Origin of the sequence: Mycoplana rhizolycopersici (assembly GCF_013378445.1) — a bacterium.
Classification (GTDB): domain Bacteria; phylum Pseudomonadota; class Alphaproteobacteria; order Rhizobiales; family Rhizobiaceae; genus Mycoplana; species Mycoplana rhizolycopersici.
In genome coordinates this window covers 113,906-170,103 of the sequence record NZ_JABXYK010000010.1, presented here as the reverse complement: position 1 = coordinate 170,103, position 56,198 = coordinate 113,906, and the positions used below count along the sequence as shown (strand labels likewise).

The 56,198-nt window shown below is 63.5% G+C and carries 55 protein-coding genes (2 of these 55 running past the window's edge); 43 read left to right on the top strand and 12 right to left on the bottom strand.

What is annotated here, in order from left to right; translation table 11 throughout:
• From HV823_RS17245 to HV823_RS17215, 7 genes are all read left to right on the top strand, one after another.
• Nucleotides 1–304, top strand: the 3' portion of a protein-coding gene (locus HV823_RS17245) for an ABC transporter substrate-binding protein (RefSeq protein ID WP_176950964.1). Its footprint begins 503 nt before the window's first position; the window shows 304 of its 807 coding nt (coding positions 504–807); its start codon lies off the left edge, out of view; it ends in the stop codon at nt 302–304.
• A gap of 71 nt (nt 305–375) precedes the next feature.
• Nucleotides 376–1,041: an amino acid ABC transporter permease gene (locus tag HV823_RS17240; RefSeq protein WP_176950963.1), complete on the top strand. Its 666-nt coding sequence runs from the start codon at nt 376–378 to the stop codon at nt 1,039–1,041.
• Nucleotides 1,042–1,054: 13 nt separating this feature from the next.
• Nucleotides 1,055–1,708 carry an amino acid ABC transporter permease gene (locus HV823_RS17235; RefSeq protein ID WP_176950962.1) on the top strand — a complete coding sequence of 218 codons (654 nt, stop codon included), beginning with the start codon at nt 1,055–1,057 and terminating at the stop codon, nt 1,706–1,708.
• Nucleotides 1,701–2,423, top strand: coding sequence for an amino acid ABC transporter ATP-binding protein (locus HV823_RS17230; RefSeq protein WP_176950961.1), 723 nt, complete (start codon nt 1,701–1,703; stop codon nt 2,421–2,423). The genes HV823_RS17235 and HV823_RS17230 overlap by 8 nt, the downstream gene beginning before the upstream one ends.
• 7 nt (nt 2,424–2,430) lie before the next feature.
• Nucleotides 2,431–3,681 (top strand): NAD(P)/FAD-dependent oxidoreductase, encoded by a 1,251-nt coding sequence (locus tag HV823_RS17225; RefSeq protein WP_176950960.1) that lies wholly within the window; start codon nt 2,431–2,433, stop codon nt 3,679–3,681.
• Between the two features lie 63 nt (nt 3,682–3,744).
• Nucleotides 3,745–5,436 (top strand): cis-3-hydroxy-L-proline dehydratase, encoded by a 1,692-nt coding sequence (gene lhpI / locus HV823_RS17220; protein WP_176950959.1) that lies wholly within the window; start codon nt 3,745–3,747, stop codon nt 5,434–5,436.
• A 10-nt stretch (nt 5,437–5,446) separates the two neighbouring features.
• Nucleotides 5,447–6,475, top strand: a complete 1,029-nt coding sequence (locus tag HV823_RS17215; RefSeq protein WP_176950958.1) for a trans-3-hydroxy-L-proline dehydratase — start codon at nt 5,447–5,449, stop codon at nt 6,473–6,475.
• 122 nt (nt 6,476–6,597) lie between these two features.
• On the opposite strand, the gene HV823_RS17210 is transcribed toward HV823_RS17215, so the two are convergent.
• From HV823_RS17210 to HV823_RS17195, 4 genes are all read right to left on the bottom strand, one after another.
• Complete coding sequence (locus HV823_RS17210; protein WP_176950957.1) at nt 6,598–8,007, bottom strand: FGGY family carbohydrate kinase; 1,410 nt, start codon at nt 8,005–8,007, stop codon at nt 6,598–6,600.
• Nucleotides 8,008–9,231, bottom strand: coding sequence for an NAD(P)/FAD-dependent oxidoreductase (locus tag HV823_RS17205; RefSeq protein ID WP_176950956.1), 1,224 nt, complete (start codon nt 9,229–9,231; stop codon nt 8,008–8,010).
• Nucleotides 9,228–10,634 carry an NAD(P)/FAD-dependent oxidoreductase gene (locus HV823_RS17200; protein ID WP_176950955.1) on the bottom strand — a complete coding sequence of 469 codons (1,407 nt, stop codon included), beginning with the start codon at nt 10,632–10,634 and terminating at the stop codon, nt 9,228–9,230. Before HV823_RS17200 ends, HV823_RS17205 begins: the two co-directional genes overlap by 4 nt.
• Before the next feature lie 176 nt (nt 10,635–10,810).
• Nucleotides 10,811–11,719 (bottom strand): LysR family transcriptional regulator ArgP, encoded by a 909-nt coding sequence (locus tag HV823_RS17195; RefSeq protein ID WP_176950954.1) that lies wholly within the window; start codon nt 11,717–11,719, stop codon nt 10,811–10,813.
• A gap of 97 nt (nt 11,720–11,816) precedes the next feature.
• Here HV823_RS17195 and HV823_RS17190 point away from each other — a divergent pair, with 97 nt between their 5' ends.
• From HV823_RS17190 to HV823_RS17170, 5 genes are all read left to right on the top strand, one after another.
• Entirely contained in the window at nt 11,817–12,425 is a 609-nt protein-coding gene (locus HV823_RS17190; RefSeq protein WP_176950953.1) for a LysE/ArgO family amino acid transporter, read from the top strand.
• A 415-nt stretch (nt 12,426–12,840) separates the two neighbouring features.
• Nucleotides 12,841–13,971 (top strand): TRAP transporter substrate-binding protein, encoded by a 1,131-nt coding sequence (locus HV823_RS17185; RefSeq protein ID WP_176950952.1) that lies wholly within the window; start codon nt 12,841–12,843, stop codon nt 13,969–13,971.
• A 60-nt stretch (nt 13,972–14,031) separates the two neighbouring features.
• On the top strand, nt 14,032–14,679 hold the full coding sequence (locus HV823_RS17180; protein ID WP_176950951.1) for a TRAP transporter small permease subunit: 648 nt from the start codon (nt 14,032–14,034) through the stop codon (nt 14,677–14,679).
• Nucleotides 14,676–16,103, top strand: coding sequence for a TRAP transporter large permease (locus HV823_RS17175; RefSeq protein ID WP_176950950.1), 1,428 nt, complete (start codon nt 14,676–14,678; stop codon nt 16,101–16,103). The genes HV823_RS17180 and HV823_RS17175 overlap by 4 nt, the downstream gene beginning before the upstream one ends.
• Nucleotides 16,104–16,137: 34 nt before the next feature.
• A complete protein-coding gene (locus HV823_RS17170) occupies nt 16,138–16,320 on the top strand; it encodes a hypothetical protein (protein ID WP_176950949.1) in 183 nt (60 codons plus the stop codon).
• 118 nt (nt 16,321–16,438) lie between these two features.
• Here the strand turns inward: HV823_RS17170 and HV823_RS17165 are convergent, their stop codons facing one another.
• The 4 genes from HV823_RS17165 to HV823_RS17150 all read right to left on the bottom strand — a co-directional run bounded on the left by HV823_RS17165 (nt 16,439) and on the right by HV823_RS17150 (nt 21,057).
• A complete protein-coding gene (locus tag HV823_RS17165) occupies nt 16,439–17,497 on the bottom strand; it encodes an alcohol dehydrogenase family protein (RefSeq protein WP_176951027.1) in 1,059 nt (352 codons plus the stop codon).
• Between the two features lie 32 nt (nt 17,498–17,529).
• A complete protein-coding gene (locus HV823_RS17160) occupies nt 17,530–18,906 on the bottom strand; it encodes an aspartate aminotransferase family protein (RefSeq protein ID WP_176950948.1) in 1,377 nt (458 codons plus the stop codon).
• Between the two features lie 44 nt (nt 18,907–18,950).
• Nucleotides 18,951–20,447, bottom strand: coding sequence for an NAD-dependent succinate-semialdehyde dehydrogenase (locus HV823_RS17155; RefSeq protein ID WP_176950947.1), 1,497 nt, complete (start codon nt 20,445–20,447; stop codon nt 18,951–18,953).
• Nucleotides 20,448–20,568: 121 nt separating this feature from the next.
• Entirely contained in the window at nt 20,569–21,057 is a 489-nt protein-coding gene (locus HV823_RS17150) for an Lrp/AsnC family transcriptional regulator (protein WP_176950946.1), read from the bottom strand.
• Between the two features lie 105 nt (nt 21,058–21,162).
• On the opposite strand from HV823_RS17150, the gene ehuR reads away from it, so the two are divergent.
• The 20 genes from ehuR (at nt 21,163) to HV823_RS17050 (ending at nt 40,360) form a co-directional block, all read left to right on the top strand.
• Entirely contained in the window at nt 21,163–22,548 is a 1,386-nt protein-coding gene (gene ehuR / locus HV823_RS17145; RefSeq protein WP_176950945.1) for a MocR-like ectoine utilization transcription factor EhuR, read from the top strand.
• A 123-nt stretch (nt 22,549–22,671) separates the two neighbouring features.
• Entirely contained in the window at nt 22,672–23,457 is a 786-nt protein-coding gene (gene ehuA, locus HV823_RS17140; protein ID WP_176950944.1) for an ectoine/hydroxyectoine ABC transporter ATP-binding protein EhuA, read from the top strand.
• Nucleotides 23,458–23,516: 59 nt separating this feature from the next.
• Nucleotides 23,517–24,368, top strand: a complete 852-nt coding sequence (gene ehuB / locus HV823_RS17135) for an ectoine/hydroxyectoine ABC transporter substrate-binding protein EhuB (protein ID WP_176950943.1) — start codon at nt 23,517–23,519, stop codon at nt 24,366–24,368.
• Between the two features lie 99 nt (nt 24,369–24,467).
• Nucleotides 24,468–25,127, top strand: a complete 660-nt coding sequence (gene ehuC, locus HV823_RS17130; protein WP_176950942.1) for an ectoine/hydroxyectoine ABC transporter permease subunit EhuC — start codon at nt 24,468–24,470, stop codon at nt 25,125–25,127.
• Nucleotides 25,128–25,129: 2 nt separating this feature from the next.
• Entirely contained in the window at nt 25,130–25,792 is a 663-nt protein-coding gene (gene ehuD / locus HV823_RS17125; protein ID WP_176950941.1) for an ectoine/hydroxyectoine ABC transporter permease subunit EhuD, read from the top strand.
• The gene (gene eutA, locus HV823_RS17120; protein WP_176950940.1) at nt 25,789–26,571 is read left to right on the top strand and encodes an ectoine utilization protein EutA; all 783 of its coding nucleotides are present in this window, start codon (nt 25,789–25,791) and stop codon (nt 26,569–26,571) included. The genes ehuD and eutA overlap by 4 nt, the downstream gene beginning before the upstream one ends.
• A gap of 4 nt (nt 26,572–26,575) precedes the next feature.
• The gene (gene eutB, locus HV823_RS17115; RefSeq protein ID WP_176950939.1) at nt 26,576–27,580 is read left to right on the top strand and encodes a hydroxyectoine utilization dehydratase EutB; all 1,005 of its coding nucleotides are present in this window, start codon (nt 26,576–26,578) and stop codon (nt 27,578–27,580) included.
• Nucleotides 27,577–28,569: an ectoine utilization protein EutC gene (gene eutC / locus HV823_RS17110; RefSeq protein ID WP_176950938.1), complete on the top strand. Its 993-nt coding sequence runs from the start codon at nt 27,577–27,579 to the stop codon at nt 28,567–28,569. Before eutB ends, eutC begins: the two co-directional genes overlap by 4 nt.
• Nucleotides 28,570–28,600: 31 nt before the next feature.
• Complete coding sequence (gene doeA / locus HV823_RS17105; RefSeq protein WP_176950937.1) at nt 28,601–29,782, top strand: ectoine hydrolase DoeA; 1,182 nt, start codon at nt 28,601–28,603, stop codon at nt 29,780–29,782.
• A gap of 7 nt (nt 29,783–29,789) precedes the next feature.
• On the top strand, nt 29,790–30,794 hold the full coding sequence (doeB, locus tag HV823_RS17100) for a N(2)-acetyl-L-2,4-diaminobutanoate deacetylase DoeB (RefSeq protein ID WP_176950936.1): 1,005 nt from the start codon (nt 29,790–29,792) through the stop codon (nt 30,792–30,794).
• A 27-nt stretch (nt 30,795–30,821) separates the two neighbouring features.
• The gene (locus tag HV823_RS17095; RefSeq protein WP_425487673.1) at nt 30,822–31,730 is read left to right on the top strand and encodes a DMT family transporter; all 909 of its coding nucleotides are present in this window, start codon (nt 30,822–30,824) and stop codon (nt 31,728–31,730) included.
• A 118-nt stretch (nt 31,731–31,848) separates the two neighbouring features.
• Nucleotides 31,849–32,463, top strand: coding sequence for a cupin domain-containing protein (locus HV823_RS17090; RefSeq protein WP_425487672.1), 615 nt, complete (start codon nt 31,849–31,851; stop codon nt 32,461–32,463).
• A gap of 139 nt (nt 32,464–32,602) precedes the next feature.
• Entirely contained in the window at nt 32,603–33,544 is a 942-nt protein-coding gene (locus tag HV823_RS17085; protein ID WP_176950934.1) for an ABC transporter substrate-binding protein, read from the top strand.
• Nucleotides 33,545–33,665: 121 nt separating this feature from the next.
• Nucleotides 33,666–34,463, top strand: a complete 798-nt coding sequence (locus tag HV823_RS17080) for an ATP-binding cassette domain-containing protein (RefSeq protein WP_176950933.1) — start codon at nt 33,666–33,668, stop codon at nt 34,461–34,463.
• Nucleotides 34,460–35,470, top strand: coding sequence for an ABC transporter permease (locus HV823_RS17075; RefSeq protein WP_176950932.1), 1,011 nt, complete (start codon nt 34,460–34,462; stop codon nt 35,468–35,470). The genes HV823_RS17080 and HV823_RS17075 overlap by 4 nt, the downstream gene beginning before the upstream one ends.
• 2 nt (nt 35,471–35,472) lie before the next feature.
• Nucleotides 35,473–36,564, top strand: a complete 1,092-nt coding sequence (locus tag HV823_RS17070; RefSeq protein ID WP_176950931.1) for a phosphotriesterase family protein — start codon at nt 35,473–35,475, stop codon at nt 36,562–36,564.
• Between the two features lie 28 nt (nt 36,565–36,592).
• Nucleotides 36,593–37,357: a glutamine amidotransferase gene (locus HV823_RS17065; protein ID WP_176950930.1), complete on the top strand. Its 765-nt coding sequence runs from the start codon at nt 36,593–36,595 to the stop codon at nt 37,355–37,357.
• Nucleotides 37,358–37,374: 17 nt separating this feature from the next.
• Complete coding sequence (locus HV823_RS17060) at nt 37,375–38,280, top strand: ribokinase (protein ID WP_176950929.1); 906 nt, start codon at nt 37,375–37,377, stop codon at nt 38,278–38,280.
• 5 nt (nt 38,281–38,285) lie between these two features.
• Nucleotides 38,286–39,119, top strand: coding sequence for a BtpA/SgcQ family protein (locus HV823_RS17055; RefSeq protein ID WP_176950928.1), 834 nt, complete (start codon nt 38,286–38,288; stop codon nt 39,117–39,119).
• On the top strand, nt 39,116–40,360 hold the full coding sequence (locus tag HV823_RS17050) for a Zn-dependent hydrolase (RefSeq protein WP_176950927.1): 1,245 nt from the start codon (nt 39,116–39,118) through the stop codon (nt 40,358–40,360). The genes HV823_RS17055 and HV823_RS17050 overlap by 4 nt, the downstream gene beginning before the upstream one ends.
• A gap of 3 nt (nt 40,361–40,363) precedes the next feature.
• On the opposite strand, the gene HV823_RS17045 is transcribed toward HV823_RS17050, so the two are convergent.
• The 4 genes from HV823_RS17045 to proV form a co-directional block, all read right to left on the bottom strand.
• Nucleotides 40,364–40,639 (bottom strand): helix-turn-helix domain-containing protein, encoded by a 276-nt coding sequence (locus HV823_RS17045; protein ID WP_176950926.1) that lies wholly within the window; start codon nt 40,637–40,639, stop codon nt 40,364–40,366.
• A gap of 76 nt (nt 40,640–40,715) precedes the next feature.
• On the bottom strand, nt 40,716–41,591 hold the full coding sequence (locus HV823_RS17040; protein ID WP_176950925.1) for a glycine betaine ABC transporter substrate-binding protein: 876 nt from the start codon (nt 41,589–41,591) through the stop codon (nt 40,716–40,718).
• Between the two features lie 56 nt (nt 41,592–41,647).
• Nucleotides 41,648–42,532 (bottom strand): ABC transporter permease, encoded by an 885-nt coding sequence (locus HV823_RS17035; RefSeq protein ID WP_176950924.1) that lies wholly within the window; start codon nt 42,530–42,532, stop codon nt 41,648–41,650.
• Nucleotides 42,533–42,555: 23 nt separating this feature from the next.
• The gene (gene proV / locus HV823_RS17030; RefSeq protein ID WP_176950923.1) at nt 42,556–43,788 is read right to left on the bottom strand and encodes a glycine betaine/L-proline ABC transporter ATP-binding protein ProV; all 1,233 of its coding nucleotides are present in this window, start codon (nt 43,786–43,788) and stop codon (nt 42,556–42,558) included.
• Between the two features lie 425 nt (nt 43,789–44,213).
• Between proV and HV823_RS17025 the strand changes: the two genes are divergently transcribed.
• The 11 genes from HV823_RS17025 to HV823_RS16975 all read left to right on the top strand — a co-directional run.
• Complete coding sequence (locus tag HV823_RS17025; RefSeq protein ID WP_176950922.1) at nt 44,214–45,008, top strand: IclR family transcriptional regulator; 795 nt, start codon at nt 44,214–44,216, stop codon at nt 45,006–45,008.
• On the top strand, nt 45,005–47,080 hold the full coding sequence (locus HV823_RS17020; RefSeq protein ID WP_176950921.1) for a hydantoinase/oxoprolinase family protein: 2,076 nt from the start codon (nt 45,005–45,007) through the stop codon (nt 47,078–47,080). Before HV823_RS17025 ends, HV823_RS17020 begins: the two co-directional genes overlap by 4 nt.
• A 73-nt stretch (nt 47,081–47,153) precedes the next feature.
• On the top strand, nt 47,154–48,701 hold the full coding sequence (locus HV823_RS17015) for a hydantoinase B/oxoprolinase family protein (protein WP_176950920.1): 1,548 nt from the start codon (nt 47,154–47,156) through the stop codon (nt 48,699–48,701).
• A 43-nt stretch (nt 48,702–48,744) separates the two neighbouring features.
• Nucleotides 48,745–49,887: an ABC transporter substrate-binding protein gene (locus HV823_RS17010; protein ID WP_176950919.1), complete on the top strand. Its 1,143-nt coding sequence runs from the start codon at nt 48,745–48,747 to the stop codon at nt 49,885–49,887.
• A complete protein-coding gene (locus tag HV823_RS17005; RefSeq protein WP_176950918.1) occupies nt 49,884–50,615 on the top strand; it encodes an ABC transporter ATP-binding protein in 732 nt (243 codons plus the stop codon). Before HV823_RS17010 ends, HV823_RS17005 begins: the two co-directional genes overlap by 4 nt.
• A gap of 10 nt (nt 50,616–50,625) precedes the next feature.
• The gene (locus HV823_RS17000; RefSeq protein WP_176950917.1) at nt 50,626–51,585 is read left to right on the top strand and encodes a branched-chain amino acid ABC transporter permease; all 960 of its coding nucleotides are present in this window, start codon (nt 50,626–50,628) and stop codon (nt 51,583–51,585) included.
• The gene (locus HV823_RS16995) at nt 51,582–52,337 is read left to right on the top strand and encodes an ABC transporter ATP-binding protein (protein ID WP_210270833.1); all 756 of its coding nucleotides are present in this window, start codon (nt 51,582–51,584) and stop codon (nt 52,335–52,337) included. Before HV823_RS17000 ends, HV823_RS16995 begins: the two co-directional genes overlap by 4 nt.
• A gap of 9 nt (nt 52,338–52,346) precedes the next feature.
• Nucleotides 52,347–53,225 (top strand): branched-chain amino acid ABC transporter permease, encoded by an 879-nt coding sequence (locus tag HV823_RS16990; RefSeq protein WP_176950916.1) that lies wholly within the window; start codon nt 52,347–52,349, stop codon nt 53,223–53,225.
• A 22-nt stretch (nt 53,226–53,247) separates the two neighbouring features.
• Nucleotides 53,248–53,580: a cupin domain-containing protein gene (locus tag HV823_RS16985; protein ID WP_176950915.1), complete on the top strand. Its 333-nt coding sequence runs from the start codon at nt 53,248–53,250 to the stop codon at nt 53,578–53,580.
• Nucleotides 53,581–53,597: 17 nt separating this feature from the next.
• A complete protein-coding gene (locus HV823_RS16980) occupies nt 53,598–55,112 on the top strand; it encodes an AMP-binding protein (RefSeq protein ID WP_176950914.1) in 1,515 nt (504 codons plus the stop codon).
• A gap of 38 nt (nt 55,113–55,150) precedes the next feature.
• A protein-coding gene (locus tag HV823_RS16975; protein WP_176950913.1) for an acetyl-CoA acetyltransferase crosses the window boundary here: on the top strand, nt 55,151–56,198 show its 5' portion. Its footprint extends 119 nt past the window's final position; only the first 1,048 of its 1,167 coding nucleotides appear in the window; the start codon lies at nt 55,151–55,153; its stop codon lies off the right edge, out of view.

The following is a 56,198-nucleotide window of genomic DNA, read 5'->3' as shown; positions in this document are numbered from 1 at the left end:
CCAGACCCAGGCAGACGTCTTCCTCGCCCTGAGCCAGGGCCAGATCGACGCCACCGTCTCCACCTCGACCGTCGCCCAGGCGAACGTCAAGACCGGCAAGTTCGCCGGCATCTCGGTCGTCGGCAAGGCGCCTTTCGACGTCGACTACGTTTCCCTCTTCACGAACCGCGAAGAATACGGACTGATCAACTACCTCAACCTGTTCATCAACCAGCAGGTTCGCACCGGCCGCTATGCCGAACTCTACGAAAAGTGGGTTGGCGGCGAACTGCCGGACCTGACGGTGAACGGCGTCTACCGCTGATCTGACCGCTTCTCCGATGGCGCGAGGCTTCTGCTTCGCGCCATTGTTCGTTTCCGAGAGGTGAAACAGCAATGTTCAACTACACCTTCCATTGGAACCAGGCCCTGCGGTCCCTGCCGCAAATGCTGGACGGCGCGCTGGTCACGCTGCAGATCGCGATCCTGTCCATGGCCATCGGACTGGCGATCGCCATCGCGCTCACGCTGTTCCGTCTGTCCGGCAACCGCATCCTCGGCGGCTTCGCCACCACATGGGTCGAAATCGCGCGCAACACGCCGGCACTGTTCCAGATCTACATGGCCCATTTCGGGCTCGGCAACTTCGGCATCCACCTGAGCCCGTATACGGCGCTCCTGGTCGGCATCGCCTTCAACAATGCCGGCTATCTCGCCGAGAACTTCCGCGGCGCGCTCAAGGCGATCCCGGATACGCAGGCGCGCGCGGGGCGCTCGCTCGGCATGACGTCGCTGCAGGCTTTCCGGTATATCGTCATGCCGCAGATGCTGCGCATCGCCTTCCTGCCGGCAACCAACCAGATGGTCTGGGCGATCCTGATGACCTCGCTGGGCGTCACCGTCGGCATGAACACCGATCTGGCCGGCGTCACCCAGGAACTGAATGCACGCTCGTTCCGTACCTTCGAATTCTTCGCCCTGGCCGCGGTGATATACTACGTCATCGCCAAGGCCGTCACGCTCGCTGCGCGCGCCTTCGCCTGGCGCATGTTCCGCTACTAAGGAGAGGTGAGAGATGTTCAACACCGCCCTCACCTGGAATGACCTCGTCTTCCTCGCGCAAGGCGCAGGGATGACGCTGATGGTCACCGCCGTGTCCGTGGCCGCGGGCACCGTGCTCGGGATCGTCTTCGGGCTGATCCGCGTCCAGTGCGGACCGTACTGGTCGGCACCGCTGACGTTTGCGCTCGACGTGTTCCGCTCCGTGCCGCTGCTGATCCAGCTGGTGCTCGGCAATGCGCTGCAGTCGATCATGAAGCTCGGCTGGCCGCCGTTTACGACCTCCTGCGTGGTGCTTTCGCTCTATACTGCGGCCTACTGCACCGAGATCGTGCGCGGCGGCATCGGCGCCGTGCCTCCCACGACGCGGCGTGCGGCGCGCTCGCTGGGCATGACCTGGTGGCAGGACATGCGCTATATCGTGGCACCGCTCGCCACGCGCGTCTCGCTGCCTTCCTGGATCGGCCTGACGCTCGGCGTCATGAAGGATTCAGCGCTCGTGCTCTGGCTCGGCCTCATCGAGCTGCTGCGTGCCTCGCAGATCCTGGTTACCCGCCTGCAGGAGCCGCTGTTCATCCTGCTGATCTGCGGCGCCATCTACTTCATCATCAGCTTCCCCATCGCCCGGCTTGGCGGGTATCTCGAAAAACGGTGGTCCCCCAATGATTGAGATTGAAAACGTTCACAAATCCTTCGGCGAGTTGAAGGTTCTCAAGGGAATCAACCTCACCGTCGACAAGGGCGAGGTGCTTACCGTCATCGGCGGTTCAGGTTCGGGCAAGTCGACGCTGCTCACCTGCATCAACGGACTGGAGCCGATCGATTCCGGCCGCATCGTCGTCGACGGCACCGATGTCCATGCCCGGGGCACCGACCTCAACAAGCTTAGGCGCAAGATCGGCATCGTGTTCCAGCAGTGGAACGCCTTCCCGCACCTGACCGTGCTCGAAAACGTCATGCTCGCCCCGCGCAAGGTGCTCGGCCTTTCCAAGGCCGAGGCCGAGGAAATCGCGGTCAAGCAGCTGACGCATGTCGGCCTCGCCGAGAAGCTCTCGGTCTATCCGAACCGCATGTCCGGCGGCCAGCAGCAGCGTATGGCGATCGCCCGCGCGCTTGCCATGTCGCCGGAATACATGCTGTTCGACGAGGTCACCTCCGCGCTCGACCCGATGCTCGTCGGCGAGGTGCTCGACACGCTGCGGATGCTGGCATCGGAAGGCATGACGATGATCTGCGTCACCCACGAGATGAAGTTCGCCCGCGAGGTCTCCGACCGGGTCGCCTTCTTCCATCAGGGCATCATGGCCGAGATCGCAGCGCCCGAACAGCTCTTCGACGCGCCGCAGCATCCCGAAACGAAGAAGTTCCTGGCTGCAACGCACTGAGGGCATGATGAAAGAGCAGGCTCAGACCGATGTCATCGTCATCGGGGCCGGCGTCGTGGGGCTTTCCGCGGCGATCGCGGCGCAAGCACGCGGCCTGACGGTCGTCGTTGTCGACCGGGAGGGGCCGGCCGCGGGCGCATCGGCCGGCAATGCCGGTGCCTTTGCCTTCACCGACATCCTGCCGCTGGCATCGCCCGGCATCCTGAAGAAGGCGCCGAAGTGGTTGCTCGATCCGCTCGGTCCGCTGACGGTGCCGCCGGCCTATGCCCTGCAGATCGCGCCCTGGATGTTCCGCTTCTGGCGGGCCTGCTCGCCGCGGCGCGTCGCCCAGTCGACGACGGCACAGACCACGCTGATGGATCTGTCCAGGTCCGAGCTGGAGCCGTTCCTGGCGCAGACCGGAACGGTGAAGATGCTGCAGAAGAACGGCAACCTTCAGGTCTATGAAGGAGAAGGCGAGTTCAAGGCTTCCCTTCCGGGATGGAAGGCCCGCGCCGCCCACGGTATCGAGTTCCATCACCTCGACGCTTTGGGCATGGCGGAGATCCAGCCGGGCATCGCGCCGCGCTTCACGCACGGCACCTTCACCCCAGGTTGGTACTCCATCGCCGATCCCAAGCTTTATACCCTTGCGCTGGCGGATCATTTCCAGGCCAGCGGCGGCATGATCGAGCGGGCCGAAGTGGCGGCCTTGCAGCCTGTCGGCGGCGGCGTCGAAGTGACGACGGCGGATGGGCGGCTCCTGCGCGCCGCAAACGTCGTGCTTGCCGCCGGCGCGTTCTCGCACCGGATCGCCCGCACCATCGGCGATATCGTTCCGCTCGAAACCGAGCGCGGCTATAACACCACGCTTCCGGCGGAGGCCTTCGATCTTCGTACCCAGGTCACCTTCGGTGGCCACGGTTTCGTGGTCAGCCGCCTCTCGACCGGGATCCGGGTGGGCGGTGCAGTGGAGCTCGGCGGGTTGAAGTTGCCGCCGAACTTCCGCAGGTCCGAGGCGATGCTGACCAAGGCGCAGGCTTTCCTGCCCGGGCTGAAGCCGCAGGGCGGCGTCCAGTGGATGGGTTTTCGTCCGTCCTTGCCCGACAGCCTGCCGGCGATCGGACGCGCCCGTGCGACACAAAGGGTCATCTATGCCTTCGGCCACGGCCATCTCGGCCTCACGCAATCGGCGGGAACCGCCCGTCTGGTCGCAGACCTGCTGACGGGTCGCAATCCCGCCATCGAGGTATCGCCGTTCTCCCCGCAACGCTTCTGAGGGAGGCGATGCGACTGGGGCCAACCCACGGCCAAAGCGTCAACTCCAGCAAGGTCGACTGACATGAGCCATTCCGGATCCGCCCGCAGCATTCTCCCCGGCACGGCCGAAGGAGAGGTGATCAGCACACAGGAAGCGCTGAGCTTCTGGGGTGGCGTCGATCCGGCAACGGGCGCGGTGATCGACGTGCATCATCCGCTGCACGGGGTCTGTCTAACCGGCAGCATTCTCCTGATGCCGTCGAGCCGCGGCTCCTGCACCGGCTCCGGCGTGCTGCTCGACCTCATCCTGACCGGCAGGTCGCCCGCGGCACTGGTGTTTTCGGAAGCCGAGGACGTGCTCACGCTCGGCGCACTGATCGCGGCGGAGATGTTCGACCGGGCGATCCCGGTCCTGCGGCTTTCACCGGAGGCATTTGCAGCACTGTCTCAGGCACGGACTGCGCGCGTCGGCGCCACGGCCATCGAGAGCGAGGGGCTGGTTATTCCGGTAGAGCCTCCTGCGACTGCGGCACTTGACCTCAGCGATTCCGACCGGTCGATGCTCGAGGGCGGAGAGGGCGTCGCAGTGCGCCAGGCGATGCGGATCATCTGCGCCATGGCGGCCCAGCAGGGGGCAGCCGGGCTGATCGACGTGACGCAGGGCCACATCGACGGATGCATCTATGCAAGCCCCGCCAACCTGACCTTCGCCGAAAAGATGGCCGACCTCGGCGCGCGCGTGCGCGTTCCAACGACGATGAATGCAATCTCGGTCGATCGGGCAAACTGGCAAGCTCAGGGCGTCCCGTTCGGCTTCGGCGATCCCGCGGCACGGCTGGCCGATGCCTATGTCCGCATGGGCTGTCGCCCGACCTTCACCTGTTCTCCCTACCTGCTCGACAGTGCCCCGCGGGCCGGCGAAGCCATTGCCTGGGCCGAGTCCAACGCCGTGATCTTCGCCAATACCGTACTCGGCGCGCGCACGGCGAAGCACCCGGATTTTCTCGACCTGTGCATTGCGCTGACGGGGCGGGCGCCATTGTCCGGCGTCTATCTGGACCGCCATCGCAAGGCCCGGCGTGTGATCGACGTGGAACTGCCGGAAGATGCCGACGACGCATTCTGGCCGCTGGTCGGCTATCTCGCCGGGCGGGCGGCGCCGGATCGCATTCCCCTGCTTCGGGGCCTGTCGGCGGGACGTCCCTCACGTGACGACCTCAAGGCTCTTTGCGCTGCCTTCGGCACGACATCGGCAGCCCCCATGCTGCATATCGAAGGCGTTACCCCGGAAGCGGAAGGAAGTGCCGCCGAAGATGCCGACCGCGTCAGCATCACCCGCGCGGACATGGCATCCGCCTGGGCGCTTCTGAACGAAGGGCCGGATCAGGTCGAACTCGTTGCGATCGGCAGCCCGCATGCCTCGCTCGAAGAATGTCGTGACCTTGCGGATTGTCTCGCCGGGCGCCGGCGCGCCGAAGACGTCGCCGTGATCGTGACGGCCGGCAACGACGTGATCGCAAAGGCCGAGCAGGATGGCACGCTCGGCCGGCTTGCCGCATCCGGCGTCCAGGTCTTGCCCGATCTCTGCTGGTGCTCGATCTCCGAGCCCGTCTTCCCCACGCAGACGCGCGCCGTGATGACGAATTCCGGCAAGTATGCCCACTACGGTCCGGGCCTTTCGGGACGTGCGATCCGGTTCGGCAGCCTTGCCGATTGCGTTACCGCCGCACTGACCGGCCGCGTTCCGGCCAGGCTTCCGGCTTGGCTTTCCTGAGGAGATAGAAATGCGCAGCAGCAAGACCATTCACGTCGTTTCCGCTCATGCGGAAGGCGAAGTCGGCGACGTCATCGTCGGCGGCGTTGCCCCGCCGCCCGGCGACACGATCTGGGAACAGAGCCGCTGGATCGCGCGCGACCAGACGCTGCGCAATTTCGTCCTGAACGAGCCGCGTGGCGGCGTGTTCCGCCACGTCAACCTTCTGGTGCCGCCAAAGCATCCGGAGGCGGATGCCGCCTTCATCATCATGGAGCCCGAGGACACGCCGCCGATGTCCGGCTCCAACTCGATCTGCGTATCGACCGTGCTTCTCGACAGCGGCATCCTGCCAATGCAGGAACCCGTGACGGAGATCACGCTCGAAGCGCCCGGCGGCCTTGTACGCGTGCGGGCCGAATGCAAGGATGGCAAGGCGGAGCGCATCTTCGTGCAGAACCTGCCAAGCTTTGCCGAACGGCTCGACGCCAAGCTCGAGGTAGAAGGCCTGGGCACGCTCACCGTCGATACCGCCTATGGCGGTGACAGCTTCGTCATTGTCGATGCCGCCAGCATGGGCTTCGCCCTGAAGCCTGACGAAGCGCACGACATTGCCCGGCTCGGTGTGCGGATCACGAACGCGGCCAATGCCGCACTCGGCTTCCACCATCCCGAAAATCCGGACTGGAAGCACTTCTCCTTCTGCCTCTTCGCCGGTCCGGTGGAACGCACGGCAGAAGGGCTGCGCGCGGGTGCGGCCGTTGCCATCCAGCCCGGCAAGGTCGACCGGTCACCCACCGGGACTGCGCTTTCGGCGCGAATGGCGGTGCTGCACGCCCGCGGGCAGATGGGTCTCGAAGATCGACTGACAGCGGTTTCGCTGATCGGCTCGACCTTCTCCGGCCGCATCCTCGGCACGGCCACCGTTGGCGACCGCCCGGCCGTGTTGCCGGAGATATCCGGCCGCGCCTGGATCACCGGCACCCATCAGCACATGCTCGATCCCAGCGACCCCTGGCCGGAAGGCTACCGCCTGACCGATACCTGGGGCGCGCGATAGAAAGCCGACCCCGGCTGGCGTTAAGCGTGGATGGTCGCCGCTTCAGGCGGCGCCCCTCGTCAGCGGGATCGAGTGATACCCGTAGCGCGCTGCCTTCAAGGCAAACGGCGCGCCCTGCAGCTTCAGGAGGCAGGATGGCCCTGCCTCCAGCCTCTCGACCGCGTAACGGCGTCGGCATATCGCGCATGCTCTTGTGCGCCCACCGAGCCGTCGGGCGCAAAGGTCGTGGCTGTGGCACGCGCCGCCTTGACGTCGATACCGCAAAGTTCAGCCAGGCCCAACGCCGTCAGTTCGTGCATCTGCGGGACACAGATCGTGCGATTGCTTGCCGCCGCCAGGAAGGCTGCGAAATGGTCGCTCTGCGAAAGCCCGCCGTCTATTGAGATGCTGGAGCCGAGCGGGGTGACCGAGGAAGCCGCCTCAAGGAGGCTCGCCGTCATCATCGCGATCCCTTCCAGGACGGCGCGCACGAGATCGCGTTTGTCGGTCGCCTGGTCCATGCCGATGAAAAGCGGCGCGGCCTGCCGATCCCAGTAAGGCGCCGCCAGTCCGGAAAGCGCTGGAACGAAGACGATGCCGCGGCTCAGCGCCGACGGTCCTTCAAAAGCATTGAGCTCGGCCGGATCGGTGTACAGACCGAGCCTGCCGACCCACTCTACGGCTGAGCCGGCATCGTACACACCGCCCTCGATGGCGAAGACCGGGCGTTCCCCCGCCCGCTGCCAGGCGACTGTCGGCAGCAGGTCGGCCGCGGTCGGGCGATCGCTGCCCGATACTGCCAGGAGAAACGCACCGGTGCCGAAGGTGATCTTGCAGTCGCCGGACTTGCGGCAGCCGTGACCATGGAGGGCCGCCTGCTGATCGACGATCGAGACCTTGACCGGCACGCCGTCGACTTCCCCGAAACCGGCATCGACTGGGCGGATCTGCGGTAGGCATTCCATCGGCACGCCATGAAGCGCGCACATCTCCTTGCTCCAGCCGCCCGTGGACAGATCGAGCAGTCCGGTACGCGACGCGGTCGCGAGATCGGTTGCGAAGGTTCCCGTCAGCCGATCCAGGAAGAAGGCGTCCGTCGTCCCGAGCCGCAGGCGGCCACGGCCTTGCGCCTCGGCAACGGATGGAATGTTCTTCAGCAGCCAGGCGAGCTTGCTGGCGGAGAAATAGGAATCGAGCGGAAGCCCGGAGATTTCCTTGGAACGCTGCTCGGCTGCCCGATCAAGTGCTGCAAGGGCATCGGCAGTCCGCCCGTCCTGCCAGACGATGACCGGGGAAAGTGGCTTTCCGGTTTCACCGTCCCAGGCGAGGCAGCTTTCCCCCTGGTTGGCAATCGCAATGCCATCGACCCGGCCTGCCGCCTGCAGCACGGCCTTGACGTTGGCGAGAAGTTCTTCCGCGTCGTGCTCGACCCAGCCCGGGGCAGGATGATGCTGCCCGTGCCGCCTGCTTGCCGCGACGTGCCACGTCCCACCGTCCTCCACGACGAGGCATCGAGTGGACGTGGTCCCCTGATCGATGGCGGCGACGCGCATTCAGCTCTCCTCCTGGAAGCGGAAATGGACATGGGCGGCGAGCAGCGCGCGCGGTGGCAGCGGTGCGAGCACGCGCCGCTCGGGCAGCCAGCGCCCGCGGCGTGACCAGATCGCCTGTCCGTCGAGTTCCAGCGACAGGCGTCCCACGGCACGCCTGCGAAACCGCAGCTGGAAATGCCAAAAAGCGCCCTCCCGCAGGTGACTGGGCCGCAGCAGACTGGGAACCGTCAACTTCACCGGATCGTCGTAGGTGACGGGGATAAACTCCGGCGCCGCTGGATCACGTTTCAGGTCCGCCGCCACGACGGCGCCGACCGAACGTCCCTCGCGAAAGGCCCATCCTCCCGTTTCGACCGCCCTCAACACATTGCCACCGGCGAAAAGCAGCGGATTGGCAGAGCGGCCATCCTGATCAACCGCTGGTCCGGCGCTGCCCGCATCCACGCCGGTGTCAGACTGCAGGAACAGTGAGGCCTCCGGCGTGAAACGTCCCGTCAGCAGAACGCCGTCGCATTCGAGCGTCCTGATTTCGCCCGCATGGCGAATCTGGACGGCCTCGACCCGATCGCGGCCACGAATGTCCACGATTTCGGCGCCGCGAAGAAAGGGAATGCCCGTCAGCGACGGAAGCCATGTGAGCGGCGCCCGCGCCAGCGCATGCGACCCCTGCTCGAGCATCGCGACGGGACGCGCGCCGTGCGCCAGACATGTCAGTATCGCCGACAGGGATACGAGCTCCGAACCGACCACGACCGGGCGGCGGAAGGGCATCAACCCGTGAAAGGCGACATAGGATTGGAGCGTACCGGTCGTCACGACGCCGATCGGCCGGTCTCCCGAGATCAGCCGTGCGGAGCGCGGCTGCTCGCGGGCCCCGGTGCTGGCGATGATCCGGCGCGCGCGCAGGGTTTCGACACCCTGAGGCGAGGTGACGAGCACTGATCCGTCTTCGCCGAGGCGGACGACGGAATGACCGAACCGAACGTCGACCCCGGCCTGCTCCGCCTCGCGCTCCAGCCTGCGGCCATAGCCGGCACCGAAATAGACCCGGCCGAATTCCCGCATGCCGAACGGCGAATGACTGCAATGGCGCGTCGCGCCTCCGAGATGGCAATCGCGCTCGAGGAGGACGACTTTTTCCACGCCGCGACGGCGCAGTTCCAGCGCGGCAGCAACGCCTGCCGGTCCGCCGCCGACGACCAGAACATCTGCAGGTGTGTTCATGGTTTTCGTCCCTCGTCCACGGCCAGCGGTGTTGCCAGCCTGCCCCTTGTCATCTCCGCGAGACGCGCATTGCAGTAGAAGCCCTGGCAGCGCCCCATTCCGGCGCGGGTGCGCCGTCTCAGGCCGCCGAAATCGCCCGGCGGAACCGGGCTCGCCAGCGCAGCCTCGATCTCGCGCCGCGTCACAAGTTCGCAATGGCAAACGATTTCGCCATGCCCGGGCTGCTGCCAGTCACGCTGGCAGGTTTCCGTCAGGTTCGGAACGCTTACCGCCGGCAGGGCGGAGGGTGGAGCGAAGGCGGCGCCGAAACCTTCATGCAGTTGCAGAGCATGCCGGGCCAGTCCCAGTGCAGCGCTCAGCCCCGTCGAGCGAATGCCGCCAAGCGTGATCGCACGCTTCTCCGGACGCGCGATCACGCGATAGGCCTTCTTCTCGGTCGCGGGTCGCAAGCCCGCATAGACGGCGGTAACGGGAATGCCGGCAAGTGCCGGCACGATCTCTGCACCGCGTACCAGAAGCGCCTCCAGTGTCCGCGTCTCCACGGTCGCCCGCACGCGGTCGTCCTGCTCTTCCGCCGTCGGACCGATCAGAACATTGCCAAAGGCCGTGGGGCAGACGACGATCCCCTTGGTGATCTCGGTCGGGACCGGCAGGACGATGCGCGGAACATGCCGAAACGCTGCCTTGTCGAGCACGACGAACTGGCCCTTGCGCGGCTTGATCTCGAATTCGGGAGCAAGGCCCAATCGTTTGTCGACCGTGTCGCCGTAAAGGCCGGCGGCGTTGACAACCGCTCCGACCTCCAGGATTCCCGCCGACGTTTCCAGCCTCCATCGCCCGTCGAACTCCCCTCGCAACACTTCCGTGCCGCGCAAGAACACGCAGCCCAGCGCCAGCGCCTGCGTCAGATAGGCGAGGGGCGCCGACCAGGGATCGATGATATGCTCGCCCTCGACCTCGAGGGCCGCCACCAGGCCATTCGAAAGCGTCGGCATGGTGGCACGGGCAGCCGCGGCGGTCATCAGGCCGAGTTCGGAAATCCCGTTCTCGCGCCCCTGCCGCGCGATATCCTCGAGCTTACCGGCTTCGAGTTCGCTCCAGGCGCAAACGAGTGCTCCGGTCCGAACCAGCGACAGGCCAAGCTGCTTGTAGATTTCAAGATATTCCTCCCGCCCGGCGCGCACGAGTTCAAGCTCCAGGCTGGAAGCGGGCGCATCGAAACCGGTGTGCAGAATAGCGCTGTTGGCCTTGGACGCACCGGAGAGGATATCGGCTCCCTTTTCCACGAGCACCACCTTGGCGCCCGCCAGAGCGAACCGACGCGCCACCGCGCAGCCGACCACGCCTGCGCCGATTACGGCGACGTCGAATGACGCGTGTCCCGGCGTCGATTGAAGGGGCATCGCATCCTCATGAAATTGCGGCATGGCTGAACGTAGCGGAATGATGACCGTATTTCAAATATTTTATACAACACGTTGCCCGTTCGGTCACGGCAAGCATGGAATCGTTCAATCTGACAAGTCAGTTTCCCGATCGGTCTGGAGCGCTTTGGTCCGGCACCGATGGGACAGATCGTCTACCGGCTTTCACGACGCAGGTGCAGGCGCGCGGTCTGAACGACTTCGCGCGTAAGATCGGCCAGCCGGTCGGCGGCGAGGCGGTTCATCTGCCAGTAGAGCGGGACATCGAGCGGGCTCCGCGCGCGCAGTTCGACCAGCCGGCCTGCCTTCAAATGCTCGTGCACCAACAGTTCGGGGTTCATACCCCAGCCCATGCCGGCGAGGCTCGCATCCACAAAGCTCTGCGTCGACGGCAGCCAGTGGACCGGGCAGGCGAGTTCCCTCCCTATCGTCTGGCGGATCCAGCGGGCCTGCAGCCTGTCCTTCTGGTTGAAGAGGAGGGATGGTGCGCACAGCAAGGCCTCGGCAGTCACGCCATCCGGAAAGTGCCGAGCGATGAAGTCGGGGCTTGCCGTCGCGCGATAGCGCAGCGAGCCGAGCGAGAGGTGGCGGCAGCCCTGGATCGGCTTTTCGAGGCTGGTAACTGCCGCAAGGACCCGTCCCCGTTGCAGCCACTCGGCGGTGTGGTCCTCATCGTCAATGGCGACGTTCACGAGGTGAGGCGACTGCTTCGTAAAGTTTGCGACGGCGGTCAGAAACCAGGTGGCGAGGCTGTCCGCGTTGGTCGCGATGTGCAGTGTCACCCGCTGGCGTGCTTCGTCAGGCGGCGCAAGCGCGGGCAACTGCTTCAGCAACTCTTCTTCCAGCATGCCGACATTTTCCAGGTGCCGGCACAGCCATTCGCCCGTTTCGGTCGCCGTGCACGGGCTGCCACGGACGATCAGCACGATGCCGAGCCGTTCCTCGATCAGCTTGACACGCTGGGAGACCGCCGAGGGCGTGACGTTCAGAAGGCCGGCGGCCTTTTCGAAGCTCCCGGTCTGGATCACGGCAGCAACGGTGCGGAGGGCTGAATAGTCGAGCATGATTTAGCTTGGCTTAATTGGAGTAAGGAGCATTAACTATCCTAAATTACCAGGCCGCGGTAGGGATTGCGCAGCGAAGAAGGAGCACACGCCGCGCATGAGCATATCCGTCTATTTCACCGGCTTCACCATGGGCCTCAGCCTGATCGTGGCGATCGGCGCGCAAAATGCCTTCGTGCTGCGGCAAGGGGTGCGCAACGAGCACGTCTTCGCCATCTGCCTTGCCTGCGCCCTCTCCGATGCGCTGCTGATCCTCGTCGGCATAACCGGTTTCCGCCAGATCGCCGCGGTGTTGCCCTGGCTCGATTCGCTGATGCGCTATGGCGGGGCGATCTTCCTCATGTGGTACGGCGCGAGGAGCCTTCGTTCCGCCCTGCGGTCTTCAGGCGCGCTGGCGGTAGGCGAAGGTGGTGCGTCCAGCCTGCGCAAGGCGCTTCTCACCTGCCTGGCGCTCACCTGGCTCAATCCGCATGTCTATCTCGACACCGTTGTTCTGCTCGGCACGATCTCGACGCGTTTTCCAGGCCTGGAAGCATCCTTTGCCGCGGGAGCCGTGACGGCCTCGTTCCTGTTCTTCTTCTCGCTCGGTTACGGCGCAACCAAGTTGAGACCGATCTTTGCCAATCCCGCCGCCTGGCGCGTACTGGAAGGGCTCGTTGCGGTTACGATGTGGCTGATCGCCTTCAAGCTGCTGGGCGGCCTGTGATCGATAGCCGATCTCGCGCGGTGGCGTCGCCTTAACGGATTGTGCTGGGGGAAATGCAAGTAGACCAGCATGACCGAGAACTGCTCAGCCATTCCCGACGCCTTCGCTTTCCAGCCGAGATTATTGCGCATGCCGTGTGGCTCCTTCCGCTGCGGCGACGAGAGAGGGCGACGCCACCCAGGAAGCCATGCTCTGGCTGAGAAAAAACTTTGCCTTGGCTGTGGACCACAGCCCAAAGCTGTCATTCAACAACAGTTGAACGTCTGTCAGAACTTCAGAAAGTGTGCATAATTGACAAACGGGAACAATCAGTTGTTGAGACTGATCGCGAAGAGGTTGGGAGCCATCTTCGTCAACGTAGCGAACTATCATTGAATGCAGGGAGAATTTGACAACAATCCAGGGAGGAAGAGCAATGAACAAAAAGAACGTATCGCGTCGAGAATTGCTGGGAGCGTCGACGTTTGTTGGGGTAACTGCGATGGGGGCGCTTGCAGCCCCGCCCGTGCTGGCGCAGGCACCAATCGTCATTAAAATGCAAACATCCTGGCCCGCGTCGGATATCTGGATGGAATTTGCCCGCCAGTACGTCGAACGGGTCGAGCGAATGTCCGGCGGACGCCTGAAGTTCGAACTCATGCCCGCCGGTACAGTCGTCGGCGCGTTTCAGGTGCTCGACGGCGTCAATGATGGCGTGATCGACGCAGCCCACACCGTTCCCGTCTATTGGTACGGCAAGCACAAGGCAGCTTCCCTCTTCGGCACCGGGCCGGTATTTGGCGGCAGCGCAACCACCATGCTCGGATGGTTCCATCAAGGCGGAGGCAAGGATCTCTACCGGGAACTCACCCAGGACATCATGGGGCTGAACCTCTACGGCTTCTATGGCTTCCCGATGCCCGCACAGCCGTTCGGCTGGTTCAAGAATCCGGTGGCGAGTGTGAACGATGTCAACGGTCTCAAATATCGTACCGTCGGGCTTGCCGCCGATCTCATGCAGAACATGGGCATGAGCGTCGCTCAGCTTCCAGGCGGCGAAATCGTGCCGGCGATGGAGCGGGGCGTCATCGACGCCTTCGAGTTCAACAATCCATCCTCTGACATTCGGTTTGGTTCGCAGGATGTCGCCAAGAACTACATGCTTTCGTCCTACCATCAGGCGAGCGAGTCTTTCGAATTCCTGTTCAACAAGGATGTGTTTGACGACCTTCCCGACGATCTGCAGGCGATCCTCGAATATGGCGTGGAGGCCGCAAGCACGGCGAATACTGCATCCGCGATGGACAACTACTCAAGCGACCTTCAAAAGCTTCAGACCGAACATGGCGTGACCGTGCACCGCACACCGAAGGAAATTCTGGATGCACAACTGAAGGCTTGGGATCAGATCATCCCCACGCTTGAAGCGGATGCGTTCATGAAGAAGGTGCTCGACAGTCAACGGCAGTGGGTGGAGAGGGTCGTGTACTACGAGTTGATGAACTCGGCCGATCTCGCACTCGCCTATGAGCACTATTTCCCCGGGAAGTTGAACCTCGGAAAGTAAGTGGCGAAGGCCCGGTATCCCGGGCCTCGTCATGTTCACCGGGGCTGGGGAGGCGCTTGCATGCTCCGTTACATTGCATTCGCCGACGATCTGTCGGCATGGTTCGGCAAGGTGTTCGCGTGGGGGATACTCATCATGGCCTTCGGCGTCGGCTATGAGGTAGTCGCACGCTACCTCTTCCGCGCGCCGACCCCCTGGGCCTTCGACCTGAGCTACATACTCTACGGAACGCTCTTCATGATGGCGGGAGCTTATACCCTGTCGCGTGATGGCCATGTGCGCGGCGACTTCATCTACCGGCTCTGGAAGCCGCGCACGCAGGCCAGGCTGGAACTGGTCCTGTACTTCATCTTCTTCTTTCCCGGCATAACCGCGCTCGTCTTCTCGGGCTGGAAATACGCCGAGCGCAGTTGGCGCTACCTGGAGGTCAGTTCCAACAGCCCCGCCGGCGTGCCGATCTTCCAGTTCAAGACCGTCATTGTCGCCGCCGGCATTCTCCTGTTCCTGCAAGGCGTGGCGCAGGTCTTCCGCTGCATTCTCTGCATAAAGACAGGCGAATGGCCAAAAGCGGTTGAAGATGTCGAAGAACTGGAAAAGGTGCTGCTGCAAACGAAAAGCCTGGATGCCCTCAAGTCCGAGGACGAGGGCATTCTTCCGTCGCGGGAGCTTGCCGCTGGACGCGAACCACGAGATCGGGACGCCCAATGACGGATGCACACATCGCCGTCGGGATGCTGCTCATCCTGATCCTCACCATCTTCCTCGGCTTTCCGGTGGCGTTCACGCTGATGGCTCTGGGCGTCGGCTTCGGATATTACGCCTATTTCGATGCCGCCCGCATGTGGCGCGCCTATGACCGCGCGCTCGACTCCGGCGGCGATGCCTTTACGCTAACCGAAACCTGGATCGGCGGCTTCTTCAACAACCGGATCTTCGATCTGTTCGTCAACCAGACGTACTCGGTCATCCAGAACGATGTGCTGACAGCCATACCGCTGTTCCTGTTCATGGGCTACATCGTCGAGCGAGCCAACATCGTCGATCGGCTGTTCTCGACGCTCTACAGCGTCACGCGCCGGCTACCCGGCTCGATGGCGGTCGCCGCCCTGGTCACCTGTACGCTCTTTGCCACGGCAACGGGCATCGTCGGGGCCGTGGTGACCTTGATGGGACTGCTCGCCCTGCCGGCGATGCTGAAGGCAAGGTACGACGTGCGGTACGCGACAGGCGTGATCTGCGCGGGCGGCACGCTCGGAATCCTGATCCCACCCTCCATTCTGCTAATCGTCTACGCGGCCACCTCCGGGATTTCAGTCGTCCGCATGTATGCGGCGGCGCTGCTACCCGGTCTCGCCCTGGCGGGGCTCTATCTCACATATGTCGTGGTGCGAGCAATCCTGCAGCCGCAACTGGCGCCGCGGCCAACGAAAGAGGAGGTCGGTGAGCACACGCCGGCCCAACTCGCCTGGATGATGCTGACATCATTCGCCCCGCTCGCCTTTCTGATCCTTGCGGTTTTAGGTGCCATTCTCTTCGGCTTGGCGACCCCTTCGGAAGCAGCCGCAATCGGCGCATTGGGCGGGCTAGCGCTCGCCGCGGCTTACAGGGCCTTGACATGGCGGCGCCTAAAGGAGTCCGTCTATCTGACGGCCCGGACAACCGCGATGGTATGCTGGCTTTTCGTTGGTTCGGCGACCTTCGCGTCGGTATTCGCCTATCTCGGCGGGCAGCAACTCATCAGTGACTTCGTGACCGGCCTGGACATGTCGCCGCTGATGTTTTTGATCATGGCCCAGATCATCATCTTCATTCTCGGCTGGCCGCTGGAATGGACCGAGATCATCGTCATCTTCATCCCGATCTTCATTCCGTTGTTGCCGCATTTCGGGATCGACCCGCTGTTCTTCGGTATCCTCGTGGCCATCAATCTCCAGACGGCCTTCCTATCACCGCCGATGGCGATGTCGGCATACTACCTGAAGGGCGTCTCGCCTTCACATGTCAAACTGACCGACATTTTCCGCGGCATGATGCCGTATATGTTGATCGTCATTCTCTGCATGGTGATCATCTATCTGTTCCCGGACATCGTCTACATGCTGCCGAATCTCCTCTATGGAGGACAGAGATGATGCAATGTCAGACCCATTCAGACGGGATAGACCGATGAACAGAAGCCGGTTTTTTGCAGTTTTTGCATTCGTGACGCTTGTCGCGTTCTGCGCGGTCATCCTGGTGTTTGTTCCACGGCTCGATTTGGCCGCTGCACTGCTGATCGGGATTGTCCCTGCGGGGTACGACATCTGGGATCAACTCTTTCGGCGACGCCCGGCGAAATCAACGGGATAGATTGTGCTCAACCGGCCACCGCTTCCCGCCGATATCGACCGCCGGATCGCGCTCTATTGCCGTGCGCCATCACTCCCCATCCCATTGCAAGGGTCAATCGCCGGTTCATTTGACCCGCTTACGCGATAGCGTCCGGCACCACGACGAGCTTGCCAACGAAATTCTTCTGCATGAAATCCGTCTGGGCGCGGTGGAATTCCGATAGCGGATAGACGCCGCCGACGAGCGGCCTGATTTTCTTGGCTTCGATGTAGCCGACCAATCGGCGGAAATCGGCACGACTGCCCTGGCTCGATCCGTGCAGTTCGAGCTGCTTCAGATACATTGTCCGCAGGTCGAGTTGTACCACCGGCCCCGCGATGGCACCTGCCGTGGTATAGCGCCCCTCCGGCCTCAGGATCTTCAGGAGATCGTTGAAGATGACGCCGCCGACGAGATCGGCGACGACATCGATGGCGCGGCCTTTCGCTGCCGTTGCCACGGCCTGGAAGAGGTCGCCGGAGCCGCGCGTGACCACCACTTCTGCCCCGATATCAAGCATGGCCTGTTCCTTGCCGGGTGCAGTCAGAGCTATCGGAATGGCGCCGCGGGCGCGGGCAAGCTGGATTATACCCGATCCGACGCCGCCCGAAGCGCCGGTGACAAGCACGATCTCGCCGGCAGCAAGCCGTGCGCGCTCGAGCATGCGCTCGCCGGTCAGATAGGCACAGCAGAACGTGGCAAGCTCGATATCGCTCATGTCGGTCGAGACGACATGGGCATTTTCGGCTGGCAGCGTCATATATTCCGCGTAGCCGCCGTCCCGACCATGGCCCATGTAGTCTATGTCGGCCAGGCTGTCGTCGTCGCGGTTGTAGATCGAGAAATCGACCATGACGCGCTCACCGATCCTGCCGCAGTCGACACCCTCGCCGGTCGCGACGACCCGGCCGACCGTATCGGTCCCCTGGATGCGCGGGAAGGTCAGGGTGTTGCCTTGGCGCCGCCAGGTGGAAACCGCTGCCGGATCGTCCTCTGTGCCGTAGGCGCCCTCCCGCACCCAGACATCGGTGTTGTTCATGCCGCAGGCGCTGACTTTGATCAGCACTTCCCCAGGCCCAGCGGAAGGGACCGGGACATCACGGCTGTAGACGAGCTTGTCAAGCCCGCCGTGCCCCATCAGCCGCACGGCAGCCATCGTCTTCGGTACAGCATTCACCGGAAAATCTCCTATCTGCCAAGCACCGCTTCGATGGCCGCCGCCGTCGCCCTGACGACGGTGTCGGCTTCTTCGCGGGTCAGGCACAGCGGCGGTGCGAAGCCGAGGATGTCGCCCTGCGGCATGGCTCGCCCGATAACGCCGCGCTCGAGAAGCGCTGCGGAGACCTGCGGGCCAATCTTCTTTGCGGGGTCGAAGAAGACACGATCATTCTTGTCCTCGACGAATTCGACCGCCGCCATCAGCCCGTCGCCGCGCACATCGCCGACATGCCTGTGACCGGCGACCGCCTTGGCCAGTTCGGAACGGAAATAGGTGCCCGTGGACCCTGCATTCTCGACGAGGCCCAGTTCATCCACCAGTTCTAGGTTGGCGACACCTGCTGCGGCGCAGATCGGGTGGGCCGAATAGGTCCAGCCGTGGCCGATCGCTCCCATCTTGTCGGAACCCTGTACGAGAACCTGCCAGACCTTGTCGGAGACGATCGAGCCCGAAAGCGGCGCATAGGCCGAGGTCAGGCCCTTGGCGATGGTAATCAGGTCCGGCTTGATGCCATAGTGATCGGAGCCGAACATCGAGCCGAGACGACCGAACCCCGTCACCACCTCGTCGGCGACCAGCAGGATGTCGTATTTTTCCAGAACGGCCTGGATCTTCTGCCAATACCCCTGCGGCGGAGGCACGATGCCGCCCGTTCCCAGGATCGGTTCGCCGATGAAGGCGGCGATCGTGTCGGGGCCTTCCGCCAGGATCATCTCCTCCAGCTTGTCGGCGCAATGTTGCGAGAACTGCTCCTCGCTCATCGAGCGGTCAGCGCGGCGGAAATAGTACGGCGCCTCGGTATGGAAGATCGGCGGCCGCGGAAGATCGAAGAGGTTGTGGAACAGTTCGAGGCCCGTCAGCGAGCCGGTCATGACGCCCGAACCGTGATAGCCGCGCCAGCGCGAAATGATCTTCTTCTTCTCCGGCCGGCCGAGGATGTTGTTGTAGTACCAGATCAGCTTGATGTTGGTCTCGTTGGCGTCCGACCCGGAAAGGCCGAAATACACCCGCGACATGCCCTTCGGCGCGCGGTCGATGATCATCTTCGAGAGCGTGATCGAGGCTTCCGTGCCATGGCCGACATAGGCGTGGTAGTAGGCGAGGTTCTTCGCCTGCTCGGCGATCGCATCGGAAATCTTCTGCCGACCGTAACCGACATTGACACAATAGAGGCCCGCAAAGGCATCGAGGCTGGTCCGGCCACTGACATCTGTCACATAGACGCCTTCGCCGCCGGCCATCACGCGCGTAGGCGTCTCGCCGCGGGCATGCATGCCCATGTGGGTCGAGGGGTGGAAGAAGTGGTCTCGATCCCAGGCGGTGATTTCATTGCTGTTCTCGGACATGTCCGGTTTCCCTTTCGTCTATGATGGTTGCGGCATCGAAGCGGTCAGGCCGCGGTGTCGATGCAGAGGTATTTGAGTTCGCTGAACGCCTCGAGGCCATGGCGAGAGCCTTCGCGGCCGAGACCGGATTGCTTCCAGCCGCCGAAGGGAACCGGGCCGCCAGTGATCTTGACCCGGTTGATCGCGACCATGCCATATTCCAGCGCGCGGCCCAGCCGCAACTGGCGGGCACCGTTCTCCGTGACCACGTAGGCGACCAGTCCGTATTCGGTGTCGTTGGCCCGTGCGATCACCTCGGCTTCCGTATCGAACGCCGTCACTGCGGCCACCGGCCCGAAGGTCTCCTCGCGCATGATGAGCGCGTCCTCTGGAACGTCGACCAGAAGGGTCGGGGCGTAGAAAAACGGTCCGGCCTGGTGGAGCGAGCCGCCGGTCAGGCAGCGGCCGCCGCGCCGAACGGCATCCCTGACATGTTCGTCGACCTTCTCGACGGCGCGAGCATGCATCAACGGACCGATCTCGGCGTTCGCCGAAAGGCCGTTGCCGACAACGAGTGCTTCGATCCGCGCCCTGAAGGCCGCATTGAAGGCTTCCAGGATGGAGCGCTGAACGAAGATGCGGTTGGCAGCCAGGCAGTCCTGGCCGGAGGTTGCAAACTTGGCATTGACGGCAATGTCGACGGCCTTGGCGATGTCCGCGTCCTCGAAGACGATGAGCGGGGCATGCCCGCCGAGTTCCATGATCAGCCGCTTCATGCCGGCAGCGCATTGCCCGGCAATCAGCTTGCCGATTTCCGTGGAGCCGGTGAAGCTCAGGGCACGCACCCGCTGATCGGCACAGAGACGACCGACGATGGTAGCGGCATCGCCGGTGACGACGTTGAAGACCCCTGCCGGGAGGCCGGCGCGTTCGCCCAGTTCCGCAAGGGCCAGCGCGGAGAGCGGAGTCTCCGAGGACGGATGAACGACCACGGTGCAGCCGGCCGCGAGCGCGGCCGCCGCCTTGCGAGTGACCATGGCCGACGGAAAGTTCCAGGGCGTGACAAGGCCGACGACGCCCAGCGCCTCGCGACGCACGATCATTTCGGCGCCGGCCAGATGGCTGGTCACGCCCTCGGCATTGAAGCGTTTTCCTTCCTCCGCATACCACTCGATGAAGGAGGCCGCGTAGTCGATCTCGCCGCGCGATTCCGAAAGCGGCTTGCCCTGTTCGAGCGTCATGATCAGGGCGAGATCGTCCTTTGCCCCGAGCATCAGCTCATACCAGCGCCGAAGGATGCAGGCGCGCTCCTGCGGCAGCAGCGCGCGCCAGGCAGAAAAGGCGGCAGCGGCCGTATCGATCGCCCGCCCCGTTTCCTCGGCGTCCAACGCGGAAACCCAGGCAAGCGGCAGGGAAGAGGCGGGATCGCGCACTTCGAAGGTGGCGTTCGCGCCGTTCGCGACCCAGCGGCCGCCGACATAGGAAAGCGATTTGAGGAGATGCTTGTCCTTCAGGCGTTCGAGCGCATCGTGGCAGTCGGGGCGTGCAAATACGGCGTTCATCTCCGGCTCCTCGTGTTCGGGTTGCCGGCAAGTCTGTCAGCATATCGGCGAGAGATGGTCTTTTGAGCAGGCGATGAAGAGAGGTTTGGTCCAAACGTTGAGGCCGTCGCAGAGGAATCGTCTAGTCCGACGCGGCATCTGCCAGCAGGGTGGGTAGCGGGAGCGTCGTTTCCTCCTTCACCGTCTTCGTGACGATATAGGTGAAATAGCGCGCGATTCCGATTTCCCGATCGAGCAGGCTGTCGACGAGCCGCTGATAGGCGTCGATGTCGGCAGCCATGATCTTGAGAATGTAGTCGACCCCGCCGCCAACCGACCAGCAGGCGACGATTTCGGGAATGTTTGCGATCGTCCGCTCGAAGCGTTCGAAATCGCCCTGCCGATGGTTTTCTAGCGTGACTTCCATCATGACGCTGGCAACGGGGGCGATGCGGCGCACCGCCACGCGGGCATGATAGCCCGCCACGATGCCTGCCTTTTCCAGCTTGCGCAGCCGCATCCAGCAGGGCGTGGGCGACAGGCCCACCTCTTCGGCAAGCGCCACCTTGGTTATCCGGCCATCTCTCTGGACCGCCTCAAGGATGCGCAGATCGATAGCGTCGAGCTTCATGCCGTTGGTTTTCCCCTATCAGAATCTTGGACCAGACTATGAAAATGATCTGCCGAAAGCAATTTTCAGATTGTCAATTGAACTGAATTTCATCACTGTCAAATCATGACAAATTGGCGTCCCGATCCTCAGCAGCTTCGCCGCCCGGCCTATCTATCCCTCGCCGAGCAGATCGCCAATGCCATCCACGACGGCAAACTTGTCAACGGCACACGCCTGCCGACGCATCGCAAGCTTGCCGAAGACCTCAAACTGTCGATCCAGACGGTGAGCCGCGCTTACGACGAACTGATCCGCCGCGGCATGATCTCCGGCGAAATCGGGCGTGGCTCGTTCGTGCAGACGGCGCAGAAGGAGCCGGAGCCTCCCTATCTGCCGGAGCGGCTGGGCGAGGTCATCGATCTCTCCATCCTGAAGCCCGTCTGCGAACAGATCCATCTCGATCGCATGCGGGAGGCCTTTGCCTGGCTCGGCGAGAACCTGCCCTCCAGTTCTGCGCTCTCCTTCCGGCCCAACATGGTGTTTCCCCGCCATCGCTCCGTCGCCGTCGAGTGGCTGTCTCTCTGCGGGCTCGACGTATCGCCGCTGAACGTCAACCTGACCAATGGCGCGACCTCCGCCATGACGGTCGCGCTGATGAGCGTGGCTCCGCCCGGCTCGACCGTCGTTGCGGAGGCGATCAGCCACCATACGCTTGTGCCGCTGTCGAGTTATCTGGGAATTCACCTGGAGGGCATCGCAATCGACGCGGACGGCATGCTTCCCGAAGCGTTGGACGCCGCCTGCCGGGAAGGCCCTGTGCGGGCGGTGTTTCTCCAGCCCTCCGTGGTCAATCCGACGGCAACGCTGATGAGTGCCGAACGGCGCGAGCACCTGGCGGCGGTGGCTGCCAAGCACGATATCGCGATCATCGAGAACGACATTCTCGGGCCGCTGGTGGTAGACCGGCCACCACCCCTCCAAAGCTTCGCGCCGGAGCGCACGCTCTACGTCACCAGTTTCACCAAGATCACCGTGCCCGGCCTGCGTATCGGCTATCTCGTGGCGCCCGATCGCTACGTTGCCGCGGTTGCAAACCGCCACCTCGTCTCCAACTGGATGGCGACGCCGGCCATCGCTGAAATCGCCACGCGCTGGGTGGGCAACGGCACGGCGATGGAACTGGTCAACTGGCAGAGACGCGCCCTCGCACGACGGCATGCAATCGCCGCCGAAGCGCTCGGCGGACTTGCCTATCGCGCGCATCCGCAAAGCCTGCATGTCTGGCTGCCACTGACGGCTGCACATACGGAAGAAGGCTTCGTCGCACAGGCCCGTCTGCATGGAGTGGCAATCGCGCCCGGCGCGTCGTTCCAGACCGCAGAGCATGGCCGCGCGCCCGCGGTGCGCATCTCGCTCGGCTCCACATCCGAGGCCGAGCTGCGCATCGGGCTCGGCACGGTCGCATCGCTGGCCCAGGGAGATCCGGAAGCGCTTCTGCTTGCAATTTGACGGTTCCGCTCGGCATTTGGGCAAATGCAGAATAATTGTCATGATATTATTTTGATAATTGACATGATTTTATAAGCTCGTCATCGTTGTGGGCATCGCTCGTCTCAACAGGGAGAGACATGCATGCCTTCACCCATCATTCGCATCGACAACATCACGAAGACCTACGGGCCGCTGACGGTGCTCGACGGTCTTTCGATGGATGTCATGCCGGGTGAAAAGCTGGCGCTGATCGGTCCGTCAGGGTCCGGAAAGACAACGATCCTGCGCATCCTCATGACGCTCGAGACGATCAATGGCGGTCACATCGAGATCGACGGCCAGCAGCTCTATCACATGCCGAAGGCTGGTAGTCTGGTAGCCGCCGACGAGAAGCACCTGCAGAAAATGCGCGAGAAGATCGGAATGGTCTTTCAGCACTTCAATCTTTTTCCGCACAAATGCGTGCTCGACAACATCACGCTCGCTCCCATGCTGACCAAGGGCACGGCGAGGGCGACAGCCGAGAAGCGGGCGATGGAGCTTCTCGACATGGTGGGCATGACCGACAAGGCCCGCAGCATGCCCGCGCAATTGTCCGGCGGACAGAAGCAACGCGTGGCCATCGCCCGCGCACTCGCCCTTTCTCCCAAGATCATGCTGTTCGACGAGGTTACCTCGGCACTCGATCCCGAGCTGGTCGAGGAAGTCCTGAACGTCATGCGCAGACTGGCCGCAGAGACGGACATGACCATGCTTCTCGTCACCCACGAGATGGGCTTTGCCCACGATTTCGCCGATCGCGTGCTCTTCTTCGACAAGGGCCGGATCGTCGAGGAAGGCAAGCCAGAGAGCATTTTCAAAAATCCCAGGCAGGAACGCACGCAAACCTTCCTGCGCAAGATAATCGCGGCGGGACACCGCGTCTGATTGCCCGTCGATCAGGCGATGCCCCGATAAAAACGGAAAAATCCAGAGGAGTAGGAACGATGACGTTGAAATATCTCATGGCGATGGCAGCCGGCGCCACGGCACTGATGTCGCTTCTTTCCGCCCCCGCAAGCGCGGACGACACCAAGCTTGAACAGCTGAAGGCCCAAGGCTTTGCGCGCATCGCAATCGCCAACGAACCGCCCTTTACCGCAGTCGGGGCAGACGGCAAGGTCTCCGGTGCTGCTCCCGACGTCGCCCGCGAGATCTTCAAGCGTCTCGGCGTTGCGGATGTGGTGGCTTCGATCTCGGAATACGGCGCCATGATCCCCGGCCTGCAGGCCGGCCGCCACGACGCCGTCACGGCCGGCCTGTTCATGAAGCCGGAACGCTGCGCGGCCGTTGCCTATTCAGAGCCGGTTCTCTGCGACGCCGAGGCCATGCTCGTCAAGAAGGGCAATCCGAAGGGTTTCAAGAGCTATGCCGATATCGCCAAGGATCAGTCGGCAACGATCGGCGCGCCGGGCGGCGGCACGGAAGAGAAGCTTGCGCTGGAAGCAGGGGTTCCGCGTGAACGCGTCATTGTCGTGCCGGATGGCCAGAGCGGGCTGAAGATGCTGCAGGACGGACGCATCGACGCCTATTCGCTGCCGGTGCTTTCGATCAACGATCTCGTCATGAAGGCCAACGACCCGAACCTCGAGGTCGTGGCGCCGGTACAGGGCGCGCCGGTCTATTGCGATGGCGCGGCCTTCAAGAAGGGCGACGAGGCACTGCGCGACGCCTTCGATGTGGAGTTGGCGAAACTGAAGGAATCCGGCGAGTTCGCGAAGATCATCGAGCCTTACGGCTTCTCGGCTGCCGCCGCCATGTCGACCACCCGCGAAAAGCTCTGCGCAGCTACCAACTGACGGGGTGAAGCTGGTGGAGGGGGCTTCGCCCCCTCACATCTGCCTCGGGGACGCCAGAACCCGCCCCCGAGATCAAACGCCAATGACTGGGAAGGCACGATGATCGACTGGTCCGGATACATAGGGCTGATATTGCAGGGCGCGCTCGTGACCATGGAATTGACGGTCCTGGGCTCGGCCCTGGCCCTGATCATGGCATTCGCCGCCGGGCTCGGACGGCTGTCGCGCTTTGCCGTCGTTCGCACGCTGGCCACCGTCTACATCGAATTCTTCCGCGGCACGTCGATCTTCGTGCAGCTGTTCTGGGTCTATTTCGTGCTGCCGTTTGCCGGCCTCACGCTGACGCCGATGCAGGCCGGTGTACTGGCGCTGGGTCTCAACGTCGGGGCCTACGGAGCGGAAGTCGTGCGCGGCGCCGTCCGGGCCGTCGGCCGCGAGCAGCGCGAGGCCTGCGTGGCTCTTAATCTCAGTCGCTATCAAAGGATGCGCCACGTGATCCTGCCGCAGGCGTTGCCGCTGATGCTGCCGACCTTTGGCAACAATGCCATCGAGCTGCTCAAGGGCACCGCTGTCGTCTCATTGATCTCCCTGACGGACATGACATTCCAGGCGCAGGTGGTACGGGCGCAGACCGGCAACACGCTCATTCCCTTTGCAACCATCCTCGTTCTCTATTTCGTCATGGCATCGGCCATCTCCGCCGGCATGCGATGGCTGGAACGTCGGGCCACGCGCGGCCTCGACGGTGTGAGGGCCTGAGCATGGAATGGGACTGGACATTCGTCTGGCAGATCCTGCCGACCCTTCTCCAGGGATTGAAGATCACGATCCTTGCCACGGTCCTCGGCGCGCTTGTCGCCGCCGTCTTTGGCCTGGTGCTGGCCATCGCGAGGCGCTCGCGGAACGCAGCGGTTTCGCGCACGGTCGGCTTCTTCGCCGACTTCATTCGCGGCACCCCGCTGCTGGTGCAGCTCTATTTCATCTTCTACGTGCTGCCGGATATCGGTATCCGGCTGTCGCCGCTGGTTGCCGGCGTGATCGGCCTCGGCATCCACTACGGCACCTATGCGGCCGAGGTCTACCGCGCCGGCATCGACAATGTGCCGCGTGGGCAATGGGAGGCGGCGCGGGCCACCAATCTCAGCACGCGACAGGCCTGGATCCATGTGATCCTGCCGCAGGCCATCCCGCCGATGATCCCGGCGCTCGCCAACTATTTCATTGCCATGTTCAAGGAGACGCCACTGCTGTCGGCCATCACCGTGCTCGAACTGATGAACCAGGCAAAGAGCGTCGCCAACAGCAGCTACCGCTACATCGAGCCGATGACGCTGGTGGGCGTGTTCTTCCTGGTGATCAGCCTGATCTCCGTGGTTGGGCTGCGGTTCCTGGAAAATCGTTACGCGCGGGTGGATGAGCGATGACTGCGACCGACATCAGAATGGACAGCGCAAGCCGCCCGCCGCGGCTGGACGATCGCCCGCTAGCCAAGAGGGTGGGATTGATCATCCTGGCGACCGATCACACAACCGAGGTCGATTTCCAGCGCATGGTGGCGAGCGATCGCATCGGCGTCTATGCGACCCGCATCCCCTACGCCAATCCGGTGACGCCGGAAAACCTGATGAAGATGCAGCCGGAACTGACGGCTGGCGCAGCCCTCATCCTGCCGGACGAGCCGCTTGATGTCGTCATGTATTCCTGCACTTCGGCTTCCGTCGTCATCGGCGACGGGCGGATCGAGGCGGCGGTGCAGGCGGCAAAGCCGGGGGTTGCCGTCGCCACGCCGACCGCGGCCTCCGTCCGCGGGCTGAAGGCTGTGGGTGCGAAGCGGATTTCGGTCTTGACGCCCTATACGGTCGAGACCAGCAGGCCGATGGCGCGCTATTTCGCAGATCGCGGTTACCAGATCGATCGCTTCACCTGCCTCGGGCTGACCGATGATCGGGAGATGGCGCGAATTTCTCATGACGAAATCACAGCCTTCGCAAAGGAAGCAATGGCGCCGGAATCCGACGCACTGTTCATTTCCTGCACCGCCGTTCGCGCAGCCGAGGTCGCCCCGCGCATCGAGACGGCGCTTGGCAAGCCCGTGGTCAGCAGCAACCTCGCGACGGCCTGGGCATGCCTGCGCCTGTGCGGCGACGCGACCCCGCGACCGGAGCTCGGCATGCTCATGACCAAGCCCTATGCGGCAGGTTGATCCTATGTGCGCGCAACCAGCCTCCGTTTCGCTCGATGACATCCGTGCCGCATCCGCCCGTATCGCCGGGCGGGTCCTGCGAACGCCGATGGTGCAGTCCGTCGCGCTGCGGGAGATGGCCGGAGTTCCCGCCTATCTCAAACTCGAACACCATCAGGCGACCGGCAGCTTCAAGCTGCGCGGGGCGACCAATGCGATCCTGACGCTGACATCGGCAGAGCGCTCCCGCGGCGTCGTCGCCGCCTCCACCGGCAACCATGGCCGGGCCCTGGCCCATGCGGCAAAGGCGGAAGGTGCGGTGGCGACCATCTGCATGTCGCGGCTGGTGCCGGAAAACAAGGTCGCGGAAATCCGCCGGCTCGGTGCGGAGGTCCGCATCGTCGGCGGTTCGCAGGACGAGGCGCAGGAGGAGGTGAACAGACTGGTGGCGGAAAAGGGCATGGTCATGGTGCCACCTTTCGACGATGCCGCCGTCATCGCCGGGCAGGGAACGCTGGGGCTGGAAATCATGGAGCAACAGCCGGATACCGCCACCGTGCTCGTGCCGCTGTCCGGCGGCGGACTTGCGGCCGGCGTGGCGGCGGCCGTCAAGAGCCGGAACCCGAAGACACGGGTGATCGGGCTCACCATGGAACGGGGTGCTGCGATGAAGGCAAGCCTCGATGCCGGACATCCGGTCAAGGTGGAGGAACTGCCGAGCCTTGCGGATTCGCTCGGCGGCGGCATCGGGCTCGACAATGCGCTGACCTTCTCCATGTGCCGCGATCTGCTCGACGATGTGCTGCTGCTTTCGGAAGTGGAGATTGCCGCGGGCATACGGCACGCCTACGGCGTCGAACGTGAGATCCTCGAGGGAGCCGGCGCGGTCGGTATCGCCGCACTTCTTGCCGGGCGGATCCGATCGTCCGGGCCTGTCGTCTCCATTCTGTCCGGCCGCAACGTCGACATGACGCTGCATCGCAAGATCATCAACGGCGCAATGCCTGTAAAGGGAGAGGTGGCGGCATGAGCCGGATGATCATCCTGACCGAGGCCGATCTGAAATCGATCGTGGAGCTGGACGCCGGAGCCGTTGCCTGTGTGGAAGATGCCTTTCACGCGCTGGCGACCAAGGCGGTCGCCATGCCGCCGATCCTCCGGCTCGACATCCCCGAGCACCGTGGCGAGGTCGATGTGAAGACCGCCTATGTCCCCGGTCTGGACGGTTTCGCCATCAAGATCAGTCCCGGCTTCTTCGGCAATCCCGACATCGGCCTGCCGAGCACCAACGGTATGATGGTCCTTCTGTCGGCGAAAACGGGCCTCATCCAGGCGCTGCTGCTCGACAACGGCTATCTGACGGATGTTCGAACGGCGGCCGCCGGCGCCGTCGCCGCAAGGCAGTTGGCCCGGCCGGATGCAGCCGTTGCTGCGATCTTCGGCGCGGGCATGCAGGCACGGCTGCAATTGCAGGCGCTCATGCTGGTTCGGCCGATCCGTGAGGCGCGAATATGGGCGCGGAACGCCGGGAAGGCGGAAAAGCTGGCCGGCGAACTGACGGGCGACTTCGGCATTCCGGTGACGGCAATTGCCGACCCGCACGCCGCCGTCGCCGGCGCAGACATCATTGTCACCACGACACCTTCGGAAAAGCCGATCCTTCTGGCCGGCTGGCTGCAGCCCGGCCAGCACGTCACGGCGATGGGATCGGATGCGGAGCACAAGAACGAGATCGATCCCGCAATCGTCACGCGGGCGGATCTCTACGTCGCCGACAGCCTGAGGCAGACCCGCCGCCTGGGGGAACTGCATCATGCCATCAAGGCCGGACTGGTGGAGCCGGACGCCGGCTTCACCGAACTTGGCGAGATCGTCGCCGGCCTGAAACCAGGGCGCGGCAGTCCCGACCAGATCACCCTGGCCGACCTCACCGGTACGGGCATCCAGGACACCGCAATCGCAACGCTCGCCTTCGCGCGTGCCGGATCGGCCGGCGCGGGCACGTCATTCGACAGTTGAGACCGGCATTGCCGGAGAATGAGGGAGAAACATGACCCAACCCAACCTCAAGTTTTCCCTTGGGGAATACGAGGCGCGTCTCGCCGCGACGCGCAAGGCGATGGAGGCGAAAGGGGTCGATCTGCTGATCGTCAGCGATCCCTCGAACATGGCGTGGCTTACGGGCTACGACGGCTGGTCCTTCTACGTCCACCAGGCCGTTATCGTGCCGCCGACGGGCGAACCGATCTGGTACGGGCGAGGGCAGGACGCCAACGGCGCCAGGCTCACGGCCTATCTCAAGCACGAGAACATTATCGGCTATCCCGATCACTACGTGCAGTCCACCGAGCGACACCCGATGGACTATCTTGCGGCAAAGCTCGTCGAGCGCCGCTATGATACGCTGACCATCGGCGTCGAAATGGACAACTACTGGTTCTCGGCCGCCGCGTTCGCGTCCCTCGTCAAGCACCTGCCGAATGCCCGCTTCGTCGATGTCACGGCCCTCGTCAACTGGCAGCGGGCCGTCAAGAGCGAGACCGAGATCAGGTATATGCGCAATGCCGCGCGCATCGTCGAAGGCATGCACCAGCGCATCTTCGACAAGATCGAGGTCGGCATGCGCAAATGCGATCTGGTGGCCGAGATCTACGATGCGGGCACGCGCGGGGTCGACGGCATCGGCGGCGACTATCCGGCCATCGTGCCGTTGTTGCCCTCGGGCGTCGAAGCTTCCGCGCCGCACCTGACCTGGGACGACCGGCCGATGAAAAGGGGTGAAGGCACCTTCTTCGAGATTGCCGGCTGCTACAACCGCTATCACGTACCGCTGTCGCGCACCGTCTTCCTCGGCAAGCCGACCCAGGCGTTTCTTGACGCCGAGAAGGCAACGCTGGAGGGGATGGAGGCCGGGCTCGCCGTCGCCAAACCCGGCAATACCTGCGAGGACATCGCCAATGCCTTCTTCGCAATCCTCAAGAAGTACGGCATCGTCAAGGACAACCGCACCGGCTACGGCATCGGCATCTCCTATCCGCCGGACTGGGGCGAGCGCACCATGAGCCTGCGCCCCGGTGACCGCACCGAGCTGAAGCCGGGCATGACCTTCCATTTCATGACCGGGCTATGGCTGGAAGATATGGGCTTCGAGACGACGGAAAGCATCCTGATCACCGAGGCCGGCGTCGAATGCCTTGCCAGCGTTCCGCGCAAGCTGCTGGTCAAGGATTGAGACAGCCATGAGCGAAACGGAACTACGCCCATCGCCGATCGCGCCAACGGTCGACTATTCGGCAGACGGCGTCCAGCACGGCTTTCTTCGCCTGCCCTACAGCCGGGACGATTCCGCCTGGGGATCGGTGATGATCCCGATCACCGTCATCAAGAACGGGGAGGGGCCGACGGCCCTTCTCACCGGCGGCAACCACGGCGACGAGTACGAAGGGCCGATCGCCCTGTTCGATCTTGCCCGGACCCTGAAGGCGGAGGAAATTTCCGGCCGGGTCATCATCGTTCCGGCGATGAATTATCCCGCCTTTGTCGCCGCCACCCGCACGTCGCCGATCGACAAGGGCAATTTGAACCGCAGCTTTCCGGGTCGGCCGGATGGCACGGTCACGCAGAAGATCGCCGACTATTTCCAGCGCGAACTCCTGCCGCTTGCCGATGTCGTTCTTGATTTCCATTCAGGCGGCAAGACGTTGGATTTCCTGCCTTTCTGCGCTGCTCATATCGTACCCGACAAGGTGCTGGAGGCGCGCGCCTTCTCGCTCGTACAGGCGTTTTCCGCACCCTATTCGATGAAGATGCTCGAGATCGATGCTGTCGGCATGTACGACACGGCGGCCGAGGAAATGGGCAAGGTTTTCGTCACCACCGAGCTTGGCGGCGGAGGCACGGCAACAGCAAGGAGCGCCGGCATCGCCAAGCGCGGGGTCCGGAACATGCTGCGCCAGGCCGGCATCATCGAAGGTGAGCCGGAGATCTCCGAAACACGTTGGCTCGATATGCCGGACGGTGATTGCTTCGCCTTTGCCGAGGGCGACGGGCTGATCGAGCCGATGGTCGACTTGGGGGAAACGGTCCTAAAGGGCCAGGTCGTCGCCCGCATCTATCCGCTGGGGCGAACGGGCTTGGACCCCTCGGACGTGCGCGCCAGGATGGACGGCATGCTCTGCGCCCGGCATTTTCCGGGCCTGGTCAAGGCAGGCGATTGTGTTGCGGTTTTTGCCGCAAGCGTCTAACGCTGCGCCGCCTGGATCCCTGCAGAACTGGATGATGCCGTGTCGACAACACCACTCGCCGCCACGGCCCCCGTCGCCCGCAACCGGCTGGCCTTGCTCGCACTTCTGGCCGGCGGGATCGCCATAGGCGGCTCGCCGATTTTCGTGCGCCTTTCCGAAGTGGGCCCGATGGCGACCGCCTTCTGGCGCGTCGCGTTGGCGCTGGTGCCGCTCACCCTGTTCTTCCGGAGCGTCGACCAACGGCAAACGGTGAGACCGGAAGGGGTGCGGGACGCGGCCATGCTCGCCCTGCCGGGGCTTTTCCTTGCCGCCGACCTCGTGGCGTGGCACGCCTCGATCCATGTAACCACGGTTGCCAATGCCACTCTCCTTGCCAATCTCGCCCCCGTCTTTGTGACCGCAATCGGCTGGCTGTTCCTCGGCGCCAGGATTACTCCGACTTTCCTCCTCGGCCTCGCCGTTGCGATGACCGGGATCATCGTCCTGAAGGGCGGGTTGAGCGGCCTGTCCGCGGGGGACCGCGGCGGTGATGCCCTTGCGGCGCTCGCAGCCCTTTTCTATGCCGGCTACATGCTGTGCGTCGCCTGGTTGCGGGGCCGGTTCGATACGTTGCGCGTCATGCTGTGGAGCACGGCTTCTGCCGCGATCTGCCTGCTGCCGGTCGCCCTTCTGACCGAGAACCAGCTTTTCCCGGTCACGGCCTTCGGATGGAGCATGCTCATTGGCCTCGCATTGATCAGCCACGCCGGCGGGCAGGTGGCGATCAGCTACGCGCTCGCCTATCTCCCGACATCCTTCTCCGCGCTCACCCTGCTGCTGCAGCCCGTCGTGGCCGCCCTTCTCGGTGTGATCGTGCTTGGTGAAGGCGTCGGCTTGACCCAGGCCATCGGCGGCGTGATCGTTTTATGCGGCATTCTCTACGCCCGGCGCGGGTGACGAAAAGTCCCACGGCGCCCGGAAGGGCAATGTGACATGGGCGGCCTCCTCTCTGGACACGCCTTGATGGAAGGAACTATTGTCGTCTCCTCGATCAACGCGATACCGTCACATGAATATGGTCAAGCCGCCTTCGCCGTCTGAAAGCAGCCGGGAGGACAAAACCCAATCGAACCCGGTGCGGCTTGGTGCGCGTCTGAAGCTCGCTCGCCAGACGCGGGGAATGACGCTGAAGGCATTGGCGCAGGCGGCGGATTGCTCGGAAAGCCTGTTGTCGAAGATCGAGAACGGCAAGGCCTCGCCCTCGCTTCCGATGCTGCACCGTCTGGTGCAGGCGCTTGATTCCAACATCGGCTGGATGTTCGAGGAAACCGACGGCGAGGAGGGCGTGGTCTTTCGCGCCGGAACCCGTCCGCTGATCGCACTCGACCCGCTGCGTCGCGGCGAGGGTATCTCGCTCGAGCGCATCATCCCCTATTCGCCCGGCCATCTGCTCCAGTGCAACATCCACCACATCGACGCTGGCGGCGAGAGCGCCGGGCCCATCCAGCATATCGGCGAAGAAGTAGGGTATGTGCTTGTCGGCGAGATCGAACTAATGATCGGCGACAAGACCTTCCGTCTTTCCGCCGGCGACAGTTTCGTGTTCAATTCCGAACTCGCCCATTGGTATCGCAACCTGGGCACCGAGCGCGCCTCGATCTTTTGGGTCAACACGCCGCCAACTTTCTGATATCTATCGACAAATTCCCCTATTGCTTCTGCCTGCGCGAAAGCTATTCAAGTTGCTTGACATGAATTCAAGTAGCTTGAATAATGCCTTCCGTAAATTCCTGTCGTCGCCCAAGGCTTCAAACAAGGGGAACATAAAAATGGGTCGGACCAAATATCTGCTCGGCTGCGCTGCAGCCGTCGCCATGACGCTCTCGATGGGCGCAGCCAATGCCTTCGCCGATACTTTCGCCCTCGTCACCATCAACCAGCAGGCCCTCTTCTTCAACCAGATCAACGACGGTGCCAACGAGGCTGCAAAGGCGGCTGGCGTCGACCTCGTCATCTTCAACGCCAACAACGTGCCTTCCGCTCAGAACGACGCGATCGAGACCTACATCACCCAGAAGGTCGATGGCATCATTCTGGTCGCCATCGACGTCAATGGCGTCAAGCCGGCGATCACCGCCGCCAAGAATGCCGGCATTCCGGTCATCGCCATCGACGCGCAGATCCCGGATGGCGACAACATCGCGTTCGTCGGCGTGGACAACACCGCGGCCGGCGGCGAGATCGGCAAGTTCTTCTCCGATTACGTCAAGAGCGACATGGGCGGCGCAGCCAAGGTCGGCGTCGTCGGCGCACTCAACTCCTTCATCCAGAACCAGCGTCTCGACGGGTTCAAGGCCGCAGTCGCCGAGGGTGGCCAGAAGGTCGATTTCCTCAACACGGTCGATGGTCAGAACGTGCAGGACGTCGCACTGTCGGCCGCTGAAAACCTGATGACCGCCAATCCCGACATGAATGCGCTTTATGCGACCGGTGAGCCGGCTCTGCTCGGCGCGGTCTCCGCCGTTGCCAGCCAGGGCCGCGGCGACAGCATCAAGGTGTTCGGCTGGGACCTGACGAAATCCGCCATCGATGGCATCGACCAGGGCTTCGTCACCGCCGTGATCCAGCAGGATCCGGCCGGCGAAGGCAAGGCCGCCGTCGAAGCGCTCGTGAAGGTGAAGAAGGGCGAGAAGATCGATCCGATCATCAACGTTCCCGTGACGATCGTGACGAAGGCGAACGTCGACCAATATCGCGAAATGTTCAAGTAAGCCGAACTGCCGCCGCCGCTCGGTGTACCGGCAATTCCAGCAAAAGCGCGCAGCAGTTTTGCTGGAATTGCATGATGAAGAGTAGACTGGGCGGCCGGATTTCCTGCAAGGGCCATTGAACATGACCGACACGCATGTCAGCCGCGTCCGCATGACCGGCATTTCCAAGCGCTACGGCGCTCTGCAATCGCTCGACAACGTCTCGCTCGACCTGAAGCCAGGGGAAGTCCTCGGCCTGGTGGGCGACAATGGCGCGGGCAAATCCACCATCAGCAAAGTACTGTCAGGCGCAGTAATCCCCGACGCGGGCACGATCGAGATCGACGGCAAGCACGTCGCCTTCACCTCGCCGGCGGATGCACGCGCCGCCCGCATCGAGATGGTCTACCAGGACCTTGCGCTCTGCGACACGATCGATGTCGCCGGCAACCTCTTCCTCGGCCGCGAGCCGAAGCGGCGGGTGGCAGGCGTGCCGATGCTCGACAAGAAGCTCATGCACGAGCGGGCGCGCGACATGCTCTCCAATCTCGGCATCGTCATTCCCGATACGCGCATGAAGGTCGAAAACCTCTCGGGTGGCCAGCGTCAGTCGATCGCGATCGGCCGCGCCGCGTCCTTCAATCCGTCCGTGCTCATCATGGACGAGCCGACGGCAGCGCTCGCCGTCGCCGAGGTGGAAGCGGTGCTCGAACTCATCCGCACGGTCTCGCAACGCGGCGTGTCCGTCATTCTCATCACGCATCGCCTGCAGGATCTCTTCCTTGTCTGCGACCGCATCCAGGTGATGTATGAGGGGCGCAACGTCGCCGAGAGACGCATCGAGGACACCAATATCGAGGACGTCGTCAATCTCATTGTCGGGCGAAAGTTTGCCGCCCGGTCTGCAGGCCACAACCGGGAAAAAGGCGCCTCCGCATGAGTTCCGAACCCAACGCCTATGCCAGCCATCCGCCGCGCATGCGCGAGGCGACGATCCTCGACAAGGTCGTGGCCAATGGCGGCGTCATGTCGATCGCGCTGTTCTTCATAGTCTGCTGCCTGTTCTTCTCGGTGACGACGGACGCCTTCCTCACCGCGCCGAACCTCCTCAACGTCATCAGGCAATCCGCCCCGCTGCTCATCGTGGCAGCCGCCATGACCTTCGTCATCACGACAGGCGGCATCGATCTCTCGGTGGGCTCCGTGCTGGCACTGACGGCGACGCTTTCGGCCGCGGCACTTCAGGCCGGTGTGCCGTGGCCGCTCGCCATTCTGCTGATGCTGCTGCTGGGTGGCGTGATCGGCGTCATCCAGGGCTATTTCATCGCCTATGAGCGCATCCCCGCCTTCATCGTCACGCTGGCAGGGCTCTCGGTCATCCGCGGCTTTGCGCTGCTCATCACCGGAGGCTATTCGATCCCGATCGAACCGACGAGCCCCTTCGTAGCGCTCGGCCGTGCCTGGATACTCGGCATTCCCGCGCCGGCACTGATCGCCATCGTCATCCTCGCCGTCGCCTATATTGCCTTCAACGAAACCCATTTCGGCCGATACGTCACGGGCGTCGGAGCGAATGCCGAGGCGACGCGGCGGGCAGGCGTCAACACACGCAGTGTCATCCTCTGGGTCTATGTGCTCTCCGGCACGGCGGCTGCGGCGGCCGGCGTCATCCTTTCCGCTCGTCTCGGCTCCGGTTCCTCCAATGCAGGGCAGGGCTTCGAGCTTGACGTCATCGCCGCCGTGGTGCTCGGCGGCACCAGCCTCTTTGGCGGGCGCGGCTCGCTTACGGGCACGATCCTCGGTGCGCTTACGGTTGCGGTGCTGGCAAACGGTCTCATCCTGTCGCATCTGTCGCCCTTCTTCACGCCGATCGTCACCGGCTTCATCATCCTCGTCGCGATCTGGCTGAATTTCCGCCTGTTCCGCGGCGGCGCGAAGGGTCGCTGACGATGCTCGACGACCTCTTCACCGACACGCCGAAGCCGCGCCGTCCGATCGGCGTCAACTCCGGCACCGCCATGACCGTCACCGGCCCGGTGCCGGTGGACGATCTCGGCGTGACGCTGATGCACGAACATATCTTCCTCGATGGCGCGACCAGCTGGATCTGCCCCTGCCATCCGGACGAGAAGGCGATCGCCGAACAAAAGGTCTCGATCGAGATCATCGGCGAACTGCGCATGAACCCCTACATGAACCGGGACAATGTCTCGCTCGATGACGGAGACCTTGCGCTCGGCGAATTGAAGCGTTTCCAGGCCCTCGGCGGCTGTACCGTGGTGGAGACGACCAATTTCGGCATCGGCCGCGATGCAGCGGGCCTTGCCCGCATCGCCCGCATGTCGGGGCTCAAAATCATCATGGGCACCGGCTTCTATCTCGAACACACCCATCCCGATTGGCTCAAAGCCATGGACGTGGAAGAGGTGACGCAATTCATCGTCGACGATGTCGGCGGCGGCGAGAGCCAGCCGGAAATCATGGCCGGCATCATCGGCGAGGTCGGCGTCAGCCGGAATTTCACTGCCGAGGAGGAAAAATCGCTGCGCGCTTCGGCGCGGGCGGCGCGCATCACCGGCCTGCCGCTTTCCATCCACCTTCCGGGCTGGGAGCGTCTGGCCCACCGCGTGCTCGACGTTGTGGAAGAGGAGGGGGCAGACTTGCGCCATACCGTCCTTTGCCACATGAACCCTAGCCACAACGATCTGGATTACCAGATCGCACTCGCCCGGCGCGGGGCCTTCCTGGAATACGATATGATCGGCATGGATTATTACTACGCCGATCAGGACGCCCAGTCGCCCTCCGACGAGGAGAACGCACGTGCCATCGCCGCCCTTGTCGACAAGGGTTTTGGCGACCGGTTGCTGCTGTCGCAGGATGTCTTCCTGAAGATCATGCTGACGCGCTACGGCGGCTTCGGCTACGGCTACATACTCAAGCACTTCCTGCCGCGGCTGAAGCGCCACGGCGTCGACCAGGCGGCCATCGACCGCATGCTGATCGACAACCCGAAATCCGTCTTTTCCGCCGCGCGCTGAGTGTCGGCCAACTGTTCAAGGAGTTTCCATGACCAAGAAGAAAGTGCTGCTCGCCGGCGAATCCTGGGTATCGACCGCAACCCACATCAAGGGCTTCGACCAGTTCCCGACCGTTACCTATCATACCGGAGCCGACGAACTGCTGAAGGCATTGAAGGACAGCCCCTTCGAAGTCACCTTCATGCCGGCTCACGAGGCGCAGAAGGAATTTCCAAGCACGCTCGAAGGACTGCAGGCCTATGACGCGATCGTGCTTTCCGATATCGGCGCCAACACGCTGCTTCTGCATCCCGACACCTGGATCCATTCCCGCCGCACGCCGAACCGACTGAAATTGCTGCGCGAATACGTCGCCAAGGGTGGCGCACTGCTGATGTTCGGCGGCTACTATTCCTTCCAGGGCATCAATGGTGGCGCGCGCTTCCGCAACACGGCGGTCGAAGAGGTTCTGCCGGTGGCCTGCCTTTCCGTCGACGACCGTGTCGAAGTGCCGGAGGGCTTTACGCCCGTCGTCTCCGGTGACGCGTCGCACCCGATCCTGGCAGGCATTTCCGGCGAGTTCCCCTATCTGCTCGGCTTCAACGAGGTGACGCTGAAGGACGGGGCCAACCAGCTCATGACCGTCTCGTCCGAATACGGCTCGCTGCCGCTGCTCGTCACCGGCATCTATGGCGAGGGCCGCACGCTGGTGTGGACGTCGGATGTCGGCCCGCATTGGCTGCCGCCGGAATTCATCGCCTGGCCGGGCTACAAGACCCTGTTCGAGCAGATGCTCGCCTGGGCAACGGACTGAACGGAAGGCCCCCGACCATGACCATCCACGTCGTCGGCAATGTCTGCGTCGATACGAGTTTTCGCCTGGAGCGGTTGCCGCAGCCGGGCGAAACGCTGAACGCAGCCGCCGCCGGCGAGGGTCTCGGCGGCAAGGGTGCAAATCAGGCCGTCGCCGCCGCCCGCACGGGTGCGCCAGTCACATTCTGGGCCCCCATCGGCAGGGATGCCGCCGGAGACCGGATGGAAGACCTGCTTTCCGCCGAAATCTCCGATCTGCGTCTGTTGCGCCTTGATCTGCCCTCTGATCGCTCGGTGGTCCTGATCGATCGCGACGGCGAGAACGTCATCGTCACCGCCGCCGCCTGCGCAGCGGCTTTCGACCCGCTCGCGATGAGTCCGCTCGGAGAAACCTGGCAAACCGGCGATATGCTCTTGATGCAGGGCAATCTAGGTTCGCAAGTCACGGCCGCCTGCCTGAAGGCGGGAAGGGAAGCCGGGCTGTTTACGGTTCTCAATCCCAGCCCACTTCCCGTTGAGCCGCTGGATCTTGCGACGGTGTCGCTTCTCGTCTGCAATCAGCCCGAGGCCGAGGCGTTGACCGGCGAGGCCAACGCCGAACGCGCAGCCGGTCGGCTCCATGCCATGGGTGCGGCAAGCGTCATCGTGACACTTGGCTCTGAAGGGGCTCTGGTGCTGAACGCATCTTCCTGCCTTCACATATCGGCCGAGAAGATCGAGGCGGTGGACACCAGCGGTGCGGGCGATTGCTTTGCGGGAACGATCGCCGGTCTTCTCGCACAGGGCGCGTCGCTCATTGACGCCGCGAAACTTGCGACACAGGCGGCAGGGATCGCAGTCGGCCGTTCCGGCACGCTCGCCTCCTTTCCCTCCCGGGCGGAACTTGCCGCCCTCACCAAGACATTGAAACTGGAAAACGTGTGATCACCATGAGCAACCCCATTGGACGGCAGGACAACGATACGCTGAAAACGCTTTTCGGGCGCGACAAGCCGGTGATCGGCGTGGTGCACCTCATGCCGCTGCCCGGAGCGCCACGTTATGACGACGAAGGCGTCGAGGCGATCTACGAGCGCGGTCTTTCGGATGCGCGGGCCTATCTCTCTGGCGGCTGCGACGCCGTGATCGTCGAGAACCACGGCGACGTGCCCTTCGCCAAACCTGACGATATCGGTCACGAGACCTCCGCCCATATGGCCGTCGTCGCCGACCGCATCCGCCGCGAACTCGGACGGCCGATCGGGATCAATGTGCTGGCCAACGCATCGATCCCCGCCCTCGCCATCGCCTCGGCTTCGTCCGCGTCCTTCATCCGCGTCAACCAGTGGGCCAACGCCTATATTGCCAATGAAGGTTTCGTGGAGGGTGAGTCTGCGCGCGCCATGCGCTACCGCGCCCATCTTCGCGCCCGCGGCATTCGCATCTTTGCCGATGCCCACGTGAAGCACGGGGCACATGCCATTGTCGCCGACCGGCCGGTCGAAGAACAGGTCAAGGACCTCGTTTTCTTCGACGCCGATGTCGTCATCGCCACCGGCCAGCGCACCGGCCATGCCGCGGATCTCGGTTACATCCGCATGATCAAGGAGGCGGGCTCGTTGCCGACGCTGGTCGGCAGCGGCGTCACCCACGACAATGCCAACGACATCCTGTCCGTCGCCGACGGGGTCATCATCGCAAGCGCCCTCAAATATGACGGCGTCTGGTGGAATGCAGTCGAGCCGGACCGGGTGAAGCGCTTCATCGCAGGCCTCGGCCGATGAAGACAACGCCGGAGGTCAACGCCGCGCGCCTCCTCAAGTCCGTGGCCGATTTCGCGGCGATCGGCGCAACGCCGGCCGGTGGCGTCAACCGGCAGGCACTGAGCGTCGAAGACCGCGCTGCGCGCCGGCTGCTCGCCGAGCGCGCGCTTGCCCGCGGCTTTGCGGTCTTGCAGGACGAGGCGGCCAATCTCTTCATCCGCCGAGAGGGGCGCGATGCAGCGCTTGCCCCGCTTCTCATCGGCAGTCATCTCGACAGCCAGCCGACCGGGGGGCGTTTCGATGGCGCGCTCGGCACGCTCACTGCCTTCGAGGCGCTGGAAGCGCTTGCTGATGCCGGCATCGAGACGGACCGGGCCATCGAGGTCGTCGCCTTCACCAACGAGGAGGGTAGCCGCTTTTCGCCGGGCTGCATGGGTTCCATGGCCTTTGCCGGCGTGGCGAATGTGGCGGACTGGCGTTCGGCGCGGGCAACGGATGGCGCGCTCCTTTCCGACGAACTGGCGGCAACGCTGAATGACCTGCCTAAAGCCGAGATACGGCCGGTCGGGCACACCATCTCTGCGTTTGTCGAACTGCATATCGAGCAGGGGCCCGTCCTCGAACGCGAGGGCGTGCCAATCGGCATCGTCACCGCCGTTCAGGGCACCAAGTGGCTGGAGGTCGCCTTTTCGGGCGAAGCTGCCCATGCCGGCACCACGCCGCTCGAGTTTCGTAAGGACCCAATGGCGGCCGCCGCCGCGGCCATCGCACGCATCCAGGGCGATGTCATGCCCTCCGACCCCGATGCGCGGCTGACGGTCGGGCGCATTGCCGCCGAACCCGGCTCAATCAATGTCATACCGGGTCGGGTTTCCTTTACGGTCGATATCCGCCATCCGGACGCCACCATCCTTGCCGCGATCGAACGGCGGGTCCGCGATGAATGTCAGGCCGCAGGTGAACGATTGGGCTGCAAGACTGTCATCGAACAGCGCGTCGACATGCCGCCCGGCCGTTTCTCTCCGCACGTTGCTCAGGCGATCGAAGACGCCTGCGCTGCGCAGGACATCGCTTGCCGCCCCATGATCTCGGGTGCCTTCCACGATGCCCTTTTCGTCAACAGGATCGCGCCGTCGGCGATGATCTTCGTGCCCTGCCGTAACGGCGTCAGCCACAACGAGGCGGAGTTCGTGTCCGACGACCACATCATTATCGGCGCCCGCGCACTGCTGGGCGCGGTCGTGAAACTGTCTTCCGGATGAGACTTATCGACTGCGGGCTGCCGGACCCTCTCCCTGACCGACAAGCAGCCAGGCGATACTGACCTGCAGGATGCCCGCGAGCATGTCGAGGCGATTGGCGCGTGGTTCCGACCTGTCGTTCTCCCAGTTCGTCCAGGTCTCGACAGTCACGCCGGCGACGGCGGAAATCTCTTCCACCGTGAGGCCGGCAGCGTCGCGGGCGAGCGAGATCCTTCCGCCGGTCGTGTCGCAAGCTCCGTCGATCGGCGCATGCGGCGCAAGGGTGTCGTTCTTGTACATGTCAGATCCTTCCATTCCAGAACGGACGCCCCGCGGAAACGACCGCGGGGCGAGATGGGCGACGAGATTGACGGCGTCAGCCTTCTTCCTTCTCGAGCCAGGCTTTGATCTGGTCCGGGTGGTCGGCGATGTACTTGTCGACTGCCTCCTCGTAGGAGGTTTCCTGTGCGTTGAACATTGCGGCCTCCAGGTCGTCGATCGGCAGCTTCATGCGCGACAGGAAGGCGGCGACCTTCGGATTGTCCTTCTCGAAATCCTTGCGGGCGAGCACGTCGACATGCTCCGCCTTACCGAGCGAGCCCTTCGGGTCGTCGATGTAGCGCAGCTCATACTTGCCGAACATCCAGTGCGGGCTCCAGGACGTGGCGACGAACCACTCCTTGTTGCGGATTGCGCGGTCGACGGACGTCAGCATGCCGGCCTCGCTGGAGATCTGCAGCTTGTAGTCGTCCAACCCGTAGTCCTTGATCGCCTGTTCGGAAAGGCGCGTCAGGCCGGCACCCGGGTCGATACCCTCGACGCGGCCCTTCAGCTTGTCCTTCACATCGTCCTTGTTAAGATCTTCGATCGATGCGATCGCATCCTCGGGGACATAGGTCGGAACGACCCAGCCGAGCTTTGCCCCGTCATAGACGGTGCCGAGCGTCGTCACCTTGTCCTTCACCCTGGCGAAGTAGTCGGCGTGCGTTTCCGGCAGCCAGGCCATCATCATGGCGTCGAGGTCGCCGCGACCAACGCCCTGGTAAAGGGGGGCGACGTCCGTCTGGACCAGCTCGACGTCCCGGCCAAGCTCGTCCTTGATCAGCTTGGCCGCCAGCTTGGTGACGAATTCGGCGTCGGACCAGGCGGACCAGCCGATCTTCACCGGCGCCTTGTCTTCCGCGAGCGCCGTGCCCAGCGTTCCGGCGAAAACCCCGGCCGCAAGGCTGATTGTAGCAAGTGTCTTGAACATGGTTGCTCCTTTTTTGAAGGTTTGCATCGGCGGCGCGAAGGCCGCCATTTCAGGCGTCAGGCCGTAGCGGGCGAGGCCAGAGGCTGTTGCGCCTGACGGCGGAAGAGTGCGCGCCAGAGGCCGGCGCGTTCCTTTCCGAGGCTCTGCGTGATCCGGTCGAGGATCACCGCGAGGATGACGACGGCGATGCCGCCCTCAAAGCCGGTGCCGACATCGAGGCGCTGGATTCCGGTCAACACCGTGTTCCCGATACCGCCAGCACCGATCATCGAGGCGATCACCACCATGGATAGCGACAGCATGATCGTCTGGTTGATGCCGGCCATGATGGAGGGCATGGCGTTGGGAAGCTGCACCTTGAAGAGCAGTTGCGTGGCGGTGCAGCCAAAGGCGTTACCGGCTTCGATGAACTCCGCATGGACCTGGCGGATGCCGAGATTGGTAAGGCGTACGACGGGTGGCATCGAAAAGATGACCGTTGCTATCGTGCCGGGGACGGCGCCGAGACCGAAGAACATCGCCGCGGGGATCAGGTAGACGAAGGCGGGCATGGTCTGCATGAGATCGAGCACCGGCCGGACGGCGGTTGCGACACGGTCGTTGCGCGCCATTGCGATGCCGAGCGGCAGGCCGATCACCATGGCGACGAGCGTCGAGGCAAGGACCAGCGACAGCGTCTCCATCATGGCGGACCAAAGGCCCATATGCTCGACGAGCCATAGCGACAGGGCCGTAAAGACTGCAAAGCCCAAGCCGACACGCCAGAGGGAAAGCAGCACGAAAATGGTAAGGCCGAGGACCATCGGCGTCGCCAGAAGCGTCGCCTGGATGCTGTTCGTCACCGTGCCGATCGCTGCTGCGATCATATCGAGCAGGGGGGCGAAATTGTCGAGAATATAGTTGACGGCGCTGTCGACGCCGTCACCGATATCGAAAGTCATGGATTTTCTCCGGACGGGCTGGATCAGGCGCTGCGGTCGAGTGTTTCGAGAAGCGCGGATTTGCTGATGGAGCCGAGGTAGCGATTGGCCTCGTCGACGACGGGAACCGGAAAGGCGCTGGCGGCAACCCTGCCCAGCACGTTCGAAAGACTTTCCGAGGCAGAGATCGGCTCGATGCCGGCCAGGAAGGCCTGCCGGTAGGGATCGCTTGCGCCTTCGCGGTTCGTCTGGATCAGCGAATTGCGGCTGACCATGCCGTGATAGCGCTTGTCACGGCCAAGGATGATGGCGACGTCCCGATCGTGATGGTCCATGCGCTCCAGCGCAGCGGCGGCGGACACACCCTGACGCTCGATGATCGTCACCTGCGTCTTGCGGGCGACGTCGCCGGCGCGAAACACCTGCGAGACATCGACATTGCGGAAGAAGGAGCGGACATAGTCGTTGGCCGGCTTCAGCACGATCTCGTCGGGCGTGCCGACCTGGACCACCTCGCCGTTCTGCATGATGCAGATACGATCGCCGATGCGCATGGCCTCGTCGAGGTCGTGGCTGACGAAGACGATGGTGCGGCTGTGCTCGGCCTGCAGGCGTACCAGCTCGTCCTGCATTTCGGTACGGATGAGCGGGTCGAGCGCGGAGAAGGCCTCGTCCATCAAGAGCACCGTCGGCTCATTGGCCAGTGCCCGGGCAAGTCCGACGCGCTGCTTCATCCCCCCTGAAAGCTGATCGATACGGCTGTGGTCGTGTCCATCCAGCCCGACGGCCTTGAGCGCGGCGCGGGCGCGCTGCCGGCGCTCTTCCTCGCCGATGCCTGCGACTTCCAGGCCGAAGGCGGCATTGTCGATGACGGTGCGGTTGGGAAGCAGTGCGAACGACTGGAAGACCATGCTGATGTCGCGGCGACGCAGGGCGATCAATTCGCTGCGCGGCATGCGCGCCACGTCGCGGCCCTCGATCTCGATCGATCCGGAAGTAGGCTCGATCAGGCGGTTGATAAGGCGCAGCATGGTGGATTTGCCTGAACCCGACAGCCCCATGATGACGAAGATCTCGCCGGCGCGGATGTCGAAGCTCGCATCCTTGACGCCGATCGTGCAGCCCGTTGCCGCATGGATCTCCGACTTGGTCCTACCGGCCTTGAGCAGTTCGATGGCCTTCTCCGGCCGATCGCCGAAGACCTTGAACACGTTCCTGATACTGATCTTGACCGGCCGGTCGTTCCCCGGAAGGTCGCTCTCAGTTGCATAAGCCATATTGTCTCGGGCCCGGCTCCGGAAGCGGGGCGCTCTCCTTTGTCTGTCGTCAGCCGATGAAGCAATCAGCGAGATGAAAATGTGCGCGAAGCGCCATTTCGCAAATGCGATATCGCGTCGCAATATGAACATAAATTGCACATTATTCCTTTTATGTCCAGTCAAATGGGAAAATATTTCCACCATATGCCTCAGTCGACAGCGTAACTTGGAACTGTTTTCGCATTTCTATCGCTCTGAACGACGAGAGCCCAGTGGCGCGGCAACGCGAAATGGCGGTCCGCGCTGCGCCGATTTCGCAGCCGAAAACACTGAATTGGCATTGATCGCATCTGGCCGCTTGACAGCCGGTGCACGTCGCGTAAATATCAATGAAAATAAAACGATGTTTCATTATTTGAAACGTCATGAGGGATAGAAACACCATGGAAGGCGCTTCCGGCAAGTCGGAACGGTTGGGGACGGGGACGAGCACGCTCGACATGGCGTTGCGTATCGTGGAGTTCCTCGCAGCCCAGGACCAGCCGCTGACGCTGGCCCAGATCGCCAAGGCGTTTTCCGCCAGCAAGGCCACCGTCTATCGCCACCTCGTTACGCTTCAACGCCACGACTTCGTTCGCCAGGATCAGGAAACCAGCCGCTACGAGGCCGGCGTCAAGCTGCTGATGCTGGGCGAGGCGGTACGCAACCGCTTCCAGGTCGCCACGGCGGCGCGCGACGAGCTTTCGGGCTTGCGCGAGCGTACCGGGCAGGCCGTGACGATCTGCGGAATGGTCGATGGAAAGCTCGTCGTACTGGATCTGCTGCACGGCCGCACCGTCATCGAATTCGGCACCCGCCCGGGAACGGAGCTTTCGATCCATGCGACCGCGCACGGCAAGGTTTGGCTTGCCTTCGCCAAGCCAGCGCTGTTCGCGCAGACAACGGCTGCACCGCTTCATGCCTGGACGCCGAAGACCATCGTCGATCCGGTCCGCCTTCGCGAGGAGATCGACACAGTACGGAACCAGGGCTGGGCCATGGCGGCGGACGAATTGCTGACGGCTGTCAATGCGCTTGCCGCACCCGTCTTCAATCACCGGGGCGAAATCGCCGGCTCGGTGGCAATCGTCGGCTCGACGCAATTCATCGCCGCTTCGCCGGACGGCGCGCAGATAGACGAGGTCCGTGCCACGGCGCACCGGATCTCTGAACGTTTGGGATGGAGAGAAAAAGAATGACCTATTCGCTTGCAGTCGATATCGGCGGCACATTCACCGATATCGTCCTTCGCAATTCAGACGGCCGACTGTCCGTCGACAAGACGTTGACAACGCACGAGGATCTGCTCAGTGGCTTCTTCGGCGGTGTGAATGCCGTCCTCAAGAAGGCGGGCATCTCCTCCGACGCGATTGACGGCGTGATCGTTCATGCAACCACCGTCGTCACCAACGCACTGATCGAACGCAAGGGGCCGCCGACCGCACTCGTCGTGACGGAGGGTTTCCGCGACGTGCTGTCGATCCGCAACGAGCACCGCTACGACATGTATGATCCGCAGATCGAATTCCCCGAGCCGCTCGTGCCGATCGAACTGACATTCGGCATTGCAGAACGCACGCTTGCTGACGGCACGGTCGCACAGACACCTTCCGACGAGGCGATCGAAGTCCTGGCTGCAGACATTCGCAAGACCGGCGCTCAGTCGGTCGCCATCTGCTTCCTGAATTCGTTCGTCAACTCATCGAACGAGGCCTACGTCGCCGGTCGTTTGTCGAGGCTGCTGAACGATCTCTTCATCTGCACCTCGTCCGATGTCGCGCCGCAGATCAGGGAGTATCCGCGCGCCTCAACCGCAACCGTCAACGCCTATACGATGCCGATCTCGCAGCCCTATCTGCGTCGGCTCAGCGATCGGCTGCGCGACGAGGGTTTTGGCAACTCGCCGCTGATCATGTTGAGCTCCGGCGGCGTCGTCGGGGCGGAGACGGCGGGACGCAATCCGGTGCGCATGATCGAAAGCGGGCCGGCAGCCGGTGCGCTCGCCGCCTGCCACTATGCGGAAGTGCTCGGAATCGACCGGCTGATGTCCTTCGACATGGGCGGGACGACCGCCAAGGCCTGCCTCATCGAAAACCGCACACCGCTCGTCACCGGCCTGTTCGAGGTCGACCGCCGCTATCGCTTCAAGGAAGGCAGCGGCCTGCCGGTGACGGTCCCCTCGATCGACCTGATCGAGATTGGCGCCGGCGGCGGCAGCATCGCCCATGTCGACGAGTTGGGCCTTTTGAAGGTCGGCCCGGAGAGCGCCGGCTCCAACCCCGGTCCGGCCTGCTACGGCCGCGGCGGCAAGAATGCAACGGTCACCGACGCCGATCTCATGCTCGGCCTGATCGATGCGGACAACTTCCTCGGCGGCGAGATGCGGCTGGACACGGCTGCGACCGAGCACGCCATGAAGTCGCTTGCCGACGGTCTCGGCACGACCCCGGTTCAGGCGTCACGTGGAATCTACCGCGTCGTTACCGAAGCGATGGCGTCTGCAGCGCGGGCCCACGCCACGGACCGCGGTGTCGATTATCGCGGCCTGCCATTGTTTGCGTTCGGTGGAGCCGGGCCGCTGCATGCCTGCGGCGTGGCGGAATTGCTGCAGAGCGCTTCCGTTATCGTGCCGCCGCGCTCCAGCGTGCTTTCGGCCTTCGGCACCCTCGTCACGCCGCTGCGTCTCGATCTGGTTCGCAGCGATCTCGTCCGGCTCGATGCGATCGACTGGGCGCGGACCGAGAAGCTGCTCGGCGAACTGGAAAAAGAAGGCCGGCTGGCGCTGATGGAAGCCGGCTGCGAGGCATCGGATGTGGAAATCCATATCGGCGCGGACCTGCGCTACTTCGGGCAGCAGCATGAGGTAACGGTCACCTTCGACCATGACCCGCGCAAGTCCCGCGATACGCAGGCGATCGAGGCGCTGTTCTCGGAAGCCTACCACACCCTCTATGGCGTCAATCCGTCCCATGTTCCGGTTGAAGTGGTCAGTTGGCGCATCACCGTCAACGGCCCCGCGGTCCATTTCCATCCCGCAGGCCAGCCGGCCAGCGCCCCCGGCCAGCCGAAGGGCCATCGCCCGGTGCATGCCTGGCAGGACGGTCAGATGGTGGTCGTGTACGAGCGCGGCGACCTCGCCGTCGGCCAGGTCGTGGAGGGTCCGGTCATCATCGAGGAACGCGAAACGACGACGGCGATCCCGCCGAACTGGGTCGCCACCATCGATGCGTTCGGCTGCATCGTGGCCACCAGGAAGCCGGCTCAGGCCTGATATTTTTTAGCGTGCGCTCCTGCTCCGCCCAACACGGCGGGGCAAGGCAGCGCAGCGGTTGGGAGGAATTACCGTGGACGGCATCGAACTTGAAATTCTCTGGTCCAATCTGATCGGCATCGTCACCGAGCGCGCCAAGGCGCTGCAGCGCATCGCCTTCAGCCCCATCGTCCGCGAGGCGGGCGACCTCGCCTGCGCGCTGTTCGACCAGCGCGGGCGCATGGTGGCGCAGGCCAATACGGGCACGCCGGGCCATATCAACTCGCTGGCTTTCGCCGGCCAGCATCTGGTGCGAGAATTCGCCGGCCGCTGCGAGCCTGGCGACGTCCTCATCACCAATGATCCGTGGCTGTCCGCCGGCCACTTCTTCGACATCACGATCCTCACCCCGATCTTCAACGGAGAGCGGCTGATCGCCTATATCGGCTCGACTATCCATCACACCGATATCGGCGGCTACGGCATCGGTGCCGGCGCCCGCGACGTGCACGAGGAGGGCCTGTGGATCCCGCCGTTGAAGTTCTACGAGCGCGGCGTCATGAACCCGGTACTGCAGGCGATGATCCGCCGCAATGTCCGCACCCCGGATGCCGTCTTCGGCGATCTGGCCGCCCAGGTTTCCAGCGGGCAGGCAGCAGCCGAGCATCTGATCGCACTTTGCGAGCGCCAGGGCGTCGACGATATTGAGATGCTCTCGGACGAGATCATCGCCCGTTCCGAGGAAGCAACGCGGACAGCGATCCGCAAGCTGAAAGCTGGCACGTATCACGGCGAGTCTCAGTTCGATGTTCCCGGCGGCGAGATCATCACTCTGAAAACCGCGGTCACGATCGATCCCGTTGCGGGCAGCATCATCGTCGATTTCGATGGCAGCTCGATGCAGACAGCGACCGGCATCAATGTGGTGCTCAACTACACGCATGCCTACTCGACCTTTGCGATCCGCAGCTGCCTGAACCCGGACCTGCCCAACAATTCGGGATCACTTGCGCCGATCGAGATTCGCGCCCCGGAAGGCTCGATCATCAACTGCAGCTACCCGGCGCCGGTCAATGCGCGCCATGTCGTCGGGATGTATGTTCCGATGCCGATCCTCAAGGCGCTGCATCAGGTCATACCGACGCAGGTCCTGGCGGAGGGCTCGGGTGCTGTGTGGACGATCCAGATCCAGGGCCGCAACGATGCAGGCCAGCCCTTCACGTCGTCCATGTTCAACTATTCGGGCGGAATGGGCGCGCGCGCCGAGAAGCCGGGGCCGAGCGCCACCTGCTATCCGACCGGGGTTGCCGCCGTGCCCATCGAAATCCTCGAAGCGGCCATGCCGATCGTCTTCGACCGCAAGGAGTTGCGCCGGGGATCGGGGGGCGCTGGCCGCACACGCGGCGGCGACGGCCAAACCATAGGCTTCCACATGCGCACCAACGTGCCTTGGCTGCTGAACGCCGTGCCGAGCCGACTCAACAAGGGCCCGGAAGGCATCGGCGGCGGGTTGCCGGGCGAGGCGGGACGTTTCCTGGTCAACGGACAGTCCGTCAGCGAGGCCCGCAAATTGACGATGCAGGCGAACGACCGGGTGTTGCTGGAGACGCCTGGCGGCGGAGGGTTCGGCCCGCCTGCATGACGGGCTTAAGAATGAAGTGACAAGCGAGCTACGGGAGGAGTTCATGTCGTACGGATTGAGGAAACTGGCAGTCGCCGCAACGATCCTGGGTGCTTTCGCCGCGGGACCTGCGGCATCGGAAGAAGTCTACAAGATCGGCATTTCGGCGGGCCTGACCGGTTATGCGGCCACGGTCGACCGGGCTTGGCGGGACGGCGTCGAAACCGCTGTCGAAGTGGTCAACGCCAAAGGCGGGGTTCTCGGGCGTAAGCTGGAGGTGGTGGTCGAGGACAACCGCTCCCAGCCGCAGGATGCGGTTACGGTCTATCGCAAGATGCTCAGCTCGGACGGGGCGAACATCTTCATCAGCGGCTGCGTCTCGGCCGGAAATGCGGCTGCTGCGAGCATCACCGCCCGCAGCGAAGTGCCGATGATCCTCTGCTCGATCCTGCCCAAGCAGCCGAGGGAGATAGAGTGGGCCTTCACAACGCTGCCCCCGGCCGGCTTCGAGGTCGAGAAGCGACTGGAATATCTGCGCGACAAGACCGACATCCGCAAGATTGGCGTCCTGCACGATCCGACCCCTTACGCTCTGCTGCAGAAGGGCGTCGCCGAGCAGATTGCCGCGAAGTACGGCATGGAGCTTGTCGGTGTCGAGGCCTACAAGCAGGACGACGCCGATCTCAGCGTCCAGCTCAACAAGATGCAGGCGGCCGGCGCCGGCGCGATCATCAAGATCGGCCTCGGCGGCACGACGCTTACGGCCGCCAAGAACCTCAAACAGCTTGGCTCGAACATGCTCCTGTTGACGAGCCTGGAGGACATTGCCGTCTTCAAGCCCGTAGCAGAAGTGCTGGGCGACAGATTTTTCTTCGTCGCTTCGCCGTCGCAGGTCTTCGACGCCTATCCGGACGGCCCGCTCAAGCAGGCGATCGCCTCCTTCCTGGATCCCTGGCGGGAGAAGTTCGGCGACCGCGACCCGAACTGGGCTTCGCGCGGATGGGACGGAGTCATGCTGACGGTGGCCGCCATCGAGAAGGGGCAGTCGTTCGAGGGTGCCGCGGTTCGCGAGAACCTGGAGAACATCACCGGCTTCCAGGGCACGACCGGCACCTACGACTTCACCCCGCAACAGCACCAGGGCATTTCCGCCAATCCGTTCGTCGTCGGCCAGATCATCGACGGCAAGGTGAGGATCGCCGAATGACGGCTAGTCTGGCGCAGCCCGAGACGCCGGTGCTCGAAGTTCTGGGTCTTCGCGCGCGCTATGGCCACATCCAGGCGCTCAAAGGTGCCGACCTTAAGGTCGGCAAGGGTGAACTTGTCGCCGTTCTCGGCCCCAACGGGGCCGGGAAATCGACGCTGCTACGGGCGATCATGGGGTTGACGCAAAACGAGGGCGAGGTGCGCTTCATGGGCACACAACTCGCGCGCCGCGATCCGGTCGGCGCTGCGGCAAAGGGCGTCGTGCTCGTGCCCGAAGGCAGGGGCATCTTCGGCCCAATGACGGTGCTGGAGAACCTGGAGCTCGGCGCCTACCGCGTCCGCGACAAGGCCGAGATGCAGCGAAGGTTCGCCCGCGTCTTCGATCTCTTTCCGCGCATCAAGGAACGTCTTGCCCAGGTCGCGGGCTCCATGTCGGGCGGCGAACAGCAGATGGTCGCGGTCGGGCGCGCGATGATGGCAGAGCCGAAGGTGCTGCTGCTGGACGAGCCTTCGCTCGGTCTGGCTCCGCGTGTGACGGGCGAAATTCTCGAGACGCTTGGCAGGCTCGCTGCCGAAGGGCTTCCGGTGATTCTGGTCGAGCAGAAGGCGCCTCTGGCGCTGAAGCTCGCCTGCCGCGCCTATCTTCTCTCACTCGGACGCATCGTTGCGACCATCGATCCCCGCGAGGTGAAATCCCATGACGAACTCGCACAGTATTACTTCGCCTGAGGGCTCGTTGATGGCGGTCCGTTCAGGAGGCATCGGCGGCAGGGCGGCATCGATCGGCGTCTGGGTCGTTTCGGCTTCGATCGTGGGCTACGCGTTCATCTTCGGCGGCTATCTATCGACGATCGTCGCCTTCGCGCTGATTTACGCGATCTTCGTGTCCGGTCTCAACGTCTTCATGGGACTGACGGCGCAGGTCTCCTTCGGACAGAGCGCGTTTGCCGCGATAGGTGGCTACAGTTCGGCGGTAATGACGACGACCTACGGATGGGCGCCGCTGCCCGCGATGCTTTGCGGCCTCGTGGCCGCGCTCGTGGCTGCATTCCTCATCGGCTTTCCGACGCTGCGGCTCAAGGGTCACTATCTCGCCATGGCCACGCTTGCTATAGGCCTGATCGTCTATGAGATCGCCGTCGAATGGGAAAGCGTCACCCAGGGCTATATGGGCATTTCCGGCATACCGCCACTCGGTGTCGGCTCCCTCGAAGCGACGAGCGACCGGCAGATCCTGTTGACGCTCTCCGCGCTGACGGTGCTCGTCGCATTTGCGATGTCGCGCATTCGCCAATCCCGGCTCGGCCGGGCGTTCGCAGCCGTTGCCGGAAGCGAGGAAGCAGCAAGCGCACTCGGCATCAACGTCGCGCGCTACAAGCTTGTTTCGTTCCTGCTCGCGGCAGGACTCGCGTCAATCTCCGGCTCGCTCTTCGTGCATGTCGTCGGCTATGTCAGCCCGGAGGTCTTCGGACTTCACATGGTCGTGCTCGCCTTCACCATGATCTACATCGGCGGGCTTGGTACGGTCGCCGGCCCCATTATCGGCGCGCTGATCGTCAGCCTCTTGCCTGAGATGTTCCGCGGCTTGAGCGAAAGCCAGGACCTCGCCTACGGGCTGACGCTGATTGTCATCCTGATCTATGCGCCCAAGGGGCTCGTGGGACTTGCGAAAACATTCGATACGTGGAGGTCGCAATGAACGCGATCCTGGAAGTTCGCGGTGCCACGCGCCGCTTTGGCGGACTGACCGCCGTCGACAGTGTTTCCTTCGATGTTCCCGAACGTGGAGTAACGGCGGTCATCGGCCCGAACGGTGCCGGAAAGACGACGCTTTTCAATCTGATCGCCGGCAGCATGCCGCCCAGCGAGGGCGCAATCCTGCTCTCCGGAAACGAGGTGACGACGCTGCCGTCTGAGGCCCGTGCCGGTCTCGGCCTGGTACGCACCTTCCAGCTCGTCAAACTGTTCCAGGAGTTGACCGCGCTCGAAAACGTCAAGGTCGGTTTTCATCTTCGGACGCGCGGCGGACTGATCGCCGCACTGCTGCGCCCGCGCTGGCAACGGCAATCGGAGCGCGAGGTGGAGGAAAGGGCCAAAGCCCTTCTCGAGCTGGTCGGGCTTTCCGCCATCGCCGACAGCAGCGCATCGGCCCTGCCTTATGGCCAGCAGCGTCTGCTCGAGATCGCCCGCGCCATGGCCTCCGGTCCGCGGGTGCTTCTGCTCGACGAGCCAGCAGCAGGCCTCAACGCCGAGGAGAGCGAACGGCTGGCACGGACGGTGCGCAGGATTGCGGCAGACGGCGTCGCGGTGTTGCTCATCGAACATGACATGAAGCTGGTCATGGACATCGCTGACGAGGTCGTCGTCCTCGACTATGGCCGCAAGATTGCCCAGGGCACGCCGGACGCCGTGCGCCGGGATCCCGCCGTGATCGCGGCCTATCTCGGTTAGGAGAACGTGATGGACAATTTCGGACTGGTGATTCAAAGCCTCATCAGCGGCGTCAGCATTGGTTGCGTCTATGGCCTGATCGGTATCGGCTTCTGCGTCATCTACAATGCTAGCGGCATCGTGAATTTCGCACAGGGCGCCTTTGTGATGCTGGGTGGCATGGTCACCTATGTCCTGCTCGAACAATACCATCTGCCCTATATGCTCGCGGCCGTACTGGCGATCGCCTTCGTGGCACTTGTCGGCGCCCTTCTCGAACGGCTGGTGGTGCGGCCGCTGTGGAAGCGTAACGCGGCGATGTTCGTGATGATCCTTGCGACACTCGCAGCACAGATCGTCATAGAGCGGTTGACCTATCTCGCTGTAGACGATCAGCCAAAGACGCTGCCGGTGTTCCTCGACCTGCCGCCAATCATGATCGGCGGGGTTGCCATCAACTACCAGTCGCTCTGGATCATGACCGGTTCGCTGCTGATCGTGGCAGCCCTTGGCCTGTTCTTCAAGCATACCCGGCTCGGCAAGGCGATGCGCGCCTGCTCTATCAATGCGGAAGCGGCCGCGCTTCAGGGCATACCGGTGTCGGCGCTTCTGACGGGCGCCTTCGCGATCAGCGCCGTCCTTGGCGCTCTTGCCGGCATTCTGGTGACACCTACGCAATACACCGCCTTCAACATGGGCGTGCCTTTCGCTATCTCCGGCTTCATAGCTGCCATCATCGGCGGCTTCGGCCGACCATTTGGCGCCTTCCTCGGCGGCATCACGCTCGGGCTGGTCCAGGCCGTGGCGATCCTCTCCTTCGGGGCGGGCTTCAAGAACGTCGCGGCCCTGTCGATCCTTCTCGTTTTCCTCTTCATCCGCCCCTCCGGCATCCTCGGAAGCAGCCGCTGAGCACCCCCCTGCGAGACACCTCATGGACATCCGAAAAATCGACTGGAACAGTATTCCGTGGACGCCGGTGCGCGACGGCGTGGAACGAAAGGCTTTCTCCGGCGACGGGGCGACGCTCGCATTGCACCGGCTGAAGCCGGGCCACGAGCCGAAGCCGCACGCGCACGCGAACGAACAGATCGCCTACATCCTCGCCGGCACGATCCGCTTCGTCGTCGGCGACGAGGAGCATATCATCGGCCCGGGTGGCTTGTTGGTGATACCGCCTAATGTCGTCCACTGGGGAGAGGTCGTGGGCGACGAAGACGTTCTCAACCTCGACGTCTTCACACCACGTCGTCCCGAATACGCATAAGGACAGGAGAGACGGCGATGAACATTGCATCCTGGCTCGCCCGCAATGGCAGGACAAATCCGATGCTTCCCGCGCTCGGGCACGGTCGCCGCGTTGTCGCAACCTACGGTGAACTCGCGGAGCGCACCGCCCGCCTGGCCGGAGGCCTCGTCACGCGGCTGGGTGTGCGTCCGGGAGATAGGGTTGTTATCGCCTCCAAGAACGATCCGGATTACGTCACCGCTCTCTATGCCATCTGGTTTGCCGGCGGCGTTGCCGTGCCTGTCAACGCCAAGCTGCACGGTCACGAAATCGCCTTCTCGATTGAGGATGCCGGCGCGTCCGTCGTCCTCGCGTCCAAAGACATCGCCGAGAGCGTTGCCGCGGTGGCGCCGCCCTGCCTGCGCCATCTCATAAAACTCGGCGGCAGCGACTGGGACATCCTTGCTTCATCCGACGCAGTCGCACCTGCGGCGAGGCTACCGGGTGATATGGCTTGGCTGTTCTATACCAGCGGGACGACCGGAAAGCCCAAGGGCGCCTGCCTGTCGCACGCCAATCTCGCGGCCATGTCCTACGCCTACCTCGCCGAGGTCGATCCGACCGCGCCCGGCGACAGCACATTGCACGCCGCGCCGATGAGCCATGGCGCCGGTCTCTACATGATGGCGCACATCCTGCGTGGCGCGATCAACGTCGTACCTGAAACCGGCGGTTTCGATGCCGGCGAGGTTTTCGAGCTTTCGGCCCATTGGCGAGGCATGTCGCTCTTTGCTGCCCCGACCATGGTCAAGCGGATGGTCGGCGCGGCCAGCGACTTCGATCCGTCCGGGTTCCGCACGATCATCTACGGCGGCGGCCCGATGTATGTCGAAGACGCCATTGCCGCCCTGGACGTCTTCGGCCCCCGGCTTGCCCAGATCTATGGGCAGGGCGAGACGCCGATGACAATTACGGTGCTCGACAAGTCGGCGATTGCCGACCGCGAACGCGCCAGCTGGCGCGCGGCACTCGGCAGTGTGGGGACGCCGTTCGGCATGATGGAGGTCATCGTGGTCGACACTGACGGCCGTCCGCTTGCGACAGGCGTTTCCGGCGAAATTCTCGTGCGCGGCCCGACCGTGATGAGCGGCTACTGGAACAATGAGGCGGCGACGGCGTCAACGCTGAGAGACGGCTGGCTGCACACCGGAGACGTCGGCGCTTTCGGAGAAGACGGAAACCTCACATTGATGGACCGTTCCAAGGACGTCATCATCTCCGGCGGCAGCAATATCTATCCGCGCGAGGTCGAAGAAGTCCTGCTGGTCCACCCCGGCATTCGGGAAGTGTCGGTCATCGGGCGCCCCGACCCGGAATGGGGCGAGGTGGTTGTCGCCTATGTGGTTGGCGAAGCAGAGCCGGGCGCGCTCGATACTCTCTGCCTCGAGCGCATCGCACGCTTCAAGCGGCCGAAGGAATATGTGTTCGTCGATGCCCTGCCGAAGAACAATTATGGGAAGATCGTCAAGACGACGCTGCGCGAAATGGATGCCGGCCATTGTGCCCGCTGACGCCAGGGATCGCGGATTTCGGAGAAACGGGGGAATGCATGAGTGATCCGGTCATCGTGGGCTGGGCCCACACGCCGTTCGGCAAACATGAGGACAAGGACGCCGAGGCGCTCGTCGCCGAAGTGGCGCGCAAGGCGATCGAAGATGCCGGGCTGCAACCGGCCGACATAGACGGCGTCTTTGTCGGCATGTTCAACAACGGCATGGCGAAGCAGGATTTCCCCTCGAGCCTCGTTCTGCAGTCCGTTCCCGAACTACGCTTCACGCCGATGACGCGCTGTGAGAATGCCTGCGCTTCGGGCAGTGCGGCCATCCATGCCGGGCGCAACTTCATTCGCGCGGGTAATGGACGCACCGTGCTTGTGATCGGCGTCGAGAAGATGACCGGCAGCAGCACGCAGAGCGTCGGCGACGCGCTTCTGGGTGCCAGCTACCGCAGGGAGGAGGGCGACGTGCCTGCCGGGTTCGCCGGCGTCTTTGCCCGGATGGCGGATGCCTATTTCCAGTGCTACGGCGACCAGTCCGAAGCACTCGCCCATATCGCCGCGAAGAACCACCGCAACGGCGTCGACAATCCTTTCGCGCAGATGCGCAAGGATCTCGGCTACGAATTCTGCAACACGGTCAGCGAGAGGAATCCGATCGTGGCTGGCCCGTTGCGCCGCACAGACTGCTCGCCAATATCCGACGGTGCGGCTGCAATTGTCATGACGACGGGAGACGACATGGCTCGATTCCCACGGGCGGTTCGCTTCCGAGCCGCGATCCACGTCAACGACCATATGCCGCTCTCGAAACGGGACCTGCACCGGTTGGAGGGCGCGAGCGAAGCCTGGAACAGGGCGCTCGGCGCGGCAAACCTCGAGATCTCGGACCTTTCCTTCGTCGAGGTGCACGACTGCTTCACAATCGCCGAGCTTCTCGCCTACGAGGCCATGGGCCTGACCGCCCCCGGCAAGGGCGCGCATGCGGTGTTGGAGGGCTGGACTGACGCGCGTGGCCGCCTGCCGGTCAATCGCTCCGGCGGGTTGAAGGCGAAGGGGCATCCGGTCGGCGCGACCGGTGTGTCCATGCATGTTCTGTCCG

What these genes read in the sequence shown, in the direction of transcription:
- HV823_RS17240 (WP_176950963.1), top strand. Translation starts at nt 376, where the DNA reads ATGTTCAACTACACCTTCCATTGGAACCAGGCCCTGCGGTCCCTGCCG.
- HV823_RS17235 (WP_176950962.1), top strand. Translation starts at nt 1,055, where the DNA reads ATGTTCAACACCGCCCTCACCTGGAATGACCTCGTCTTCCTCGCGCAA.
- HV823_RS17230 (WP_176950961.1), top strand. Translation starts at nt 1,701, where the DNA reads ATGATTGAGATTGAAAACGTTCACAAATCCTTCGGCGAGTTGAAGGTT.
- HV823_RS17225 (WP_176950960.1), top strand. Translation starts at nt 2,431, where the DNA reads ATGAAAGAGCAGGCTCAGACCGATGTCATCGTCATCGGGGCCGGCGTC.
- lhpI (WP_176950959.1), top strand. Translation starts at nt 3,745, where the DNA reads ATGAGCCATTCCGGATCCGCCCGCAGCATTCTCCCCGGCACGGCCGAA.
- HV823_RS17215 (WP_176950958.1), top strand. Translation starts at nt 5,447, where the DNA reads ATGCGCAGCAGCAAGACCATTCACGTCGTTTCCGCTCATGCGGAAGGC.
- HV823_RS17210 (WP_176950957.1), bottom strand. Translation starts at nt 8,007, where the DNA reads ATGCGCGTCGCCGCCATCGATCAGGGGACCACGTCCACTCGATGCCTC.
- HV823_RS17205 (WP_176950956.1), bottom strand. Translation starts at nt 9,231, where the DNA reads ATGAACACACCTGCAGATGTTCTGGTCGTCGGCGGCGGACCGGCAGGC.
- HV823_RS17200 (WP_176950955.1), bottom strand. Translation starts at nt 10,634, where the DNA reads ATGCCCCTTCAATCGACGCCGGGACACGCGTCATTCGACGTCGCCGTA.
- HV823_RS17195 (WP_176950954.1), bottom strand. Translation starts at nt 11,719, where the DNA reads ATGCTCGACTATTCAGCCCTCCGCACCGTTGCTGCCGTGATCCAGACC.
- HV823_RS17190 (WP_176950953.1), top strand. Translation starts at nt 11,817, where the DNA reads ATGAGCATATCCGTCTATTTCACCGGCTTCACCATGGGCCTCAGCCTG.
- HV823_RS17185 (WP_176950952.1), top strand. Translation starts at nt 12,841, where the DNA reads ATGAACAAAAAGAACGTATCGCGTCGAGAATTGCTGGGAGCGTCGACG.
- HV823_RS17180 (WP_176950951.1), top strand. Translation starts at nt 14,032, where the DNA reads ATGCTCCGTTACATTGCATTCGCCGACGATCTGTCGGCATGGTTCGGC.
- HV823_RS17175 (WP_176950950.1), top strand. Translation starts at nt 14,676, where the DNA reads ATGACGGATGCACACATCGCCGTCGGGATGCTGCTCATCCTGATCCTC.
- HV823_RS17170 (WP_176950949.1), top strand. Translation starts at nt 16,138, where the DNA reads ATGAACAGAAGCCGGTTTTTTGCAGTTTTTGCATTCGTGACGCTTGTC.
- HV823_RS17165 (WP_176951027.1), bottom strand. Translation starts at nt 17,497, where the DNA reads ATGGCTGCCGTGCGGCTGATGGGGCACGGCGGGCTTGACAAGCTCGTC.
- HV823_RS17160 (WP_176950948.1), bottom strand. Translation starts at nt 18,906, where the DNA reads ATGTCCGAGAACAGCAATGAAATCACCGCCTGGGATCGAGACCACTTC.
- HV823_RS17155 (WP_176950947.1), bottom strand. Translation starts at nt 20,447, where the DNA reads ATGAACGCCGTATTTGCACGCCCCGACTGCCACGATGCGCTCGAACGC.
- HV823_RS17150 (WP_176950946.1), bottom strand. Translation starts at nt 21,057, where the DNA reads ATGAAGCTCGACGCTATCGATCTGCGCATCCTTGAGGCGGTCCAGAGA.
- ehuR (WP_176950945.1), top strand. Translation starts at nt 21,163, where the DNA reads ATGACAAATTGGCGTCCCGATCCTCAGCAGCTTCGCCGCCCGGCCTAT.
- ehuA (WP_176950944.1), top strand. Translation starts at nt 22,672, where the DNA reads ATGCCTTCACCCATCATTCGCATCGACAACATCACGAAGACCTACGGG.
- ehuB (WP_176950943.1), top strand. Translation starts at nt 23,517, where the DNA reads ATGACGTTGAAATATCTCATGGCGATGGCAGCCGGCGCCACGGCACTG.
- ehuC (WP_176950942.1), top strand. Translation starts at nt 24,468, where the DNA reads ATGATCGACTGGTCCGGATACATAGGGCTGATATTGCAGGGCGCGCTC.
- ehuD (WP_176950941.1), top strand. Translation starts at nt 25,130, where the DNA reads ATGGAATGGGACTGGACATTCGTCTGGCAGATCCTGCCGACCCTTCTC.
- eutA (WP_176950940.1), top strand. Translation starts at nt 25,789, where the DNA reads ATGACTGCGACCGACATCAGAATGGACAGCGCAAGCCGCCCGCCGCGG.
- eutB (WP_176950939.1), top strand. Translation starts at nt 26,576, where the DNA reads ATGTGCGCGCAACCAGCCTCCGTTTCGCTCGATGACATCCGTGCCGCA.
- eutC (WP_176950938.1), top strand. Translation starts at nt 27,577, where the DNA reads ATGAGCCGGATGATCATCCTGACCGAGGCCGATCTGAAATCGATCGTG.
- doeA (WP_176950937.1), top strand. Translation starts at nt 28,601, where the DNA reads ATGACCCAACCCAACCTCAAGTTTTCCCTTGGGGAATACGAGGCGCGT.
- doeB (WP_176950936.1), top strand. Translation starts at nt 29,790, where the DNA reads ATGAGCGAAACGGAACTACGCCCATCGCCGATCGCGCCAACGGTCGAC.
- HV823_RS17090 (WP_425487672.1), top strand. Translation starts at nt 31,849, where the DNA reads ATGGTCAAGCCGCCTTCGCCGTCTGAAAGCAGCCGGGAGGACAAAACC.
- HV823_RS17085 (WP_176950934.1), top strand. Translation starts at nt 32,603, where the DNA reads ATGGGTCGGACCAAATATCTGCTCGGCTGCGCTGCAGCCGTCGCCATG.
- HV823_RS17080 (WP_176950933.1), top strand. Translation starts at nt 33,666, where the DNA reads ATGACCGACACGCATGTCAGCCGCGTCCGCATGACCGGCATTTCCAAG.
- HV823_RS17075 (WP_176950932.1), top strand. Translation starts at nt 34,460, where the DNA reads ATGAGTTCCGAACCCAACGCCTATGCCAGCCATCCGCCGCGCATGCGC.
- HV823_RS17070 (WP_176950931.1), top strand. Translation starts at nt 35,473, where the DNA reads ATGCTCGACGACCTCTTCACCGACACGCCGAAGCCGCGCCGTCCGATC.
- HV823_RS17065 (WP_176950930.1), top strand. Translation starts at nt 36,593, where the DNA reads ATGACCAAGAAGAAAGTGCTGCTCGCCGGCGAATCCTGGGTATCGACC.
- HV823_RS17060 (WP_176950929.1), top strand. Translation starts at nt 37,375, where the DNA reads ATGACCATCCACGTCGTCGGCAATGTCTGCGTCGATACGAGTTTTCGC.
- HV823_RS17055 (WP_176950928.1), top strand. Translation starts at nt 38,286, where the DNA reads ATGAGCAACCCCATTGGACGGCAGGACAACGATACGCTGAAAACGCTT.
- HV823_RS17050 (WP_176950927.1), top strand. Translation starts at nt 39,116, where the DNA reads ATGAAGACAACGCCGGAGGTCAACGCCGCGCGCCTCCTCAAGTCCGTG.
- HV823_RS17045 (WP_176950926.1), bottom strand. Translation starts at nt 40,639, where the DNA reads ATGTACAAGAACGACACCCTTGCGCCGCATGCGCCGATCGACGGAGCT.
- HV823_RS17040 (WP_176950925.1), bottom strand. Translation starts at nt 41,591, where the DNA reads ATGTTCAAGACACTTGCTACAATCAGCCTTGCGGCCGGGGTTTTCGCC.
- HV823_RS17035 (WP_176950924.1), bottom strand. Translation starts at nt 42,532, where the DNA reads ATGACTTTCGATATCGGTGACGGCGTCGACAGCGCCGTCAACTATATT.
- proV (WP_176950923.1), bottom strand. Translation starts at nt 43,788, where the DNA reads ATGGCTTATGCAACTGAGAGCGACCTTCCGGGGAACGACCGGCCGGTC.
- HV823_RS17025 (WP_176950922.1), top strand. Translation starts at nt 44,214, where the DNA reads ATGGAAGGCGCTTCCGGCAAGTCGGAACGGTTGGGGACGGGGACGAGC.
- HV823_RS17020 (WP_176950921.1), top strand. Translation starts at nt 45,005, where the DNA reads ATGACCTATTCGCTTGCAGTCGATATCGGCGGCACATTCACCGATATC.
- HV823_RS17010 (WP_176950919.1), top strand. Translation starts at nt 48,745, where the DNA reads ATGTCGTACGGATTGAGGAAACTGGCAGTCGCCGCAACGATCCTGGGT.
- HV823_RS17005 (WP_176950918.1), top strand. Translation starts at nt 49,884, where the DNA reads ATGACGGCTAGTCTGGCGCAGCCCGAGACGCCGGTGCTCGAAGTTCTG.
- HV823_RS17000 (WP_176950917.1), top strand. Translation starts at nt 50,626, where the DNA reads ATGGCGGTCCGTTCAGGAGGCATCGGCGGCAGGGCGGCATCGATCGGC.
- HV823_RS16995 (WP_210270833.1), top strand. Translation starts at nt 51,582, where the DNA reads ATGAACGCGATCCTGGAAGTTCGCGGTGCCACGCGCCGCTTTGGCGGA.
- HV823_RS16990 (WP_176950916.1), top strand. Translation starts at nt 52,347, where the DNA reads ATGGACAATTTCGGACTGGTGATTCAAAGCCTCATCAGCGGCGTCAGC.
- HV823_RS16985 (WP_176950915.1), top strand. Translation starts at nt 53,248, where the DNA reads ATGGACATCCGAAAAATCGACTGGAACAGTATTCCGTGGACGCCGGTG.
- HV823_RS16980 (WP_176950914.1), top strand. Translation starts at nt 53,598, where the DNA reads ATGAACATTGCATCCTGGCTCGCCCGCAATGGCAGGACAAATCCGATG.